The organism is Rhodococcus sp. 2H158 (assembly GCF_053764755.1).
This window is the reverse complement of record NZ_JBSNCE010000017.1, coordinates 56,267-113,750: the sequence shown is the minus strand read 5'-3', so window position 1 is coordinate 113,750 and position 57,484 is coordinate 56,267. Positions and strand designations below refer to the sequence as shown.

Sequence of the window (57,484 nt, the reverse complement as noted above, 5' to 3'; positions counted from 1 at the left end):
CCGACGGCAGCGCCCCGACCATGACGATCTCGTCGGTGAGGCCGAGCAGCGCGGACACCACGCACGCCCCGACCACGGCAACCAGGACACCCGGGATGCGCGCCCGCAGGAGGCGGAACGCCACGATGACCGCCAGGGACGCCACACCGACGGTCGCCGCGACGAGATCGACGTCGCCGGCGGCCACCGCCCGGACGATCGCGGCGGTGTCCTGGAGCAGGCCCGGCTCGTCGATCGAGAAGCCGAGCAGTTTCGGGAGCTGACCGACCACGACGACCAGCGCGATGCCGTTGAGATAGCCGAGCCTGATGGGCTTGGACAGCAGTTCGGTGACGAAGCCGAGGCGCAGGAAGCCGGCGACGACGAGGATCACGCCCACGAGCAGGGCCAGGACCCCCGCGAGCGCGAGCGCCTCCTGCGGGTCACCGGTCGCGACGAGCGGGAGCACCGCCGCGGCGATGAGCGGGGCGAGGGACGAATCAGGCCCGAGCACAAGCACTTTCGACGGCCCCACCAGCGCGTACACCAGCAGCGGGACGATCGTGGCGTACAGGCCGGCGTAGGCGGGCAACCCGGCGGCCGTCGCGTAGCCCATGCCCGCGGGGATGAGCAGCGCGGTGAGTGCCAGGCCGGCGGTGATGTCGGGGCGCAGCCACTCCCGGCGGTAGGTGCGGGCCGTGACGACCCCCGGCAGCTTTCCCAGACCCCAGGACATCAGCGCATTATCCACCCTGGAACGCCGACGGCCCGGCACCACAGCGGTGCCGGGCCGTCGAAGCGGCGGGATCCGATCAGGCGGTCTCGGTGATCGGGCGGTCCACCCAGCTCATCAGGTCGCGCAGCTGCTTGCCGACGACCTCGATGCCGTGCTCGGCGTTCTTCTTGCGCAGCGACTCGAGCTCCTTGTTGCCGCCCTCGACGTTGGCGACGAGACGCTTGACGAAGGTGCCGTCCTGGATGTCCTTCAGGATCTCCTTCATGCGCTCCTTCGTGCCGGCGTCGATGACGCGCGGCCCGGAGAGGTAGCCACCGAACTCGGCGGTGTCGGACACCGAGTAGTTCATGCGGGCGATGCCGCCCTCGTACATGAGGTCGACGATGAGCTTGAGCTCGTGCAGCACCTCGAAGTACGCCATCTCCGGGGCGTAGCCGGCCTCGACCATCACGTCGAAACCGGTCTTGACCAGTTCCTCGGTGCCACCGCAGAGGACGGCCTGCTCACCGAACAGGTCGGTCTCGGTCTCTTCCTTGAAGGTGGTCTTGATGACGCCGGCCCGGGTGCCGCCGATGCCCTTGGCGTAGGACAGCGCCAGCGCCTGGCCCTCCCCCTTGGGATCCTGGTGGACGGCGATGAGGGCGGGGACGCCCTTGCCGTCGACGAACTGACGGCGCACGAGATGGCCGGGGCCCTTCGGGGCGACCATCGCGACGGTGACGAACTCCGGCGCCTCGATGAGACCGAAGTGGATGTTCAGGCCGTGGCCGAAGAACAGCGCGTCGCCGTCCTTCAGGTTCGGCGCGATGTCCTCCTTGAAGATCGACGCCTGCGCGGTGTCGGGCGCCAGCAGCATGATGACGTCCGCCCACTCGGAGACCTCGGCCGGGGTGCCGACCGCCAGGCCCGCCTCCTCCGCCTTGGCCCGCGACTTCGAGCCCTCCTTCAGACCGATGCGCACCTCGACACCGGAGTCGCGCAGGCTCAGCGAGTGCGCGTGCCCCTGGCTGCCGTAGCCGATCACCGCGACCTTGCGGCCCTGGATGATCGACAGATCGGCGTCGTCGTCGTAGAACATCTCGACTGCCACAGTTGTTACCTCTCTCAGCAAATAAGGGTGTGTTCAGGCTAACGGGTGGCCGTGATCGACTTCGGACCGCGTCCGACCGCGACGACCCCGGACTGCACGATCTCGCGGATGCCGTAGGGCTCGAGCATCCGCAGCAGGGCGTCGAGCTTGGACCGGGTACCGGTGGCCTCGATCGTGAGCGACTCGGGCGAGACGTCGATCACCTTGGCGCGGAACAGATTCACCGTCTCGATGACCTGCGTCCGCACGCTCGCGTCCGCCCGCACCTTGATCAGCAGCAGCTCGCGGGCGACCGAGGCCTCCTCTTCCTGCTCGACGATCTTGATGACGTTGACGAGCTTGTTGAGCTGCTTGGTCACCTGCTCGAGCGGGAACTCGTCGACGGTGACGACGATCGTCATCCGGGAGATCTCGGGGATCTCGGTGCCGCCCACCGCGAGGGATTCGATGTTGAAGCCGCGGCGGGAGAACAGGCTCGCCACGCGGGCCAGCACGCCCGGCTTGTCCTCGACGAGAACGCTGAGGGTGTGACTGGTGCTCACTGACGATCCTCTCCTGCTGCTGCGGCGCCGCGCTGGTCCGGGTGCTTCTCGTGCTCGAGTGCCTCGTGGATGACGGCCGGCTCGGCGGCCGCCTCGTCCTCGTCGAACAGCGGGCGGATGCCCCGCGCCGCCATGATTTCGTCGTTGCCGGTGCCCGCGGCGACCATCGGCCACACCTGGGCGTCCTTGCCGACGATGAAGTCGATGACCACCGGACGGTCGTTGATCGACTGCGCCTGGCGGATCGCGTCCTCGACCTCCTCCTCGCGCTCGACGCGGATGCCGACGCAGCCGAGAGCCTCGGCCAGCTTGACGAAGTCGGGGATGCGCAGGGTGTGGGTGGCCAGGTCCGTGTTCGAGTACCGCTCCTCGTAGAACAGCGTCTGCCACTGCCGCACCATGCCGAGGTTGCCGTTGTTGATGAGCGCGACCTTGATCGGCACACCCTCCACCGCGCAGGTCGCCAGTTCCTGGTTGGTCATCTGGAAGCAGCCGTCGCCGTCGATGGCCCACACCTCGGCGTCGGGCACGCCCATCTTGGCGCCCATGGCCGCCGGAACGGCGTAGCCCATGGTGCCCAGGCCGCCGGAGTTGAGCCAGGTGCGTGGCTTCTCGTAGTCGATGAACTGCGCGGCCCACATCTGGTGCTGGCCGACGCCGGCGCAGTAGATCGCGTCCGGTCCGGCGAGCTTGCCGACCTTCTGGATCACGAACTCCGGCGAGAGCATGCCGTCGGCGGGCCGGTCGTAGCTGAGCGGGTAGGTGCGGCGGATCCCGTCGAGGTACTCCCACCACTGGGCGTACTCGAGCGTGGTGCCCGTGGCGAGATCCGCACGGATCGCCTCGATCAGCTCGACGATCACCTCCTTGCAGTCACCCACGATCGGCACATCGGCGTGCCGGTTCTTGCCGATCTCGGCCGGGTCGATGTCCGCGTGGATGACCTTCGCGCCGGGCGCGAACGAGTCGAGCTGACCGGTGACGCGGTCGTCGAACCGCGCGCCGAGCGTGATCAGCAGATCGGACTTCTGCAGGGCGGCGACCGCCGCGACGGTGCCGTGCATGCCGGGCATGCCGCAGTTGAGCCGGTGGGTGTCGGGGAACGCACCGCGCGCCATGAGCGTCGTGACGACCGGGATGCCGGTGAGCTCGGCCAGCTCGAGCAGCTCCGGAGAGGCCTCGGCCTTGATGACACCGCCGCCGATGTACAGCACGGGCGACTTCGCCTCGGCGATCAGGCGGGCGGCCTCACGGACCTGCTTGCCGTGCGGCTTGGTGACGGGACGGTAGCCGGGCAGGTGCATCTCCGGCGGCCAGCTGAAGGTGGTCTGGGCCTGCAGGATGTCCTTCGGGATGTCCACGAGCACCGCGCCGGGACGGCCGGACGCGGCCAGGTAGAACGCCTCGGCGAGGACGCGGGGGATCTCGGCACCGTCGGTCACGAGGAAGTTGTGCTTGGTGATCGGCATGGTGATGCCCGAGATGTCCGCCTCCTGGAAGGCGTCGGTGCCGATCAGACCGCGGCCGACCTGGCCCGTGATCGCCACGACGGGGACGGAGTCCATCTGCGCGTCGGCGAGCGGGGTCACGAGGTTGGTGGCGCCGGGACCGGAGGTGGCCATGCACACGCCGACCTTGCCGGAGGCCTGGGCGTATCCGGTCGCGGCGTGGCCGGCGCCCTGCTCGTGGCGGACCAGCACGTGCCGGACCTTCTGCGAGTCGAACAGCGGGTCGTAGACGGGGAGGATCGCACCGCCCGGAATGCCGAATACCGTGTCGACTTCGAGCTCCTCGAGGGCCCGGACCACCGACTGTGCGCCGGTGACCCGCTCGGGGGCGACCTGACGACGGTTACCGGACTGGGTGGCCGCGGCCGCGGGCGACGGGGCTGCGGCCCCGGGCTTGCGCGGCGAAGGTTGAGGCCTTGCGGTTGGTGCGCTCACTGCGATTCCTCTGGTTCTGGCTCCGGGCAACAAAAAACCCCCGTCAGCAGCATCTGCTGTACGAGGGTGGCGCGTCGTGGGCGAGTTGCGAGAAGCGGCTCAGGCGACGACGCGCCGGCCGATTACGAGCAACCCATTCTGATTCACGCGCTCGACGGTAGGCGCGCGAACGTCCGACAGTCAACTTGGTTCGGTCACCTGTCCCAGAATGTGAGATGCCTCGGCTGCAATGGGAAGATGGTGAGGTGTCATCTCCACAGCAGCCCGTGCCACCACGCCCATCATCCCATACGCCCGAACAGCAGCCGCAGGTCATCCAGATTTCCCGGCTCGCGCTGCTCGCGTGTGGGTTCGTGCTGCTCGGAGTGGCCTCCCCGGCCCTGGCCTGGCCCGCCGCGTTCGGCTGGATGGTGGTGATTCCGTTCCTGGTCGGCGCGTGGGTGCTGCGGGTGCGCACCGTCGTCGGGCCCGAGGGCATCACCGCCCGGTCCGCGTTCTCGACCCGGACCCTCGCCTGGGACGAACTCGACGGCCTGCGATTCCCCAAGCGGGGCTGGGCGCGCGCCCGCCGCACCGACGGCACCGAGGTACCCCTGCCGGTCGTCACGTTCGGCCGTCTCCCCCAGCTCGCCGCCGGCAGCGGCGGTCGCATCACCGACCCGTATGCGGCCGCGCGCGACGCGGAGGCACGGGAGCAGGCCGCGGACACCGAGCCGGACGCGGACGTCGAGTCGAAATAGCACACGAGTAAATTCGAAGCCGCCCAGGCCCGCTCCTGCCCCGCCCGGCGGAGCCCGGTCCCCGGCGTCGCCGCGCCCGCGCAGCACCCAGCGCAGCACATAGCCCCGAAGCAGCCCTAGCCCCCGAGGAACCCGATGCCCCCGTTGAGGTCACGCACCACCACCGCCGGACGCAACGCCGCCGGGGCCCGCGCCCTGTGGCGCGCCACCGGCATGACCGACTCCGACTTCGGCAAGCCGATCGTCGCGATCGCGAACTCCTACACGCAGTTCGTGCCCGGCCACGTCCACCTCAAGGACGTCGGCGAGATCGTCGCCGAGGCGGTGCGGGCCGCCGGCGGTGTGCCGCGCGAGTTCCACACCATCGCCGTCGACGACGGCATCGCCATGGGCCACGGCGGCATGCTGTACTCGCTGCCCAGCCGCGAGATCATCGCCGACTCGGTGGAGTACATGGTCAATGCGCACACCGCCGACGCGCTGGTGTGCATCTCCAACTGCGACAAGATCACCCCCGGCATGCTCAATGCCGCGATGCGCCTGAACATCCCGACGGTGTTCGTCTCGGGCGGCCCGATGGAGGCCGGCAAGGCGGTGGTCGTCGGCGGTGTCGCGCAGGCCCCCACCGACCTGATCACCGCGATCTCGGCGTCGGCCAACGACGCCGTCAGCGACGACGGCCTCGACGAGGTCGAGCGCAGCGCCTGCCCCACGTGCGGGTCGTGCTCGGGCATGTTCACCGCGAACTCCATGAACTGCCTGACCGAGGCGCTCGGACTGGCACTGCCCGGCAACGGGTCGACGCTGGCCACCCACGCGGCACGCCGGGCGCTGTTCGAGCGAGCCGGCACCACGGTCGTCGAGGCGGCGCTGCGCTGGTACCGGGACGAGGACTCGTCGGTTCTGCCGCGCAACATCGCCTCCCCCGCCGCGTTCCGCAACGCCATGGCGCTCGACGTCGCGATGGGCGGCTCGACCAACACCGTGCTGCACACGCTCGCCGCGGCGCAGGAGGGCGAGGTCGACTTCGACCTCGGCACGATCGACGCCATCAGCCGCAAGGTGCCGTGCCTGGCGAAGGTCTCCCCCAACTCGGACTACCACATGGAAGACGTCCACCGGGCCGGTGGCATCCCCGCGATCCTCGGCGAGCTGCGCCGCGCCGGGCTGCTCGAGACGGACGTGACCACGGTCCACACGACGAGCTTCGACGAGTGGCTCGATACGTGGGACGTGCGCTCCGGCAAGGCCTCCGACGAGGCGATCGAGCTGTTCCACGCGGCCCCCGGCGGCGTCCGCACCACCGAGCCGTTCTCCACCGGCAACCGCTGGTCGTCGCTGGACACGGACGCCGCAGCCGGCTGCATCCGGGACGTCGAGCACGCCTACACCGTCGAGGGCGGACTGGTCGTCCTGCGCGGCAACCTCGCCCCGGACGGCGCGATCCTCAAGACCGCCGGCATCGACGAGGACCTGTTCACCTTCGAGGGCCCGGCGCTGGTCGTCGAGTCGCAGGAGGAGGCCGTGTCGGTGATCCTCGGCAAGAAGGTGCAGCCCGGGGACGTCGTCGTGGTCCGTTACGAGGGACCGTCGGGCGGGCCGGGCATGCAGGAGATGTTGCATCCCACCGCGTTCCTGAAGGGCGCGGGACTGGGCAAGCAGTGCGCCCTGATCACCGACGGCCGGTTCTCCGGCGGCACCTCGGGACTGTCGATCGGCCACATCTCGCCCGAGGCGGCGTCCGGCGGCGTCATCGGTCTGCTCGAGAACGGCGACCGGATCCGCATCGACGTCCCCTCGCGCACCCTCGAGGTCCTCGTCGACGACGCCGTCCTCGCCGAGCGGCGCGCCAAGATGGAGGCTTCGGAGCGCCCGTGGCTGCCGGTCGACCGGCAGCGCACGGTCACCACCGCCCTGCGCGCCTACGCCGCGTTGGCCACCTCGGCCGACAAGGGTGCAGTCCGCCGGGTGCCGTAGGCACCGGTGCGTCCTTTGGGCTGTTCCTGCCGCCCGAAGGACGCACCGCCCGCGTCAGCGGCCGAATATCCAGAGGCAGACCCCACCCGCGACGCCGAGCAGCAGCGCGACGAACGAGCCGGCGAACGGCCGGGTCGCCCAGCCGCGGGTGCCGTCGACCGCGACCCGACCGGGACCGGTCAGCACGATCACCGCGGCGGCGGCCGCGAGCAGGGTCTCGTACTCGACCCCGTCCGGCGCGAAGTACTGCAGTCCCGGCTCGGCGGACTGCCGGAACAACCACGCGTTGATCATGATCGCCAGCACGGCGGCGGCGGCGAGCGGGGTGAGCAGCCCGAGGATCAGCAGCGCTCCGGCCGCCACCTCCCCCACCGCACCGAGCACCGCGAGCAGGGCCGGGCGCTGGTAGCCCGCGTCGGCGAGCATCGCCTCGAACCCGTCCATGCCGGGGCCGCCCCACAACCCTGTCAGCTTCTGCACCCCGTGCACCACCATCGTGCCGCCGACGACGAGCCGCAGCACGAGCAACCCCAGGTCCAGTGTGCCGCGGCGCGCCTTCGCCGGCCCGGCCGCGGCACCGGCCTCCGCGCCGATCGGCGCCGCGACGGCGCCCGCGGGCTCGTACCGGTGCATCTGCTCGGTGGGGGCGACGTCGGAGTCTGCGTACCCGTACTGCGCGGGGCCGCGCCGCTCGAAGGCGGAGTTGTCGAGATCGAGGTCGTCATCGGACTCGAGCATCGACGAGCGGGGGCGCTGCAGCTCCAGGGTGGGATTGTCGTAGGGACTCGACACCGGCTCCGCGGCATCCTGCGGCGTCGGCTCCGGGACGTGGTCTTTCGCCTTGTCGGTCACCGAACCAGGGTAGGTCGCCCGGGTGGGCCGACCCGGGAACCGAGTCGGGGCGCGCCGCCCCGGTAACGTCATGGTCATGACGAGGCGCGCGAGAGTCGGTGGGTCGCGACGGATGCGAGCGACGGTCGCGTCGATCGTGGGTCTGCTCGCCCTCACCACCTCGTGTGCCCGGTTCGACGACGCGACCACCACGCCGTTCACGCCGGAGCCGAGCTTCGACGCGGGCGCCGAACTCGAACCGCTCGAGCCCCCGACGACGACCACGACGCCGGGCGCACCGCCGACACCGCCGGGCCCGTGTCAGGACCCGGACCCCGCGGTGGTCGCCACGTGCCTCGACACCACGGGAGGGCTGGTCACCATGCCGGACGGCGGCTCCGCTCTCGTCGCGGAGCGGCGCACGGGCCGGATCCTGCGGGTGGCACCGCGCACGGAACCGGTGGAAGTGGCCACCGTGCCGGTCGACGGTTCCGGCGACGGCGGGCTGCTCGATCTCGCGCTGTCGCCGACCTTCGACGAGGATCGGCTGCTCTACGCCTACATCACCACCCCGACCGACAACCGCGTCGTGCGGCTCGCCGCGGGCGACGTCCCGAAGCCCGTGTTCACCGGCATCCCGCGGGGAGCGAGCGGGAACGCGGGCGCGCTCGAGTTCACCTCACCCACCGACCTGGTGGTGCTCACCGGCGACGCCGGGAATCCGGCCGGGGCCGCCGATCCGGCGTCGCTCGCCGGGAAGTTGCTGCGGATGCCCCTGCCGGCGCCGGGCGCGGCCGCGGCGCCGTCGGTCGTGCTCTCGGGGATCGGAACGGCCGGCGACGTGTGCCGGGATCCCGCCGGGAACCTGTGGGTCACCGACCGCACCGCGCTCGAGGACCGGCTGCAGCGTGTCGGTGTGGACGGCGCGGTGGGCGCGTCCCCCGCCTGGACGTGGCCCGAGCGTCCGGGCGTGGCCGGATGCGCGGCCGGTGCGGACGCGGTCGCGGTGTCGCTGACGGACGGCAAGGCGGTTGCGGTGGTCGCCATCGATCCGGGAACAGGGGCGGTGACGGCGGCGCCCGTGCCGGCGGTGCAGGACCGCTACGGCCGTCTCGGCGGCGCGTCGGCGGGCGGCGACGGGCAGCTGTGGGTGTCCACCGTCAACAAGGCCGGCGGCGAACCGGGCCCGAACGACGATCGGGTCGTGCTGATCCAGTTCCCCGCCGGCGGGGGCGGCTTCGACTAGCCGGAACCGTTCGGCTCGGGGTCCTTCACGACAGCGTGAAGGGCGGCTCGGCCGCGTCGGTGAACGCGCCGCTCACGTTGCCCAGCAGGCCCGGTTTCGCGAGGTCGAGCTTGCGGCAGGTCGAGAAGTCCATGTCGGCCGACCGGGTCCACACGATGTTCGGGCTGAACGACGATTCGAACATGTACAGCCCCTCGGTCAGGTCCGTCAGGGTGCGCCAGATCGTCATCGAGATGTTCGGCCGTTGCGGATCGGGTTCGCCGAACGGCTGCGCGACATTGCGCATGACGCTGAGCAGCGCCGCATACGCACGAGCCGGCGTCTCCACGGCGGGCAGCCGGTCGAGATAGTAGCTTGCCCGGACGAAGCGGTCGGACGCCTCCGTGGTGCCGGGCAGCGGCTCGGATCCCCCGAAACCGGTGAAGCTCTTCCGGAGCTCGATCTGCTCGTCGTACGGCGGTGAGTTCGTCATGACGGTGTTCGCGCGGCCGTGGTGTACCCGCAGCGTTCCACCGATGTGCTCGAGGATCAGGGAGTCACCGCTCGCGTCCTCGAGGGCCAGATGCACGGTCGCGGGACGCTGGGAGCGCGGCTCGATCAACGGTCGGACCTGGAAGGGCCGGTCGGCCATCAGGGCGAGGCACTCGTCGACGGTGCCGCACAGGTCCAGGAAGATCTGCGGCCACAGGGACACCGCGAGCGCGGGCAGTTCCGGGTCCCGTTCCCCGAAGTCCGCCTCCGCGAGCCACAGCACGTGGGCGGCCAGGCCGCGCTCGTTGATCCCGTCGCTCGTGGCGTTGTCCCAGACGGCGGCCACGAGACTGCCGTACCGGGCCGTCCAGGTCATCGGGTCGGGATCCCGGTCGTGCCCGATCCTGTCGACCCCGCGCGGAAGTGACCACAGGTTCGTGTCCATCTCCTCGCGCCAGTCCATGTTCCGGCCGACGAGAACGCCGTGCCCGCTTCCGGTCCACATTGCCCGAGTGCACATTGATCCTCCACGATGTCCGACGAGAAATCCGGCCGCCCGTGCGCCGTGAGCGTCGACCCGCTCCCCACGACGACAGTGACAATACGGACGTTTCGGTCGAATCTCAGCATTTTCGCGGCGGATCCACCCGCACCCGCACCCGCGAGGGTCCGGATTACCCGAATTCCGCTGTGTTGCAATTGCTTCCGGAACACTCCCCCGTTCGAGCCGGGACGGTGCAACAATGTCGCCGATCGGTCCGAAGCAGTGGCACGCCCGAGGGAGGGGCCCGCATGACCACACGCCTGAATCCGTACATCAGCTTTCGCGACAATGCCCGCCAGGCCATGGAGTTCTACCGATCCGTGTTCGGCGGCGAATTGACCGTGAGCACGTTCGCGGAGATGCACGCGAGCGACGACCCGTCCGAGCAGGACAAGATCATGCATTCGATGCTGGCGAGCCCGAACGGTCTCGTCCTGATGGCGGCGGACACCCCCAACCAGATGAGCCACAACCCGGGGGACAACATCTCGATCTCGCTCAGCGGCGACGACGAGGCCGAGCTGCGTGGCTACTGGGACAAGCTGAGCGACGGCGGAACCATCGCCATGCCGCTCGAGCGAGCACCGTGGGGCGACCAGTTCGGCATGTGCACCGACAAGTTCGGCATCCAGTGGATGGTGAACATCGCCGGCGATTCGCAGTAGTCACACGGGCGGCCTGCCATCCCGGCAGGCCGCCCCCCGTGGAAGAACCTCTCGTGGAGGAACTCAGCTGCAGGCGGCGAGCACGAGCTCCTTGACCAGGGCCGGGTCGGCCTGGCCGCGGGTGGCCTTCATCACGTCGCCGACGATCTTGCCGGCCGCCTGGACCTTGCCGCTGCGGATCTTGTCGGCGATGTCGGGGTTGGCGGCCAGCGCCTTCTCCACCTCCGACTTGATGAGCGAATCGTCGCGCACGACCACGAGTTCGGGGTGCGCAGCGAGGATCTGCTTCGGGTCGCCCTCACCGGCGAGGACGTAGTCGACGACCTTGCGGGCGAGCTTGTTGGTGAGCGTGCCGTCGGCGACGAGGGCGATCACCTGCGCGACCTGCTCCGGGGTGATCGGCAGCTCGACGAGCTCGACGCCGCGGGTGTTGGCCTGCTGGGCCAGGTAGGCGACCCACCAGGACCGGGACTCGGAGGCGGGGGCGCCGGCCTCGGTGGTGGCGATGATCAGATCCAGGGCGCCGGCGTTGACGAGGTCGCGCATCTCCTCGTCGGAGATGCCCCACTCGGCCTGGATCCGGGCGCGCCGCAGCCACGGCAGCTCGGGCAGGGTGGCGCGCAGGTCCTCGATCCACTCCGCGCTCGGGGCGATCGGTTCGAGGTCCGGTTCCGGGAAGTAGCGGTAGTCCTCCGCGGTCTCCTTGCGCCGGCCCGGCGAGGTGGTGCCGTCGGCCTCCTGGAAGTGCCGGGTCTCCTGGATCACCGTGCCGCCCGCGGTCAGGACCGCGGCCTGGCGGCGCATCTCGTACCGCACGGCGACCTCGACCGACTTGAGCGAGTTGACGTTCTTCGTCTCGGTACGGGTGCCGAACTCCGCCGCTCCGATCGGGTTGAGGGAGAGGTTGGCGTCGCAGCGCATCGAGCCCTGGTCCATGCGCACGTCGGACACGTCGAGGGCCTTCAGCAGGTCCCGCAGCGCGGTGACGTAGGCGCGGGCGACCTCGGGGGCGCGCTCGCCGGCACCGACGATCGGCTTGGTGACGATCTCGATGAGCGGCACCCCGGCGCGGTTGTAGTCGAGCAGCGAGTGGCTCGCCCCGTGGATGCGGCCCGTGGCGCCACCGACGTGCAGCGACTTGCCGGTGTCCTCCTCCATGTGCGCGCGCTCGATCTCCACGCGCCACGTGGTGCCGTCGTCGAGGACCACCTCCAGGTAGCCGTCGGTGGCGATCGGCTCGTCGTACTGCGAGATCTGGTAGTTCTTCGGCTGGTCCGGGTAGAAGTAGTTCTTCCGCGCGAACCGGCCCCACGGCGTGATCGAGCAGTTCAGCGCCAGGCCGATGCGGATCGCCGACTCCACCGCCGCCTGGTTGACGACGGGCAGCGAGCCGGGCAGGCCGAGGCACACCGGGCACACCTGCGTGTTGGGTTCGGCCCCGAACGTGGTCGGGCACGGGCAGAACATCTTGGTGGCGGTGTGCAGCTCGACGTGCACCTCCATGCCCATCACGGGCTCGAACTTCGCGAGCACCTCGTCGTAGGCGAGCAGATCATCGGACATGGCGGCAGTCATGCGCTCGATTTTAGACGGTGCCGCCATGCGGCGAACCGGCCCTCACGCGCGGCGTGACCTCACCCGAAGATGATCCGCATCTCCTCGTAGCGGTCCTTCGGCACCCGCTTGTGGTTGGCGAGCGCCTCGTCGAAACCGACCCGGGCGATGTCGGTTCCGTGCAGCGCCACCATGTGCCCCCACTCCTCGTCGGCGACGAGATCGGTGACCGCCATGCCCAGGCGGGTGGCGAGCACCCGGTCGAAGGCCGTGGGCACGCCGCCGCGCTGGATGTAGCCCAGGATCGTGGCGCGGGTCTGGATGCCGGTGCGCTCCTCGATCATCGGGGCGAGGACGTCGGCGATGCCGCCGAGCCGCGGCCGGTCGAACTCGTCGCGCCCCTTGTCGGAGTACGCCTCGGTCATCTCCGGCAGGGTGAATCCCTCCGCGACCACCACCATGGGGGCCCGGCCGCGGTCGCGGACGCTGGTGACCCATTCGCAGATCTGCTCGATGCTCTCGGGCTGTTCGGGGATGAGGATGGCGTGGGCACCCCCGGCGGTGCCGGAGTGCAGCGCGATCCATCCCGCCTCCCGGCCCATCACCTCGAGGACCATGCAGCGCTTGTGCGAGTTGCCGGTGGTGCGCAGCCGGTCGATCGCCTCGGTCGCGATCTCGACGGCGGTGTCGAAGCCGAAGGTGTAGTCCGTCTGGCCGAGGTCGTTGTCGATGGTCTTCGGCACCCCGACGATCCGGATGCCCTCCTCGAACAGCCGCTTGGACGCGGCGGCCGTGCCCTCGCCGCCGATGGCGATCACGGCGTCGACGCCCATGCGCTCGAGCGTGCGGGCGATGTTCTCCGCGCCGCCGTTCGGTCCCTGATAGGGGCCGAACCGGCTGGTGCCGAGAATGGTGCCGCCCTGATGCGACAATCCCCGGACCTTGCTGCGATCCAAGGGGATTGCGTCACCTTCCACCAAACCACGCCAGCCGTCGAGGAATCCGACGAACTCCTGGCCGTAGACGGTCCTGCCCTTGAGGACCGCTCCGCGGATCACCGCGTTCAGGCCGGGGCAGTCCCCGCCGCTGGTGAGAATGCCGATGCGCGTCATCCGTACCTCCGTGCCGGTCGTGCAGGTTGTCGGTGGCTCTCCCGGCAATACTGCCCCGGCGCGGCGCCCGCGGCATCCCGATCACGGGCGCCGCTCACCCCGGCACGACCAGTCCGGACTCGTACGCCAGTACCACCGCCTGCGCCCGGTCCCGCAGGTTCAGCTTCCCGAGCACCTTCCCCACGTGTGTCTTGACCGTCTGCTCCGCGACGAACAGGTGAGCGGCGATCTCCTGGTTCGACAGCCCGCGGGCGATCAGCTCGAGCACCTCGCGTTCGCGCGGGGTGAGCACGTCGAGCGCCCGATCGCGGCCGCGGCGCGGCGACCGCCGGCGGGTGACGTCCGCGATGAGGCGGCGCGTGACGGTCGGCGCGAGCAGCGCCTGGCCGTCGGCGACGACGCGGACCGCCCGGATCAGTTCGTCGGCGGGCGCGTCCTTGAGCAGGAACCCGCTGGCGCCCAGGCCCAGTGCCTCGTAGACGTAGTCGTCGATGTCGAAGGTGGTGAGCATCAGCACACGTGTCGGCGGATCGGTGCGCCCGGCGAGGATGTGCCGGGCCGCGTCGAGTCCGTTCATCTCGGGCATCCGCACGTCCATCAGGACCACGTCGGGTCGCAGGCGGGCCGCCTCCGCGACGGCCCGCCGGCCGTCCGGGGCGTCGCCGACCACGCTGATGTCGGGTTGGGCGGCGAGGAGGGCGCCGAAGCCCTGCCGCACCATGGCCTGGTCGTCGGCGATCAACACGGTGATGGGGGTCGCGGCTGCGCTCGGGTCCGTCACGGCCTCAGCCTAGGCCGCCGGGACGCGCGGCAGCTGCGCTCGCACCTCGAATCCACCGCCCGGGACGGGGTGGGCCACGAGCTGCCCTCCGACCGACAGCGCCCGGTCGACCATGCCGCGGATGCCGTTCCCGCCGCCGCGGTCCCCCGGTCCGGGCTCCGCGCGCCCGGGGCCGTTGCGCACGGTCACGCTCACCTCGTCCGGTCCGTACGCCACGCCGACCTGGACCGGTGCCCCGGAGGCGTGCCGGGCGGCGTTGGCGAGCGACTCCTGCAGGATGCGGTACACCGTGAGCGCGGTGGCGTCGGAGACACCCGCCGGGTCACCGTCCACCGCGGTGGACAGGACCATCCCGGCGCGCCGCGCCCCCTCGAACAGGTCGCCGAGCCGGTCGAGGCCGGGCTGGGGAGCCTGCGCCCGTTCGTCGCCGGCGCCGCTGCCGTCGGCGAGGTTGTCGCTCCGGAGCACGCCGAGCATGCCGCGCACCTCGTTGAGCGCCTCGCGCGCGGTCGCCCCGATGGATTCGAACTCCGCGCGCACCGGTTCGGGGACCTCGGGCAGGCGGTACGGGGCGCTCTGCGCCTGCACCACGACGAGGGACATGTGGTGCGCGACGATGTCGTGCAGGTCGCGGGCGATGCGGGCCTTCTCCTCGAGGATCGCGCGGCGGGCCCGCTCGAGTTCGCTGACCTCCTCCTGCCGGGCCAGCTGACGCCGGGAGAGCACGAGCCACCGCACGAGCAGACCGAACACCGCCATCGCGGTCAGGCCGAGCGCCCAGCCCCAGCCGTTCTGCCCCGGCACGTGGGTGAAGAACAGCACCACGGTGGCAGCCCACACGAGCCCGGCGACCTGCAGGGACGCGCGCATGCTCACCGCGACGAGCAGCGCGCACAGCACGAGGATGTGCACCACCTGCCAGGGATAGTCGTAGCCGGGGACGAGGTCGAAGGCGCGCGGGATCGCCAGCGCGGCCCCGGCCGAGACCGCCCACCCGAGGGCGGGATCGGTCCGGATCGCCACGAACGGCCCGGCCGCGAGCGCCGCGACGACGGGCATCAGCGGTGCGGGCACCTCGTGGGTGAGGTGCAACGTGGGCCACGCGACCGCGTACAGGATCAGCGTCGCCGCCACGATCGCGATCGTCCACCAGCGGCCTCGGCCGCGTTCTCTCGTCCAGCGCACGGCACCACGGTAGGCACGGGACGCCCGCACTGTCGTCATACCAGGGGGTGAGATCCGCCTGGCTCCGTGGGGGCAGACGGCCGCGGCCGGACCGCTCCGTCGCGGGATCCGCGGCGGTCCCCGTCGTTCCTAACGTCCGTGCCATGCGCAGACGAGCGACGACAGCGATGGTGGGTACGGCCGCGGCGCTGTGCCTGGGAACCGTTTGGGCGCAGGCGGGTCCGGAGGGGCAGCCGAGGCCGCACGGGGGCCCCACGGCGGCGACGGTGGCGGCGCTGTCCGACGGCGACACCGCGGCGGCGCTCGAGGCCTTCCCGACCGGCTTCGAGCCGGCGATGCACTACCGTCCGGTCACCGAGGACGGGATCCTGGTGGATCCCCTCGGGGGCTGCTCCTCCCCCGTTCCCCTGCCGGAGTTCTTCGAAACACCTTGCCGTGAACACGATCTCGGCTACGACCTGCTGCGATACGCCCGGTCGTCGGGACACGAACCGGGTCCGCAGGCGCGGCGCGGCCTGGACGCCCGGCTGAGCCAGCACCTGCACGAGGCGTGCCGCACGGCGGCTCCCGGCGACGGCTGGTGCGTCCTCACCGCGGATGTGGCGTCGATTGCCGTGCGGTTCAATTCGTGGCGGCAACGCGACGCGGCACCGGTTCCCGAGTCACCGCTGCCGTACGCGGCCGCGGTGTGGACGCTGGCCGCGGCGGCGCGGTGGGCGGTGCGATGAGTGCGCCCGCGGCGTCCGTGGCCGCGGACGCGGGGGTCGATTCGCTCGCGCGGCGCTGCCCGCGGGTGGCGACGACCGTGGCGGTGACGATCGCGGTGTGGGTCTCGCTCGCGCCGTCGCTGCTGCCCCGTGCGGCCCTGGCGCAGGCTGCTGCCTCCGGATGCGCCGCCGCGGCCGCGGCGGTGGCCGCCGGGGTGCGCCGCCGGCGGCACGGGGGATCCGCGCGGCCCGGGGCCGCGCGGCCGGTGGCGCTGGTCGTCGCGGCGGTCGCGCTCGGGTGGGCGGTGCTCGCCGCGGCGCAGTGGCAGGACGCGTTGCGGGCGTCGATGGGGCGACCACCCACCGGTCCGACGCACTGGATCGTTGTATGTACCTGTGCCCCATTGATATTCGCTGCATTACGGGTAATCGGCCGGGTTCCGGGGGCGTGGCACCGGCGGGCCGGCACCCGCGCGGTCGCGGCCACGGCCGTCACGGTCGCCGTGGGCATCGGCGTCGCGGTTGCGCCCGTGGGGGTCGGGCAGGCAGACCCGGTCGCGACGCCCGTCGCCGCCGCGGTGGCCGGCGGTCCGTCGTCCCTGGTGTCCTGGGCGTCCCTGGGCGACGAGGGCCGCCGTTTCGTGAGCCTCGACGCGCATCCCGGCGCGATCCGCACGTACGTGGGGCTCGGATCCGCTCCGGACGCCCGGTCGCGCGCCGCGCTGGCCGTGCGTGAACTCGACCGCGCCGGCGGGTTCGCCCGCGCCCACGTCGTGGTGGCGGTGCCCACCGGCTCGGGCTGGATCGACCCCGGCGCGGTGCGGGGGTTCGACACGGTGTTCGGCGGCGACGTCGCGCTCGTGGCGCAGCAGTACTCGGCCGCGCCGAGCTGGGTGACGTTCCTGTTCGACCGGAACGCGGCCGCGGCGTCGGCCCGCGCCCTCCTGACGGCCGTGCGCGCCCACATCGACACCCTGGACCCGGTCCGGCGCCCGCAGCTGCACGTGTACGGGCAGAGCCTCGGGTCGATCGGGGGCAGCGCCGCACTCGCCGATCACGCATCGGCCGCGGCGGGACCCTGCGCGGCGATCTGGGCCGGTCCACCGGCGGGCGCGGTGCGCACGGCCGGGGCGATCGTCACCGCGAACACGTCGGATCCGGTGGTGTGGTGGCAGCCGTCGCTGCTGTGGTCCCCGCCCGACCTGTCCCGCGCGCGACGCGACGCGCCCGTGCCGCGGTGGCTGCCGGTGGTCAGTTTCGTGCAGGCGACGCTGGACCTGCCGGTGGCGCTGGACGCGGCCCCCGGTCACGGGCACCGCTACGGCCCGGACCAGGCCCGGTGCGACCGCCCCTGACCGGGACGGCGCACCGGGCCTCGGCCGGACTCAGGCGACGATCGGGCCGCGTGCGGCCTCGAACGCGGCGCCGACGCGGTAGAGCCGCTCGTCGGCGAGCGCCGGGGCCATGATCTGCAGGCCGACGGGCAGCCCGTCGTCGGCGGACAGCCCGGACGGCACGGACATCGCGCAGTGCCCGGCGAGGTTGGTCGGCAGCGTGCACAGGTCCGACAGGTACATCGCCAGCGGATCGTCGACCTTCTCGCCGATCTTCCACGGGGTGAACGGGCTGGTCGGCGAGACGAGGACGTCGACCTGCTCGTACGCCTTCTCGAAGTCCCGCGCGATGAGGGTGCGGACCTTGAGCGCCTGCCCGTAGTAGGCCTCGTAGTAGCCGGAGGACAGCGCGTAGGTGCCGATCATGATGCGGCGCTTGACCTCCTTCCCGAACCCGGCGGCCCGGGTGGCGGCCATGACCTGCTCGGCGCTCATCGTGCCGTCGTCGACGCGCAGGCCGTAGCGCATGGCGTCGAAGCGGGCGAGGTTGGACGAGACCTCGGACGGCAGGATCAGGTAGTACGAGGCGAGCGCGTACTCGAAGTGCGGGCAGGAGACCTCGACGACCTCGGCGCCGAGCTCGGTGAGCGTGGCCACGGCCGCGTCGAAGGACGCCAGCACGCCCGGCTGGTAGCTGTCCGAGTGCAACTCCTTGACGACGCCGACGCGCAGGCCCTTCAGGTCGCCCTGCGCGCCCTCACGGGCCGCCCGGACGACCGGCCGGACGGGCGCGTCCACCGACGTGGAGTCGCGCGGGTCGTGGCCGGCGATCACCTCGTGCAGCAGCGCCGTGTCGAGCACGGTGCGGCCGCACGGGCCGCCCTGGTCGAGCGACGACGCGCACGCGACGAGGCCGAACCGGGAGACCGTGCCGTAGGTGGGCTTGGTGCCGACCGTGGCGGTGACGGCGGCGGGCTGGCGGATCGAGCCGCCGGTATCGGTGCCGATGGCCAGGGGCGCCTGGTAGGACGCCAGCGCGGCCGCGGAACCACCGCCGGAACCGCCGGGGATCCGGGTGGTGTCCCACGGGTTGCGGGTGGGACCGAAGGCGGAGTTCTCGGTGGACGATCCCATCGCGAACTCGTCCATGTTGGTCTTGCCCAGGATGGGGATGCCGGCCCGCCGCAGCTTCGTCGTCAGGGTCGCGTCGTACGGCGACATCCAGCCCTCGAGGATCTTCGAGGCGCACGTGGTGGGCATGTCGGTCGTGGTGAACACGTCCTTGAGGGCGATCGGCACGCCCGCGAGCGGCGATGCCGGGCTCTCGCCCGCGGCGACCGCGCGGTCGACCTCCGCGGCGGCGGCCAGCGCCTGCTCCCCCGCGACGTGCAGGAAGGCGTGGTAGTCGCCGTCGACCTCGGCGATGCGGTCGAGGTGAGCCTGGGTGACCTCGACCGACGAGACGTCGCCGGAGTGGATGCGGTCGGCGAGGTCGGCCGCGCCCAGCCGGGTCAGGTCGGTGCTCATTCGCCCTCCCCCAGGATCTGCGGGACGGAGAAGCGGCCGTCCTCGACGAGCGGCGCGGCGGCGAGCGCCTGCTCCGGCGTCAGGCCCGGACGCACCTCGTCGGGGCGGGTCACGTTGGTCACCGCGTTCGGGTTGGCCATCGGCGCCACATCGTCCGCAGCCACCTCCGACACGGCCTTGACGTGGCTGAGGATCGTATCCAGCTGGCCGGCGAACTCGTCGAGTTCGGCGTCGGTCAGCGCGAGCCGGGACAACCGGGCGAGGTGCGCGACCTCGTCACGGGAGATGGCAGGCACCTTCGGTGACCCCTTTCCGATGAAGAAACGAACGTCCCGTCCAGGGTAGTGCGTGCCGACCGGGACGGTTTCGCCGGTTCCCCGGACCCGCGCCGGCCGCCCGTCGTGTTGCAGTTCGGAGAAACACCTGTGTCGTTCGTGTGACAACGCCCGCGTGACCGGCGGTTTCCTGTCTCGTCTCGGCGCAGCACCGCCGGACCGGCATCCGGCGGTGCTGCGGGGGTGAAAAGATGGTGTCCGTCGCCGGCCGAGCGCCTCGGCCGTGACTTCGGAATCGGGGAAAGGACGCACGTGTCGTACCTGTTACGCGTCCAGCTTCCCGACCGTCCGGGCAGCCTCGGTTCACTCGCCGTCGCGCTCGGTTCGGTCGGTGCGGACATCCTCTCGCTGGACGTCGTCGAACGCGGCGCCGGCTTCGCGATCGACGATCTCGTCGTCGACGTCGACGCCGGGTCGCTGCCGGACACGCTCATCACGGCCGCCGAACGCCTCGAGGGCGTGACGGTGGACTCGATCCGTCCCTACGCGGGAATCCTCGACACCCACCGCGAACTCGAGCTGATCGATCAGGTCGCCGCCGCGCGCCACGATCGGCTGCAGGTGCTCGTCGACGGCGCGCCCCGGGTGCTGCGCGTCGGCTGGGCGACCGTCGTCGACACCGGCCCGTACGGGGTGTACCGGGTGGTCGGCAGTTCCGGCGCCCCCGAGACCCGGCCGGCGGAGGTGCCGTGGATGCCGCTCGAGAAGCCGGTGCTGCTCGACCACGAGGGCGAGTGGGTGCCCGACCTGTGGCGAGCGATGAACACGACCCTGGCGGCGGCGCCCCTGGGGACCCAGGGCCGGGTGCTGATGCTCGGCCGGCCCGGCGGCCCGGAGTTCCGCCCGTCCGAGGTGGCCCGGCTCGGCTACCTGGCCGGCATCATCGGAACCGTCCTCGGCTGAGCGGAACGGCTCAGACCAGCTCCCGGACCAGGGTGCTCAGCTCGACGCCGGGCACCGGCGTCCAGTCCCGCTCGGCGACGGGGACGAATCCGTTGCGGTCGTAGATGCGGCGCGCGTCGACCATGTCCGGCTGCGTGGAGAGCACCACGGCGCGATCGCCGCGATCGTAGGCGGTGTCGAGGACGTGCCGCACCAGCGCCGACCCGACACCCCGGCCCCGCGCCGACGGCGCGACGGCCAGCATCCGGAACTCGAGCTCGCCCTTCTCGGCGATGTTGGCGAAGCGCGACGCCGGCTCCGCCAGCGTCACGGACCCGACGATCTCGCCGTCGGCGAGCGCGACCACCACCTCGGCGTGCTTATCGCGGGTGGCGGTGTCGCGCAGACGCTCGGCGTACGGGTCGTCGGGCTCGACGAATCCGCCGCCGACGTACACGTCGACGGTGAGGGCGCCGACGGCGTCGTACTCGTCCGGGCTCACGTGTCTGATCTCGATCACTGGAGGACTATTGCAGTGCCCGCCCCTTCCACCCAAACGGTTTCCGGGCGATCTCCGTCACACCGGCTCCGGCCGCCGGTCAGCTCTCGAGCTCTCCGAACTCCTCCTCGATCGCGTCCTGGCCACCCGAGACACCGTCCGGACCGAGTTCGAGCAGCCGGCGGAACCCGTCCTCGTCGAGGACGGGGACGCCCAGCTCGGCCGCCTTGTCGGCCTTCGTTCCCGGGGCATCGCCGACGACGACGAACGCGGTCTTCTTCGACACCGACCCGGCCGCCTTGCCGCCGCGGAGCAGGATCGCCTCCTTGGCCTGATCCCGCGAGAAGCCCTCGAGCGATCCGGTGACGACGATCGACAGGCCCTCGAGGGTCCGTTCGATGGATTCGTCGCGCTCGTCGAGCATGCGCACCCCCGCCGCGCGCCACTTCTCGACGATCGCGACGTGCCAGTCGACGGCGAACCATTCACCCAGGGCCGCAGCGATGGTCGGTCCCACCCCCTCGACGGCGGCGAGCTCGTCCACGGACGCCTCGCGGATCCGGTCGAGGCTGCCGAATTCGGTGGCCAGCGCCCGCGCGGCGGTCGGGCCGACGTGCCGGATCGATAGTGCCACCAGCACCCGCCACAGCGGCTTGTCCTTGGCTGCTTGAAGATTCGCGAGCAGGCGCTTGCCGTTGGCGGACAGCGCCCCCGCCTTGGTGCGGAAGAGCGACGTCCGCAGCAGGTCGTCCGCGGTCAGGTCGAACAGGTCACCCTCGTCGGCGATCGCCCCGGCCTCGAGCAGCGCGGTGGCCGCCTCGTAGCCGAGCGCCTCGATGTCGAACGCGCCGCGGCCCGCGACGTGGAAGACCCGCTCGCGCAACTGCGCGGGGCAGTGCCGCTGGTTGGGGCAGCGCAGGTCCACGTCACCCTCCTTGGCGGGGGCGAGCGGTGTCCCGCACTCGGGGCATTCGGTGGGCATGACGAACTCGCGTTCGGTGCCGTCGCGCAGGTCCACCACCGGGCCGAGCACCTCGGGGATGACGTCACCGGCCTTGCGCAGCACCACGGTGTCGCCGATGAGCACGCCCTTGCGTGCCACCTCCGCCGCGTTGTGCAGGGTGGCGAGGGAGACCGTCGACCCGGCGACCGTGACCGGTTCCATGTAGGCGAACGGGGTGACCCGGCCCGTGCGGCCGACGCTGACGCGGATGTCGAGCAACGTGGTGGTCACCTCCTCCGGCGGGTACTTGTAGGCGATCGCCCACCGGGGTGCGCGCGAGGTGGTGCCGAGCCGGCGCTGCAGGGACACCTCGTCGACCTTGACGACGAGCCCGTCGATCTCGTGTTCGACGTCGTGGCGGTGCTCGCCCCAGTACCGCATCCGGGCGACGACCTCCTCGACGCCGACGACGCGGGCGGTGTGCCCGGAGACCGGCAGCCCCCAGGCGGCGAGGGCGGCGTAGGACTGCGACAGCGACACCGGCTCGAATCCCTCGGCGCGGCCGAGCCCGTGGCAGATCATCCCGAGGCGGCGCCGCGCGGTCACCGCGGGGTTCTTCTGCCGCAGCGATCCGGCCGCCGTGTTGCGCGGATTGGCGAACGGGGCCTTGCCCTCGGCGACGAGGGCGGCGTTGAGCGCGTGGAAATCCTCGAGCCGGAAGTACACCTCGCCCCGCACCTCGAGAACCCGGGGGACGGGGAATTCTTCGGTGGCGATGAGCCTTTCGGGGATGTCGTCGATCGTGAGAGCGTTGAGCGTGACCTCCTCCCCGGTGCGGCCGTCGCCGCGGGTGGCGGCACGGCGCAAGCGGCCGTCCTCGTACACCAGACTCAGCGCGACGCCGTCGATCTTCACCTCGCACAGGTAGTGCAGGTCCGGACCCGTCTCGGCCTCGACGCGGGAAACCCAGGCGCGCAGTTCGTCCTCGGTGAAGACGTTGTCGAGGCTGAGCATCCGCTCGAGGTGGTCGACGGCGGTGAAGTCGGTGGCGAAGCCCCCACCGACGAGCTGCGTCGGGGAGTCCGGGACGCGCAGGTCCGGGTAGTCGTCCTCGAGCTGCTTCAGCGCGCCGAGCAACTGGTCGAAGGCGCCGTCGGAGATGGTCGGCGCGTCGCGCACGTAGTAGCGGAACTGGTGCTCGCGCACCTCCTCCGCGAGCTGCTGCCAGCGCTCGCGCACGTCGGGCGGAGCTTGGGTGGGCGCGTCCGTCGATTCACTCACGCCGGAAAGACTAGTCGAGCGATACGACGTTCCCGGCCGCTCCGGAGCCGAGCGATTCCGGGTCGTCCGCGAACGCGGCGGCGACGTCGCGGGCGAGGCGCAGCGCCCGGCGCGCCCACGTGGGATCGGCGCCGGCCAGGCCGCAGCGCGGGGTGACCCCCACCGAGCGCAGCGTGGCGCGGGCGAAGCCGAGCCGGTCGATCAGCGTGAGCGCGGGGGCCGCGACGTCACGCCAGGTGGGGACGGCCGTGTCGGGTGCGGTGGACGGCACCAGCCCGAGCAGGAGGGTCGTTCCGGCGTCGATCAGCTCACCGATACCGTCGAGGTCGGCGGCGGTGAGCTGCGCGACGTCGAGGGCGACGGCGTCGACGCCGCTGCGGCGCAGCAACCCGGTGGGCACATCGGCGGCGCAGCAGTGCACCGCGACGGGCCGGCCGATCGCCGCGATCGCGGCCTCGAGCAGGTGCTGCGCCTCCGGCTCGGGAAGCGCCGGCACCGACTCGAGCTTCGTGCGTCCGGTCAGGGCCCCGGCGAGGACGGCGGGCAGCGCGGGCTCGTCGAGCTGGACTACCACGTCGGCGCCGAGGCGGCGAGTCAGTTCCGCGGCGTGCCGCGCCAGGCCCTCGCCGAGGGACTCGGCGACGTCGCGCACGGCGCCGCGATCGGTGAGCACCCGCCGGCCCCCGGCCAGCTCGGCGTGCGCGGCGAGGGTGAACGGGCCGGCGGACTGCACCTTCAGGAATCGACCGGGACCGAGACCCGCTGTCTCCCATGCCTCTTCGAGCGCATCGAGATCTCGGCGCAGCAGATCCCCGGCGCGGGCGGCGACCGCGCCGCGGCGACCGCCGAGCCGGTACCCGGTGGTGGACGTGTCGAGGTGCAGGTCGACCAGCAACGCGCCGGTGCGGCCGATGAGATCGGCCCCGAGCCCGCGGGCCGGCAGCTCGACCAGGTGCGGCAACGCCTCGAGCTCGCCGAGCACGGTCGCGGCCGATTCCCGGGCGTCGGTGCCGGGCCACGATCCGATGCCGGTTGCGACGCCGGACCAGGGGTTCGGGGTGTTCGCGGTCACCGGGACGTGGCCGCCGTGCCGGTACCGACGATGGTGCCGCTGCCGAGGACGACGTCGCCGCCCGCGTCCGGCCGGTACAGCACCACGGCCTGTCCGGTGGCGACGCCGGTGAGCGGTTCGCGCAGGGTCACCTCGAGACCGGTGCCGGCGGGCTCGGCGACGGCCGCCGCGACACCGCCGTGCGCGCGGACCTGCACGACGCATTCGACCGGTCCGGTCGGCGCGGCCCCGCTCGTCCACACCGCGCGCTCGGCACTGATCGCCCACACCTTCAGGTCTTCCGCGGTGCCCACCTTCACCGTGCCGGTGTCCGGCTCGATCGCGGTGACGTAGCGGGGGCGGCCGTCCGGGCCGGGACCGGCGATGCCCAGGCCCTTGCGCTGGCCGACCGTGAAGCCGTGCACCCCTTCGTGTTCGGCGAGCACGGCGCCGGACCGGGCGTCGACGACCCGGCCGGGACGCACCCCGATGCGGGCACCGAGGAACGCGCGGGTGTCACCGGAGGGGATGAAGCAGATGTCGTGACTGTCGGGCTTGTCCGCTACCGCGAGACCCCGCTCGGCCGCTTCGGCGCGGATCCGCTCCTTCGGGGTGTCCCCGACCGGGAACATCGCACGCGCGAGCTGGTCGGCCGTCAGCACACCGAGTACGTACGACTGGTCCTTGCCGGCGTCGACCGCGCGACGCAGGACACCGTCGTCGAGCCGGGCGTAGTGGCCGGTGGCGACCGCGTCGAAGCCGAGGGCGACGGCCCGGTCGGCGAGGGCCGCGAACTTGATCTTCTCGTTGCAGCGCAGGCACGGATTGGGGGTGTGGCCGGCGGCATAGGACTCGACGAAGTCGTCGATGACGTCTTCCTTGAACCGGTCGGCGAAATCCCAGACGTAGAACGGGATTCCGAGCACGTCGGCGGCGCGGCGCGCATCCCCGGCGTCCTCCTTGGAGCAGCAGCCCCGCGACCCGGTCCGCAGCGTGCCCGGCGCCGTGGACAGCGCCAGGTGCACGCCGACCACGTCGTGGCCGGCGTCGACCGCGCGGGCCGCGGCCACCGCCGAGTCCACGCCACCGCTCATTGCCGCGAGCACCCTCATCGACGTCACCTCTCTCGACTACCGGCGCCGGCCAGTCCGGCGGCCCGCGCCCGTCCCACCACCTGCGGCAGCGCCGCCACGACGGCCTCCACGTCGGCGCGAGTCGACGTGTGGCCCAACGAGAATCGCAACGACCCGCGGGCCGTGCGGGGGTCCGCACCCATTGCGACGAGCACATGGCTCGGCCGCGCCACCCCGGCGGTGCAGGCCGAACCGGTCGAGCACTCGATCCCGGCCGCGTCCAGCAGCATGAGCAGCGAATCGCCCTCGCAGCCGGGGAAGGTGAAGTGTGCGTTGCCGGGCAGGCGGTCCGCGCCGCGCGGGCCGTTGAGGACCGCGTCCGGGATCACGGCGGTCACACCGGCGATCAGTTCGTCGCGCAGCGTCGTGAGCGCGACGGTGCGTTCGCCGAGTTCGGCCGTCGCCTCGCGCAGCGCCGCGGCCATGCCGGCGATCCCGGCGGTGTCGTGGGTTCCCGACCGTACGTCGCGCTCGTGTCCGCCGCCGTGGGTGAGGGGCACGCACGGCACCTGCCGGCCCAGCAGCAGGGCACCGACGCCCTGGGGACCGCCGAACTTGTGCGCGGCGATCGTCATGGCGGCCAGCCCGCTCGCGGCGAAGTCCACGGGCAGATGACCGACCGCCTGCACGGCGTCGCTGTGCACGGGCACCCCGTACTCGGCGGCGACCGCGGTGAGCTCGGCGACGGGCATCACGGTGCCCACCTCGTTGTTGGCCCACATCACCGACACCAGGGCCGTCTCGTCGGCGTGCTCGGCGAGGGCCACCCGCAGCGCATCCGGCTCGACCCGTCCGTCGGCGTCGACGGCCAGCCAGGTCACCTCGGCGCCCTCGTGCGCGACGAGCCACTCGACGGCATCGAGCACGGCGTGGTGCTCGACGGCGCTCGCGATCACCCGGCGACGGCGCGGATCGGCGTCGCGGCGCGCCCAGTAGATGCCCTTGACCGCGAGGTTGTCGCCCTCGGTGCCGCCCGAGGTGAAGACGACCTCGGAGGGACGCGCGCCGAGGTCCGCGGCGATGGACTCCCGGGCCTCCTCGATGCGGCGCCGCGCCGCGCGGCCCGACCCGTGGAGGGACGACGCGTTGCCGACCGTCGCGAAGACCTCCGTCATCGCCGACACGGCCGCGGGCAGCATCGGGGTGGTCGCGGCGTGATCGAGGTAGACGGTCTTCGAGGTGCCGGAGGCTCCGGCGGGGTTCGAGGTCATGACCGAACCAGGATAGCGGGTCGGGGCTCGCGCCCGTCGCGCTCACCGTCCGGCCCGGAGCTCCTCGCGACCACGGGTGTCGTGGGCGGCGGCGGCCCGGCCGAGCCTGGCGAACTCGGCGCCGTCGTCGTGCCGGCGGCGCGCGGACCGTTCACACCGCGCGGCGAGGTCGCGGCGATCGGAGCCGGGCCGCTCGAGCGGAGCGAGCACCACCTCCGCCACCACGCCCCGGTGCCGCAGGAGCCGTCGCAGCGACGCTCCCATCGTCTCGTCGCCGACGAACGCCGGGCCGGTGGCGATCGTCCCGGCGGCGTCGGCGTACCGGAGCCCGACCGGCTGCACCGGGCGCTGCGCGTCGATCGCGGCCTGGAACAGTGCCGGACGGAACCCGCCGTATGCCCTGCCGCACCACGTCGTGCCCTCCGGGAACGCCGCGATCCGCTCCCCCGCCAGGAGGCGGTCGCGGATCCGCGACACCACGACGGGCAGGTCGCGCAGACGCTCGCGCTCGATGGGGATGACCCGCATGCGGCGGGCCAGCGCGCCGAGCAGCCCCCACTCGAGCAGGTCGCTGCGCGCGACGAACCCTGCCGGGGCAACCGCGGTGAGCACGAGCACGTCGGTCCAGGACACGTGCGGGGCGACGACGAGCACGCCCCCGCATCCCCCGTTGCCCCGGCCGTCGCGGTCCCGCAGGTCGGTCACCGTCAGCCGCAGCCCGGCACAGCGCAGCAGCACGCGGGCGAACGCACGCTGGGCGGCGAGGCGCCCCGGGCGGGGCAGGAGCCGGCCGGCCGTCAGCAACGGGGCGGTCGCCAGCACCGCCACCACGAGCACCCAGCGGGCCGCCGCCGTGACGAAACTCACTCGCCCCGGATCGGCCGGAAGGCAGCCGGTGCCGCAGGGACTGGCCGGCATCCAGGCGTGGGCGCGGGTGTTCACGCCCGCGCTCCTGCGGCCGCCTCGGCGCTCTCGGCGGCGGTCCGCAGCCGCTCGAGGTAGCGCGCGTTGGCTCCGGCGAGGCTCTGCAGCGCGACGAAGTCGGCCACCCCGAAGTCGGGGTCGTGGGCGGGCTCGCCGCAGATGCGAGCACCGAGCCGCAGATACCCGCGCAGCAGCGGCGGCAGCACCGGCCGCGTGGGTGACGGGATGTCGTCGAGGGGGCGGCCGTCGACGACGACCGGGGTCCGGGGAAGCACCCGCCGGGCCGGCTCGACGGAGTGCCGGGCCAGCAGCACGTCGCGCACGCCCCGGACGTTGGCGCCGGGCACGTCGGACGGGTGGGTGCGCATCGGCACCGACACGCAACCCATGACCCAGTTGTGCCCGGTGAGTTGCAGGTAGTGCAGGATCCCGGCCCACATCAGCGACAGGACCGAGCCGGAGCGGTGGGCGGGGTCGACGCAGGCGCGGCCCATCTCCACCGCCCGCAGACCGTCGGGATCGAGGGCGGTGAGATCGAATTCGGTGGCGGTGTAGTAGCCCCCGGCGGCGCGTGCGGCACCCGGCGGCAGCATCCGGTAGCAGCCCACCACCGCGCCGGTGTGGTTCTCGCGCACCAACAGGTGGTCGCAGTACTCGTCGAAGCGGTCGGCGTCGATGCCCGCGGGCATGCCTGCCGGGAGGTGGAATCCGGGTTCGGCGGCGAAGACGCGGTAACGCAGCCGCTGCGCGGCCTCACGATGTTCGCGGTCGGCGGACACGAGCAGGGAGTACCGCGGCCCCGACAGCACCGCCTCCGACAGTCCCGGGTTCCGGGCCGGCACCAGCAAAGTGGTCATGGCGCAATGTGTATCGAGCCGGTACGTCGCGGCAGGGGCGGCACGGTGTCGCCTCCGTGCACGTCCGGTGAACATGCCCGGGTACGCGTGCGGCCCCGCACCCTGGACGGGTGCGGGGCCGTGGCGGGACCTCGGGGATCAGCCCTTGTGCTTCTTGATCTCCTCGGTCAGCTGCGGAGCGACGTTGAACAGGTCGCCCACGACGCCGTAGTCCGCGATCTCGAAGATCGGGGCCTCTTCGTCCTTGTTGACCGCGACGATCGTCTTCGACGTCTGCATGCCGGCCCGGTGCTGGATGGCGCCGGAGATGCCCAGCGCCACGTACAGCTGCGGCGAGACGGTCTTGCCGGTCTGACCGACCTGGAACTGGCCCGGGTAGTAGCCGGAGTCGACGGCGGCGCGGGAGGCACCGACGGCGGCACCGAGCGAGTCGGCGAGGTCCTCGACGACGCTGAACTTGTCGGCGCTGCCGACGCCGCGGCCACCGGAGACGACGATCGACGCCTCGGTCAGCTCGGGACGGTCGCCGCCCACGATCGGGTTGCGCGCGGTGATCTTGACCGCGTTCTCCTCCTGCGCCGGAACCTCGACGTCCACGCGCTCGGCGGCGCCGGCCTGCGGCTGCGCCTCGACGGCACCCGGACGCACGGAGACGACCGGCACCTCGCCGTTGGCCTTGGCGTCGACGGTGTACGCGCCACCGAAGATCGAGTGCACGGCCGAGCCGTCGGACTTGACGTCGATGACGTCGCAGAGCAGGCCGGAGCCGATACGCGCGGCGAGGCGGCCCGACACCTCCTTGCCCTCGACGCTGGCCGCGGTGATCACCGCGGCGGGGCTGGCGGACTCCACGAGCGAGGCCAGCACGTCGACCTTCGGGGTCACCAGGTAGCCCTCGATGTCGTCGGACTCGGCGGCGTAGACCTTGGCGGCGCCGGCGGCGGCGAGCGCGTCCTGCAGCTTGTCGGCGGTGCCGGCCGGACCGGTCACGACCGCGGCGGGCTCACCCAGCGCACGGGCGGCGGTGATCAGCTCGGTGCTGACCTTCTTCAGCGCGCCCTCGGCGTGCTCGACGAGCACGAGTACTTCTGCCATTGCTCTTTCTCTCCCTTGGTATGTCTGCTGTGTCGCGTGGGCGCGATCAGATGATCTTCTGGCCGACGAGGTACGCGGCGATCTTGCTGCCGCCGTCGCCCTCGTCCGCGACGCGCTCACCAGCGGTACGCGGGGGCTTCGGGCTGACACCGGTGACGGTGCTGCCGGCGTTGGCCACGCCGAAGATCTCGGGGTCGAGCCCGATGTCGGCGAGAGTGAGGGCCTGAACTTCCTTCTTCTTGGCGGCCATGATGCCCTTGAAGGACGGGAAGCGGGGCTCGTTGATCTTCTCGGTGACCGAGACGATGGCCGGCAGCGTGGCCTCGAGGGTGAAGACACCCTCGTCGGTCTCGCGCTCGCCGCTGACCTTGCCGTCGGCGACGTTGAGCTTGCGCATGTGGGTCAGCTGCGGCAGGCCGAGGTACTCGGCGATGATCGCCGGCACGGCGCCCATCCGGCCGTCGGTGGCCTCGTTGCCGGCGATGACCAGGTCGACGCCCTCGATCTGGCCGAGAGCCGCCGCGAGCGCGTACGCGGTCTGGATCGCGTCGGAGCCGTGGATGGCCGGGTCGTTGACGTGGATGGCCTTGTCGGCACCCATGGACAGCGCCTTGCGGATCGCGTCGGTGGCGCGGTCCGGACCGGCGGTGAGCACGGTGACCTCCCCGCCGTCGCGCTCCTTGATGAGCAGGGCTTCCTCGACGGCGCGCTCGTTGATCTCGTCGAGCACCGCGTCGGCGGCCTCGCGATCGAGCGTGAAGTCGCCGTCGCTGAGCTTGCGCTCGGACCACGTGTCGGGGACCTGCTTGATCAAAACGACGATGTTCGTCATGGGTCTACGTCGACCTCCTGTGTATGACTGCCTGGGATCGGCGAGGCGCAACGCCTTGACCGAGCTCTCGTGCTTCGCACGGGGGTGTGCGATAGATTACCTCACGCTAAGTTACTCGCTGGTAACTTGGTTGGGAACCTCGTTCACCATAACCACACGAAGGGAGCCGCACGGCTGTGATCTGGACCACCGATGACGAGGTCGACAAAGGTGGGGCTAATGTCTGGGCGGTGAGCGAAACCCCCGTCCCCGCCGGCGACGCCCCTCAACTGCCACTCACCGGCGAGCGCACCGTTCCCGGTATCGCGGAGGAGAACTACTGGTTCCGCCGCCACGAGGTGGTCTACCGCGACCTGCTGCCCCGGTGCGCCGGCCGCACCGTGCTCGAGGCGGGCGCCGGCGAGGGCTACGGCGCCGACATGATCGCGGGCGTCGCCACCGCCGTCGTCGGCCTCGACTACGACGAGAGCGCCGTCGCGCACGTGCGCGCCCGCTACCCGCGCGTGGACATGCGGCACGCCAACCTCGCTGATCTGCCCCTCGCCGACGCCTCCGTGGACGTGGTCGTCAACTTCCAGGTCATCGAGCACCTGTGGGACCAGTCCGGGTTCCTGCGCGAATGCCACCGTGTGCTCCGGGACGGCGGCGAACTGCTGATCAGCACCCCCAACCGCATCACGTTCTCCCCCGGCCGCGACGCCCCGCTCAATCCGTTCCACACCCGCGAGCTGAACGCCGCCGAGCTCACCGAACTGCTCGAGGGCGCCGGCTTCCGCGTCGCCCTGACGACCGGGGTGCACCACGGCCCCGCCCTGCGCGACCTCGATGCCAAGCACGGCGGCTCCTTCATCGACGCCCAGATCGAGCGCGCTCTCGCCGGCGAGCCCTGGCCCGCCGGCCTGACCGCAGACGTCGCGGCCGTGACCGTCGACGACTTCCTCCTCGCGCCCGAGAACATCGACGCCAGTCTCGATCTCGTCGCGATCGCGGTGAAGGATCCGGCGCGGTGACCACTCCCGCCACCCGGCGGGAACCGGGACTGTTCGCGCTCGTGCTGCACTCGCACCTGCCGTGGCTCGCCCACCACGGTCGCTGGCCGGTCGGCGAGGAATGGCTCTACCAGTCCTGGGCCGCGACGTATCTCCCGGTGACCGACGTCCTGCGCCGGCTTGCCGCCGAGGGCCGCACGCGGCTGGTCACCCTGGGCGTGACGCCCGTGCTGGCCGCTCAGCTCGACGACCCCCACTGCCTGACCGGGATACACCACTGGCTCGGCAACTGGCAGCTGCGCGCCCACGAGGCCGCAGGCATGCGGGAGCCGGCCTACCGTGCGCTCGGAGCCCGCGAGCACCGGCAGGCCGCCGCAGCCCTCGAACAGTTCGAAACCCGTTGGCGCCACGGCGGATCCCCCGTCTTCCGCGAACTCGTCGACGCCGAGGCGGTCGAACTGCTGGGCGGGCCGCTGGCCCACCCCTTCCAGCCTCTGCTCGATCCCCGCCTGCGGGCGTTCTCGCTCGCCGAGGGCCTGGCCGACGCGCACGCCCGCTGGGCGCACACACCGCGGGGCATCTGGGCGCCCGAGTGCGCGTTCACCCCCGGCATGGAGGCCGGATACGCCACCGCCGGCGTCGGGCACTTCATGGTGGACGGTCCCGCCCTGCGCGGCGACACCTCGCTCGGCCGGACCGTGTGGGACTCCGACGTCGTCGCCTTCGGCCGGGACCTGCAGGTGTCCTACCGGGTCTGGTCGCCGAAGTCCGGCTACCCGGGCCACCCCGCCTACCGGGACTTCCACACCTACTGCCACGACACCGGGCTCAAGCCCGCCCGCGTGACCGGCCGCACCGTCGCCCCACAGGACAAGGCGCCCTACGACCCCGATCTGGCGTCCGCGGCCGTCGACCGCCACGTGGCCGACTTCGTCGACACGATCCGCGGCCGACTGCGCCGCGAGTCCGACCGCATCGGGCGCGACGCCCTGGTGGTCGCCGCCTTCGACACCGAGCTGTTCGGTCACTGGTGGCACGAGGGCCCGCTGTTCCTCGAACGGCTGCTCCGGGCGCTGCCGGAGGCGGGCATCGAGGTGGGCACTCTCGCCGACGCACGCGACCGCGGGTACGTGGGAGCACCCGTCGAACTGCACGACACCTCGTGGGGGTCCGGGAAGGACTGGCGGGTGTGGGCCGGCGAGCAGGTACGCGACCTCGTACAGCTCAACGAGGAGGTCGTGCGCACCACGCTCGACACCCTCGACAAGGCCCGCGGCGCCGCCGGGGCCGGGCGCCCCGCGCTGCGCAACCGGGTGCACGACCAGATGCTGCGCGAGGCGCTGCTGACGGTGTCGAGCGACTGGGCGTTCATGGTCAGCAAGGACACCGCGGCCGGCTACGCGCGGGACCGGGCCCACAAGCACGCCCACGCGTTGCGCGAGATCGCCGCGGCGGTCGCCGCAGGCCGCGACGAGACGGCGGCGGGCCTGGCCGCCGGCTGGAACCGAGCCGACAGTCTGTTCCCCGGGCTCGATGCCCGCCGCCTGCCCGACCGGATGGGAGCCCCCTCGTGAAGGTGCTGATCGTCTCCTGGGAGTACCCGCCCGTCGTCGTCGGCGGCCTCGGCCGGCACGTGCACCACCTCGCCACCGAGCTCGCCGCCGCCGGCCACGAGGTGGTCGTGCTCTCCCGGCGGCCGACCGGCACGGACGCCACCACCCACCCCACGATCAGCCACATCGCCGAGGGCGTGCTCGTGGTGGCCGTCGCCGAGGACCCGCCGCACTTCGACTTCGGCGAGGACATGCTCGCCTGGACGCTCGCGATGGGTCATGCCATGGTGCGGGCGGGGCTGAGCCTGACCAAGGGCGGCATCGGCGACGGCTGGTACCCGGACGTGGTGCACGCGCACGACTGGCTCGTCGCACACCCCGCCGTCGCGCTCGCCGAGTTCTTCGACGTACCGCTCGTGTCCACCCTGCACGCAAGCGAGGCCGGCCGGCACAGCGGCTGGCTGTCGGGCCGCGTGAACCGGCAGGTGCACTCGGTGGAGTGGTGGCTCGCCAACGAATCCGATCGGCTCATCACGTGTTCGGCATCGATGAACGAGGAGGTCGCCGCGCTCTACGGGCCGGACCTGCCGCCGGCGACGGTGATCCGCAACGGAATCGACGTCACCGCGTGGTCCTTCCGGGAGCGGGCGCCGCGTTCCGGGCCGCCGCAGCTGCTGTTCGTCGGCCGGCTCGAGTACGAGAAGGGCGTGCAGGACGCGATCGCCGCCCTGCCCCGGATCCGGCGCACGCACCCCGGTACCACCCTCGTCGTCGCCGGGGAGGGCACCCAGTTCGACTGGCTGCGCGAGCAGGCGCGCGTGCACCGCGTCGCGCGGTCGGTGACGTTCGTCGGCAACCTCGACCGCATCGAGCTGCTGGGCTGGCTGCACCGCGCCGATGCGATCGTCCTGCCGAGCCGCTACGAACCGTTCGGGATCATCGCACTCGAGGCCGCGGCCACCGGGACGCCCCTCGTCGCGTCGACGGCCGGCGGCCTCGGTGAGGCCGTCGTCGACGGCTCGACCGGACTCTCGTTCGCACCCGGCGACGTCGCCGGGCTGGCGTCGGCGGTCCGGCGGACCCTCGACGACCCCGCGGCCGCCCAGCGACGGGCGCGGGCGGCGCGCGAGCGGCTCACGGAGGACTTCGACTGGCGGCTGGTGGCCACCGAGACCGCGCAGGTGTACTCGGAGGCGAAACGTCGCGTGCGCCATCCGCTTCCGCGGCCGACGATTCCCCAGCGGCCATTGCCCGACCGGTGACCGGCGTTGCCGGCCCGGGTCACCGGGACGGCAGCAGCGGAGGCTCGCGGTGTGCCCAGGGCCGGGCCCGCTCGAGCTGTGCCGCGAGCGACAGCAGCAGTCCCTCCGAGCCCAGCGGCCCGAGAAACTGCACGCCCAACGGCAATCCCGCCGCGGTCCAGTGCAGTGGCACCGAGATCGCCGGGCGCCCGGTGATGTTCGCGAGCTGGGTGTACGGCGTCCGGGCGAGGTTCTCGTCGACGATGCGGTCCATCAGCCCCGCCCACCGCGCCGCGCGGCCCAGCCGCGCCGTCACGATCAGGCGCGCGGCCCCCTGGAGCGCGGGCGGCGTGGCCAGTTCCCCCACGCGCGCCGGCGGATACGCCAGGGTCGGCGTGAGCAGCACGTCGTACCGCTCGTGGAACACGCCGAGCTGCTGCGTATACCCGTTCCACCGGCGCAGCGAGGCGAGATAGTCCGAGGGCCGCACGGAGTCGCCGAGCGCGGCGAGGAACCGCGTGTCGGGCTCGAACGCGTCGGGGGCGCACCCGGTGCGCTGGCGCGCCTGCCGGACATCGGCGGCGAGCCAGGCGAACCACATCGTCAGCCAGTCGGTGGACAGCCGCCGCTCGTCGATCCCCGTCGCCGCGGGTTCGACCGCGTGGCCCAGCTCGGCGAGCAGCGCCGCGGCGTCCTCGACGGCCGTGACGGCCTCCGGGTCGACGCCGGTGCCGATCGGGGAGTCCGTCGCGAACCCGATGCGCAGCGTCCGCGGTGGGGTACTCGCCGCGGACGCATACGACTCCTGCGGTGCCGCCGTGAGATAGGGCCCGTTCGGGTCCGGACCGGCCAGCACGTCGAGCATGGCTGCCGCGTCGCGCACCGTGCGCGTGACGACCCCGTTGCTGACCGCCCCGTGCCGGTCCTCGTCCACCTCGGGACCGCTCGGCACCAGGCCCCGGCCCGGTTTGAGGCCGACCAGCCCGCAGCAGGCGGCCGGAATGCGGATCGAGCCGCCGCCGTCGTTCGCGCCGGCCGCCGGGACCACGCCGGCGGCGACCGCCGCCGCGGATCCGCCGGAGGACCCGCCCGGCGTGTGCGCGGGATTCCACGGATTGCGGGTGGGACCGTTCGCCACCGGCTCGGTCACCCCCTTGACCCCGAACTCCGGAGTGTTCGTCTTGCCGAAGAGGACGAGGCCCGCGTCCAGCCAGCGATCGACGACCACCGCATTGCGCGCGGCGGGCAGCTCCGCCAGGGACCTGCTCCCGCTCCCGGTCGGAACCCCCGCGACGTCCTGGAGAAGATCCTTGACCAGGAACGGCACACCCGCGAACGGACCCTCGAGGCGTTCCCCGGCCCGGCTGCGCGCCTGCTCGTCGAGCCGGCGTACGACGGCGTTCAGTGTGGGCTCCACCGCCTCGAGCCGGGCGAGGGCCGCGTCGAGCAGTTCGCGCGGCGTGACCTCGCGGCGGGTGACGAGTTCGGCGAGCCCCACGGCGTCGTAGCGGCGGTAGTCGGCGTAGTCCATCGCAGGCGCCCGGATCAGGAACCGGGTTCCGCCGCCGGTTCGCGGCCTGCCTTCTTGCGCGCGATGTCCTCGAGCGCGGCGACGTACGCGGCCCGGTCGGCGGCACCGGACTCCCAGTCCGTGCGGCGGTTCCTGACCACCTTGGCCGGCGATCCGACCGCGATGCTGTAGTCCGGGATGTCGCCCTTGACCACCGCGTGCGCGCCGAGGACGCAGCCGCGGCCGGTGCGGGTGCCGCGCAGCACCGTGACCTTCGTCGCGATCCAGGTGTCGGGTCCGATCCGCACGGGGCTCTTGACGATCCCCTGATCCTTGATCGGGTACGTGATGTCCTCGGTGCGGTGGTCGAAGTCGCAGATGTAGCACCAGTCGGCGACGAGCGTGGAGGCGCCGATCTCGATGTCGAGGTAGGTGTTGACGACGTTGTCCTTGCCGAAGACCACCTTGTCGCCGATGCGCAGCGACCCCTCGTGACAGCGGATGGCGTTGCCGTCGCCGATGTGCACCCACCGGCCGATCTCGAGCCGGGACAGCTCGGGGACGGAATGGATCTCGACGTTCTTGCCGAGGAACACCATGCCGCGCAGGATCACGTGCGGGTTGGCGAGCTTGAACTTGGCGAGCCGGTAGTACCGGACCAGGTACCACGGCGTGTACGCCTTGTGCGCCAGCACCCATCGCAGCGAATCGACGGTCAGGAATCGGGCCTGATCGGGGTCCCGCCGACGAGAACCCCGCCACCTCGTGCGCAACGGTGCGCCCCACATGCTCGTCATGGTTGCCAGCGTACGGTCCGCCTCGCGCATCGAGTGCGCCACCCGGCCCGATAGTGTGGCCCATCGGGTCATTCGAGCCATGGCGAGGAGATGAGTGATGCGGGCTGCCCTGCGGACGGTGATGCTGACGGCCTCGGCGGCACTGGTGTTGACCGGATGCGGCAGCGACGGCGGCCCGGTCGACGTCTTCGCCGCCGGGGCGTGGCCGGGTCGGTACGCCGACGCCCGCAACAGCAACACCGCGACCGCCGACGGGCTGCGCGACCTCGCGCCCGCCTGGTCACGTCCGGTCGGCGGCGCCGTCACCGCGCCCGCGAGCGTCGCGGCGAACGGGCAGATCTTCGTCACCGCCGCGACCACCGCCGGCTGCAACCTCGTCTCGTTCCAGATCGACACCGGCCGCAAGCGCTGGTGCACCCGCCTCGCGCCGGGTGTCACCGGGGTGACTCCCACCGCCGACGGCGTGGCCAACATCTACGTCGGCGAGGAGGGGGCGATGGTGTCGTTCAACGAGCACGGCCAGCGGCGCTGGCGGATCCCGGTGAGCGGGACGCCGGGCACCGCGCAGTTCACCGGTGACGGAAACCTCGTGTTCGTCACGCATTTCGGTCAGGTCAACGTGCTCGACCCGCAGACCGGCAGGCACGCCGCCCCGATCTTCGACCTCGTGCCCACCCCCGGGGTGGCGGACGGGACGAACGTGCCGCGGTTGCCCAACGACCACGGTCTGGCCGCATGTTTCGGCGGATCGGAGGACTGCCCGGTGGCCACCACCCCGGCGGTCGATCTCGGGACCGGCCGGATTCTGGTGACGCTGTGGCGGCCGGGCGCCGATCGCGCCGCCGTCGTGTCGATGCGCTACACCGGCGGCGACGATGCGCGGGTGGTCGAGGAGTGGTCGCAGACGGAGCTTCCGGGCGGCGCGACGACCAGTCCCGTGCTGTCCGCGGACGGCGCCACGGTGTACGTGCACGACGGCGAGGGAGCCCTGTGGGCCCTCGACGCCGGGACCGGGACGCCGCGGTGGAGCCACGACCTCGGGTACACGGCCTCCACCGGACCGGCGGTGTCCGCCGACGGACTGCTGATCCTCGCGCCGGGGGGCCGGACCGGCGACCTGGCGGCGCTGCGCGACACCGGTGAGGCGGCCGAACTCGTGTGGCGCCGCGGCGACGTGCGCCAGCTGGGGGTACCGGCGCTGACCGCCGACGGCATCGGATACACGGTGGCCCGAGCCGACGACGGGTTGGCGGCGCTGGTGTTCGACGCCGCCAGCGGGGAGACGCTCGACGAGGAGACCCTGCCCGGCGCGGCCGGATTCTCGGTCGGCACCGCGGTCGGGCCGGTCGGCGAGTTCGTCACGGCGACGCTGCCGGGCGACGTGTACGTGCTCCGCTGACCTTTCGCCGCGGACGGCGATCGCTCAGCCGGCGATCTGGATGAGATTGCCGCAGGTGTCGTCGAAGACGGCGGTGGTGATGCCGCCCATCTCGAGGGGCTCCTGGGTGAATCGCACCCCGAGGCTGCGCAGCCGCTCGTACTCGGCGTGCACGTCGTCGACCGCGAACGAGGTGAACGGGATGCCGTCGGCGACGAGGGCCTCCTTGAACGGCCGGACGGCGGGATGGCCGTCGGGCTCGAGGACCAGTTCCGGTCCGTCCGGCTGCTGCGGCGAGACGACGGTGAGCCACCGCGCCTCGCCCAGGGGGACCTCGGTCTTCTTCACGAAACCCAGGACGTCGGTGTAGAAGGCGAGCGCCTTGTCCTGGTCGTCGACCAACACGCTGGTGAGAGTGACCTTCACTGCGACTCCTTTCGGTGCGCGACCGTCCATCGGTCGGCGAGGCCCTGCAGTGGTGCAACGTCCACGTGGTGGAACTTCGATCGCCCCTCGCGGCGGGTCCGGACCAGCCCGGCCTCCTCGAGGATCGCCAGGTGCTGCGAGATCGCCTGCCGGGACGAGCCCAAGCCGTGCCGCGAGATCAGTCGTGTGCACAGCTCGAACAGCGTCTGGCCGTCCCGGTCGACGAGCTCGTCGAGGATGGCCCGCCGGGTCGGATCCGCCAGCGCTTTGAAGACGTCGACCACACCGTCGAGAATACGCAAGTATTTGCTTGCATATCAAGACCCGCGCCGGAACGACCCACCCGGCCGGGGCACGGCTCAGCGACTGGGTTCGCAGACGAACGCCGTCGGGGTGCGGCCGATCCGCGTCAGCACGACGCTCAGCGACCGCGATCCGCGCAGCTTCAGCCGCGGCCGGAGCACCGCAGGATCGACGTCGACCCCCCGCACGAGAATCTCCGCCACCCCACAGTCCATCGACGAGAGCGCTTGCCGCAGCGCCTTTTCCGTGTACTTCAGTCGATCGAGGACGCGGAATCCCCGCACCCCCGCGGGGAGGGTGTCGCCGGTGAGATACGCGATCCGCGGATCGAGCTGCCACAGGCCGTGGGCGGCCGCGTAGTGCCGCACCAGCCCCGCACGCACGACCGCCCCGTCGGGATCGACGATCCACTCCCCCGGTTCCCGCTCGGGGATCTCGTCCGGCTGCGCGTCGGTGATCTCGAATACGGCGCCGTCCGAACGCAACACACTCGCCCGTCGCCGCACGCCCGGCGTGGCCAGACCCGGGGAGTACAGGCATGCCTCGCGGACACCGCCGTCGAGCGAGACCACCTCGACCTCCCCCGCCCAGTTCAGCGCATCGAAATCCAGTCCGGGGGCACACTTGACGGCCAGGTCGCGTCCGGCGTAAGCGTCGAGCAGGTCGGGCAGCGGCGGCATCAGGGCCGCCGGGTCGTGCGTGCGCCGGCCCTCGGAACGGCGGGCCGGATCGGCGATCACGGTGGTACCGCGGGTGATCGGGCGCAGCGCATCGGCGCGGGCCAGCGCCGCCGCGGGCACGTTGTGGGCGGACATCGCGAGGCGAACCGGGTCGAGATCGCTGCCGACCACCGCCTCCGCGACCCCCACCAGGGCCGCCAGCTCGGCACCGATCGAGCACGTCACGTCGTGGACGCACCGTCCGGCGAGCCGGCGGGCCCGGTGCGCGGCGACGGGCGCCGGCGTCGCCTGCTGCAGCGCGTCATCGGTGAACAGCCAGCCGCCGCCGGCGGGCAGCTTCGCGACCGCCCTGCGGCGCAACAGCACCGTCTCGGTCAGCGGCGCGGCCCGGCCGGCGAAACGCGTACGCGCCCAGCCGATGTCGGCTAGGCGCGTCCGCGTGGACAGCTCCCGGGCGGCCACCTCCGCGAGATCGACCGTGCCCTGCACCGAACGCAGGTACGCGACGTCGGCGAGGGTGAACTCGTAGCCCACACTACTTGCCGGGCTTCACGCCGGTGATCATGACGTTGTAGAAGAAGCTGCGCGGGACCACGTGCCTGAGGACCTTCTCGTCCACCCAGCTGAGCGTGCGCCACCCGCCGAACGCGAAGCGCGCCCAGCCCCAGCCCAGCTTCTCCGCGGGCACCGCGGCCTCGAACGTGCGGACCGGCCAGCCCAGCAGCGCGGCCGCGAACTCCTCGCTGCTCGCCTTCACCTCCACCGCGCCGGCCGAAGCCGCCGTCCGCTCCAGGTCCGACGGGTCGAAGGTGTGCAGGTCGACGACCGCCTCGAGCGCCGCGGCACGGGAGGACTCGTCGAGTTCGGCCTGCGGCCGCCGCCAGTCCCGCAGGAACGGCAGCTTCGTGACGTTGGTGGTGGCCTCCCACGTGAGGCGGCCGAGCCAGCGCGCGTAGAAGTTCCCGACCGTGCTGGGCTCGCCGGCGAAGACGAACCGGCCGCCCGGCCTCAGCACGCGCAGCACCTCCCGCAGCGACTGCTCGACGTCGGGGATGTGGTGCAGCACCGCGTGACCGACGACGAGGTCGAAGGTGTCGTCGTCGTACGGGATCGTCTCGGCGTCGGCCACCCGGCCGTCCACGTCGAGGCCGAGGTGCTCGGCGTTGCGCAGCGCCACCTTGACCATCCCGGGCGACAGGTCGGTGACCGAGCCGGTCCTCGCCACTCCGGCCTGCATGAGATTCAGCAGGAAGAAGCCGGTGCCGCAACCGAGTTCGAGGGCCCGCTCGTACGGCAGGGGCTGGTCACCGGCGGCGGCGTCGAAACGACCCTTCGCGTAGTCGATGCAGCGCTCGTCGTAGGAGATCGACCACTTCTCGTCGTAGGTCTCGGCCTCCCAGTCGTGGTAGAGCACCTGCGCGAGCTTGGTGTCCTGAAGGGCGGCCGCCACCTCCTCGGCAGTGGCGTGCGGGTTCGGCGCGGGGTCGACCCCGTCGGTCCTGCTTGCAGTCATGAAGGGCATCCTACCCATCGGTAAGGAATGAACAAGTTCCAGTTCCGGGGTGCCTACTCCCCGACGAACTCGGCCTTACCCGGGCCGTTGGCGACGAAGGACTCCATGCCGATCGCGCGGTCCTTCGTCGCGAACAGGCCGGCGAAGACGTGCTGCTCGATCTTCAGCCCTGTGTCCAGGTCGGTGTCGAGGCCCTGGTCGATCGCGGCTTTGGCCGCCGCCAGTGCGCGGGTGGCGCCCCGGCTGAACTGCGACGCCCACGCACGCGCCGCGTTGTACACCTCGTCCGGGGCGACGACCTCGTCGACCAGCCCCATCTGCAGGGCCTCGGCCGCACCGACGAAGCGGCCGGTGAACACCAGATCCTTCGCCTTCGACGGGCCGACGAGGCGGGCGAGGCGCTGGGTTCCGCCGCCGCCCGGGATGATGCCGAGCAGGATCTCCGGCACACCGACCTTCGCGTTGTCACCGGCGATCCGCCGGTCCGCACCCAGTGCGAGTTCCAGACCGCCTCCCAGCGCGTAGCCGGTGATCGCGGCCACCGTCGGCTTCGGGATCTCCGCCACCGACCCCAGCGCCGACTGCAGGTCCGCGATGATCTCGCTCATCTGCACGTAGCTCAGCTCGGCCATCTCCTTGATGTCCGCGCCGGCCGCGAACACCTTCTCACCGCCGTAGACGATCACCGCCTTGACGTCGGAGTTCACGGTCGCCTCGCGCGCAGCGGCCCGGATCTCCTCCTGCACCTGCCGGTTGAGTGCGTTCATCGGCGGCCGGTCGAGCCGGATGGTGCCGATACCGTCGGAGACCTCGAGTGTCACGAATTCAGCCATGAGGCACAGGCTAGTTGGCGCCCCGGGCGGCCCACGGATGCGGCCCCGCCTCGTAGTAGCCGTCCTGCTCGGGGAACTCCACCCGGAGCTGTCCCTCCCAGGTGATCCGGGTCGGCAGGATCGGCGTGATCTGCGGCTCCGCAGCGAGGATCTCCGCGACCGAGCCGAACCGTGACAGTGCCGTCAACTGGCTCCAGGTCGGGGGCAGCAGCACACTGCCGCCCTCCTGCCAGTGCGCGATCGCCTCCTCCGGAGTCTGCCACCGCACCTCGTCGGCCTCGCTCGTCTCGCCGTCGGCGATCTGTCCCTCGGGGGCCGCCGCGACGAAGAACCTCGTGTCGTAGCGACGACCCTCGCCGACCGGCGTGATCCAGTTCGACCACGGCCGCAACAGGTCCGCACGCAGCACCAGCCCCTCACGTTCGAGGAACTCGCCGAAGGTGAGCTCCCGAGCCTCGAGCTGCCTGCGGGCCTCCCCGAACGGCGTCGTGTCCGCCACCACGGTGTCCGGTGTCGCACCGGCGAGCAGCACCCCGCACTCCTCGAACGTCTCGCGCACGGCCGCGAGGACGAGCGCCTGCGCGAGAGTCTCGGAGGTGCCGAACCGCTCCGACCACCACGGCACGGGCGGTCCCGCCCACGCCACCGACGCAGCGCTGTCCGACGGGTCGACGCCACCTCCGGGAAACACCGTCATGCCGCCGGCGAACGCCATGCCGCGCACGCGCTGCAGCAGGAACACCTCGACGCCACGGTCGCCGTCCCGGACGAGGATCACCGTCGAGGCATCCTTGAGCGGCATCGCCGCTGCACCCGCGGATTCTCCCGAACGTTCGATAGCCATACTCCCAAGTTACGGCATGACGTGACGCACCACTCACCTACCCGGCCGCGGCTCCGCTCCGCTACGCGCGGCGGTGAACTCGGCCGCGGCTCCGCTCCGCTACGCGCGGCGGTGAACTCGGCCGCGGCTCCGCTCCGCTACGCGCGGCGGTGCCTCCCGGGCTGGTACCTGCGGCGCGCGAAGAACCGGCCGTCCACCTTGTCGAGAGTGATCGCCTGGCTGAACGCCTCGCTGAGGTTCTCACCCGTGATCACGTCGTCGAGCAGACCCTGCGCCACCACCTGCCCCTCCTTGAGCAGCATCGCGTGGGTGAAGCCGGGCGGGATCTCCTCCACGTGATGGGTGATCAGCACGATCGCCGGAGCGTCCGGGTCGGCCGCCAGCACGCCGAGCCGCGCCACGAGCTCCTCACGACCACCGAGGTCCAGGCCGGCGGCGGGCTCGTCGAGCAGCAGCAGCTCCGGATCCGTCATCAGCGCCCGGGCGATGAGCACGCGCTTGCGCTCACCCTCGGAAAGCGTGCCGTAGGTGCGGTCGGCGAGATGCTCGGCGCCGAGGCTTTCGAGCATCTCCACGGCGCGTGCGCTGTCCACGTCGTCGTACCGCTCGCGCCAGCGCCCCAGCACGCCGTACCCCGCCGAGATCACCAGGTCCACGACTTTCTCGTCGCCCGGCACGCGGTTCGCCAGCGCCGACGACGACATCCCGATCCGGGGCCGCAGCTCGGACAGGTCGGTCTTCCCGAACGTCTCCGCCAGCACGTGCGCCGTCCCCGATGTGGGGAATGTCTCCGCCGCGGCCACCCGCAGCAGCGACGTCTTGCCCGCGCCGTTCGGACCGAGGATCACCCAACGTTCGTCGAGTTCCACCTTCCAGGACACGGGACCGACGAGGACGTTGCCGCCCCGCCGCACGAGCACGTCGTCGAATTCGATGAGCAGATCGGGATCAGGTTTTGCCACGCCGACCATCTTTGCGTACGCGCACGACCGGTTCACGGCAGGATCGCTTCCGTGTCGTACCCCTCGCCTCCACCGCACCCCTCCCCCGCACCCGGCGAGCCGCCGGTGGGGCCTGCCGTCGCCCGGTCCGACGCCGGTCCCTTCCCGCTGGGCGCCTTCCCCGGCGACGACGGGACGCGGTTCGCCGTGCACGCGCCCCACGGCAGCCGTGTTCAGCTCTGCCTGATCGACGACGCCGGCCGCGAGGAACGCATCGACCTGCCGGACAAGACGTACGGCGTCTGGCACGGGGCGGTGCCGGGGGTCCGCCCGGGCCAGCGCTACGGCTACCGCGTGCACGGCGCGTGGCAGCCCCGGACCGGGCTACGTGCCAATCCGCACAAGCTGCTGCTCGACCCGTGGGGCCGGCAGCTGACGGGTGACATCGGCGACAGGGCCCGCTTGCTCGGCTACGAGCACAACCCGTTCGGCGATGCGTCGACCGTGGACTCCCTCGGCCACACACCGCTGTCGGTGGTGGCCGACAACCCCGGTCGGGCCCGGCACAACCGCCCCGGCACGCCGTGGGAGCAGACGGTGATCTACGAACTGCACGTCGGCTCCTACACCGCCCGCCATCCCGCCGTCCCCGAGCAGTGGCGCGGCACCTATCTGGGCCTGACGGCGCCGGCCGTGCTCGAACACCTCGTCGGCCTGGGTGTCACCGCCGTCGAACTGCTGCCCGTGCACGCCTTCCTTACCGAACCACCCGTACGGGATCGCGGCATGCGCAACCACTGGGGATACTCCACCGCGTCGTACTTCGCGCCCCATCCGGGCTACGCGGCCACCCCCGGCAACGAGATCGCGGAGTTCCGGACGATGGTCGACACGCTCCACGAGGCGGGCCTCGAGGTGATCCTCGACGTGGTCTACAACCACACCTGCGAATGGTCGGTGGACGGCCCGCACGTGTCCTGGCGCGGTCTCGACGCGCCCGGCTACTACCTCCTCGACGCCACCGGCCACGACATCGACCTGACAGGCTGCGGCAACACCGTCGACGGCAGTTCCCCGGTGGCGGTGCGGATGATCTGCGACAGCCTGCGGTACTGGGCGACGGAGATGGGCGTGGACGGCTTCCGGTTCGACCTGGCCAGCGCGCTCGCCCGCCCGCGAGGCGGCGACTTCGACCCCCGGGCGGCGGTGTTCACCGCGATCACCACGGACCCCGTCCTGACCCGGCTCAAGCTGATCGCCGAGCCCTGGGATGCGACCCTGCCCGGCTACCAGCTCGGCAACATCGGTCCCCAGTGGTCGGAGTGGAACGATCGTTACCGCGACTCGGTGCGGCGCTTCTGGGCGCGCGGTGCGGGAATCCGGGAGGTCGCCTCCCGGCTCGCGGGCTCGGAGGATCTCTACGGCCGGCACACCCACCGGCCGTGGATGTCGATCAACTTCGTCACCGCGCACGACGGCTTCACGATGGCCGACCTTGTCAGCTACCGGCGCAAGCACAACGAGGCCAACGGCGAACAGGGCCGTGACGGTAGCGACAACAACGAATCCGTCGACCACGGCGTCGAAGGGCCCACGGACGATCCGCGGATCGTGGCCGCCCGGGCCCGGCACGTGCGTGCGCTCCTCGCCACCCTGCTGCTGTCGACCGGCACCCCGATGCTGCTCGCCGGCGACGAGTTCGGGCACTCCCAGGGCGGCAACAACAATGCCTATTGCGTGCCCGCCGACGTCCCGGTCCGCGACGCCTGGCCACTCGACTGGGAGCACGCGGACCAGGAACTCGTCGAGTTCGTGCGGCAGACGTTGCGTCTGCGCAAAGTGGTGCCGGTGCTGCGTCAGGGCCGCTTCTTCGACGGCAGGGCCCGCCAGGTCGGCTACCCCGACCTGGTGTGGTTCGGCGCGGACGGAAGGGAACTGCAGGAGGCGGACTGGCTCGACGAGAACCGGCGGACGCTGCAGGCGTGGGTGGACGGCTCGCAACTGGGCACGGTCACCCGCGCGGGCGTTCCGCTGAGGGACAGCAGCGGCCTGCTCGTGCTGCACGCCGGCGGCCCCACCACCCTGACCCTCGGCCGGGCCGAGTGGTACCACGGTGCGATGGTGTGCGCCTTCGACTCGAGCTCCGTCGACGGGGAACCCGCGGATCTCACGCCGCTGCCCGCCGGCTCGACCTTCCCGCTGACCGGGCCGACGCTGCTGGTGTTCCGGATCGCGACGTGATCAGCCGGGGACGGCGACGACCGTCACCGACCCCGGCGCCACCTCGGTGAATCCCGCGTCCCGCACCGCCACGGCGGTGCCGGCGTCGACTCGCTCCGTCAGGTGCCGCCACCGGACGGGGTCGGCGTCGCGCACGGCACACACGAACCCGGAGTCGGCCCATGCGCCGGCGCGCTCGACGTCCAGGGCTCCGGCCAACAGCATCGCGGCGTGGCCGACCTGTGCCGCGGCCTTCCCGACGGTCATGCCGAGCGCGGCGTCGATCCACAGCACCGGAACTCCGGCGGGCGGATCGTCCGGGGTGTCGTGGGGCAGATCGGTGCCGCCGATCTGCAGCCGTGAGATGCGCGGATCGAGAGCGCCGACGGGCCCCGGGACCAGTGCCCGGGCGTGTGCCCCTCGGTGTTCGACGGTGATTCCGTCGACCTCCTGCGCGGCGCGCCACTGGGCGCCGCGGGCGCGGCGGCTGACCTTGCGGATGCGCGCGTCGGTCCACGCGAGGTAGGGCTCGTGCCACGGGCCGGGTTCGCCGGCCGGCCCGGTCCCGACACGCGGGTCCAGGCACAGCGCGATCGTCGCCATCGCAGCGGCCTCGAGCAGCGCGCTACGGGAGGGCGGATCCTGCTTGGGGATGTGCAGCACGATCGGCATCGCGAGTACCGCCCCCGGGTCCTCCGGGTCCGGTCGATGCCCGTAGCCGCGGGCGAGGACACCGTGGCGAGCCACGAAATCCGCACCGTGGCGAGCCACGAAATCCGCACCGTGGCGAGCCACGACATCGGGACCGAGCGGTGCCGTGGCCTCAGGCACCGGTGTCGAGGGGCACGCGGCGCAAGGTGCCGTCGACCCGGTCGGCGGCCTCCACCTCGTCGCGGGTGACGCCGAGGACGAACAGCACCGCGTCCAGGTACGGGTGGGACAGCGCGGTGTCCGCGACCTCGCGCAGCGCCGGCTTGGCGTTGAAGGCGATACCGAGCCCTGCCGCGCCGAGCATGTCGATGTCGTTGGCGCCGTCGCCGACCGCGACGGTCTGCTCGATCGGCACGCCGGCCTCGGCGGCGAACTCCCGCAGGGCACGGGCCTTGGCGGCGCGGTCCACCACCTCGCCGACGACGCGGCCGGTGAGCTTGCCGTCGACGATCTCGAGCGTGTTGGCCCGGACGAAGTCCAGTTCGAGTTCGTGGGCGAGGCCGTCGATGACCTGCCGGAAGCCACCGGAGACGACGCCGCATCGGAAGCCGAGTCGGCGCAGCGTGCGGATGGTGGTCCGGGCGCCGGGGGTGAGCTCGAGGTTCTCGGCGACCTCGTCGATCACCGATGCGGGCAACCCGGCGAGGGTCGCCACCCGCTGGTTCAGCGATTCGGTGAAGTCGATCTCCCCGCGCATCGCGGCCTCGGTGACGGCGCGGACCTTGTCCTCCACGCCGGCGTGCGCGGCGAGCATCTCGATGACCTCGCCCTGGACGAGGGTGGAGTCGACGTCGAACACGATCAGCCGCTTCGAGCGGCGGGCGAGACCGGCGCGCTCGACGGCGATGTCGACGTTGAGGCCCGCGGCGACCTCGGCGAGCCCGGCGCGCAACCGGACGTCGGCCTCGGCGCCGGGGTCGGCCGCGGTCACCATGAGTTCGAGACCTGTCACCGGATAGTCGGCGATGCCCCGGATCGAGTCGATGTTGGCGCCCTGCCGCGCGAGCTCACGACCCACCGAGCGCAACGCCCGGGCGCTGACGGGACTGCCGAGGACCACGACGGCGTGGGTGGACACGGTCGAGCCGATACCCGGCTCGACACCGGTCTGCACCTGGGCGTGCATGCCGATGGTGGCCATGGCGGCCTCGATCTCGTCCTGCAGGGCATCGGGATCGGCGGGGCAGGAGACCAGCACGCCGAGGGTGAGCCGGCCACGGATCACGACCTGCTCGACGTCGAGCAGATCGACCTCGTGCCGGGTGAGCGCCGCGAAGAGCACAGAGGTCACGCCGGGATGGTCCGGCCCCGTCACAGTCACCAGCATCGCGGTGTCAGACGCCACCTACGTCTCCGATCCTTCGTCCGTCGCGGCACATGCTCACTCATTGTGCCAGGTGAACGGGGTGCCGAACGAGCAGGGGTCCACCCCGGAAGAATGCGCGAGGCCCCGCCCGTCGGGACGGGCGGGGCCTCGGGAAGCGTCGATCCGGTGTGCGGATCAGCGGTCGGCGGGGGTCCTCTCGGCACCCTCGCTCAGCGCCACATGGTTGTGCTTGTTGCTGCCCGGACCGACGTGCGCCTCGGCACGGATGCGGTCCACCATGTGCGGGTAGTGCAGCTCGAACGCCGGGCGCTCGGAGCGGATGCGCGGCAGCTCGTAGAAGTTGTGCCGCGGCGGCGGGCAGCTCGTCGCCCACTCGAGGGAGTTGCCGTAACCCCACGGGTCGTCGACGGTCACGACCTGCCCGTACCGGTAGCTCTTGAACACGTTCCACAGGAACGGCAGGGTCGAGGCGCCGAGCACGAAGGCACCGACGGTCGAGATGATGTTCAGGGTGGTGAACCCGTCCGACGGCAGGTAGTCGGCGTAGCGGCGCGGCATGCCCTCGTTGCCCAGCCAGTGCTGCACCAGGAACGTGGTGTGGAAGCCGAGGAAGGTCAGCCAGAAGTGCCACTTGGCGAGGCGCTCGTCGAGCATGCGCCCGGTCATCTTCGGGAACCAGAAGTAGATGCCCGCGTAGGTGGCGAACACGATGGTGCCGAAGAGCACGTAGTGGAAGTGCGCGATGACGAAGTAGGAGTCCGTCACGTGGAAGTCCAGCGGCGGGCTGGCGAGGATGACGCCGGACAGGCCGCCGAACAGGAAGGTGACGATGAAGCCGACCGAGAACAGCATCGGCGACTCGAACGTCAGGTGGCCCTTCCACATGGTGCCGATCCAGTTGAAGAACTTCACACCGGTGGGCACCGCGATCAGGAAGGTCATGAACGAGAAGTACGGCAGCAGCACGGCGCCGGTGGCGTACATGTGGTGCGCCCACACCGCGATCGAGAGCGCCGCGATGGCCAGGGTCGCGTAGACCAGGCCGGTGTAGCCGAAGATCGGCTTGCGCGAGAACACCGGGAAGATCTCCGAGACGATGCCGAAGAACGGCAACGCGATGATGTACACCTCGGGGTGGCCGAAGAACCAGAACAGGTGCTGCCACAGCATGACTCCGCCGTTGGCGGGGTCGAAGATGTGCCCGCCCAGGTGGCGGTCGACGAAGAGGCCGAAGAACGCGGCGGTCAGCAGCGGGAACGCCAGGAGGATGAGCACGCTGGTGATGAGGATGTTCCAGGTGAAGATGGGCATCCGGAACATGGTCATGCCGGGGGCGCGCAGGCACACGACGGTGGTGATGAAGTTGACCGCACCGAGGATGGTGCCCAGACCCATCACGCCGAGGCCGAGGACCCAGAAGTCACCGCCGACGCCGGGCGAGTGCAGCTCACTGGTGAGCGGGCTGTAGGCAGTCCAGCCGAAGTCGGCCGCACCACCGGGGGTGATGAAGCCGGCGGTCACGATCGTCGCGCCGAACAGGTACAGCCAGTAGCTGAACGAGTTCAGACGCGGGAACGCGACGTCGGGGGCGCCGATCTGCAGCGGCAGGATGTAGTTCGCGAAGGCGAACACGACCGGGGTCGCGTACATCAGCAGCATGATCGTGCCGTGCATGGTGAACAGCTGGTTGTACTGCTCGTTCGACAGGAACTGCAGACCCGGGACCGCGAGTTCGGTGCGGATGAGCAGAGCCATCACGCCACCGATGAGGAAGAACGCGAACGAGGTGACCATGTACATGATCCCGAGCATCTTGGGATCCGTGGTCGTGATCATCTTGTAGAAGAACGAGCCCTTGGGTCCCTGCCGCGGCGGGTACGGCCTCGCTGCAGCTATCTCCGGGACTGGCTGGGGCGCTACGGCAGTCACTAATCCTCCTGATTGCGCGCTCGACTCGCAGTGCGAGGCGAACGTTCTCTGGCTTGCGCTGATCGAATCGTAGACGGTGCGACCACCGCACGCTCACCGGGTCCTACTCAGTGTCGTACTCGGCGGTCGAGCATACCGGCGGGGGTCTGTGACCCACGCAACCCGGGGCCGTGGCACACCTCACCGAACACACGGTTTCGCCCGCCTACTAAGGTAAGCATTTCCTAACTGATTTCGATCCCGAGAGACGAGGTTCACCGTGTATCCCCTCCCCCTGCGCCGTGGCATCGCCGCCCTGGCGACGACCCTGACCGCGGCCGTGCTGCTCGCGGGCTGTTCCTCCGGCGAGACGGCCGAGCAGACCCCCGCCACCGCGGGCTTCCCACGCACCGTCGAGCACTTCCGCGGAACGACCACCCTCGAGTCCCAGCCGCTGCGGGTCGTCGCGCTCGACACCAGCTACGCGGACGCGACCCTGCTGCTCGAGTCCGACCTCGTCGGGTACGTCGACTACCGCACCGAGGGACTACCCGACTACCTCGGTGACAGCCGCCGGCAGTTCGCCGCCGACGCCACCTCGGTCGGCTCCGTCTCCGACGCGAGCCTGGAGAAGATCGCCGCGCTGCACCCCGACCTGATCCTGTCCGCCGACGTGCGCGACGGCGAGAACTACGGCAAGCTCTCCGCCATCGCGCCCACGGTCTTCTCCCAGAGCACCGGACCGACGTGGAAGGACAACATCCGCCTCGCCGCGCGGGCCCTCGGCAAGGAGGACCTCGCCGAACAGAAGATCGCCGACTACGAGGCCCGGGCGAAGGCCATCGGCGACGAGATCAACGCCACAGCCGGCAACCCCACCGTCTCGGTGGTCCGCTTCGCCGGCGAGCCCACCGCCCGCCTCTACCGCACCACGTCGTTCAGCGGCATCGTCCTCGAGGACGCCGGACTGGCCCGGCCCGCGAGCCAGGGACCCGACCCGGCCGATCCGAGCAGCATCATGAACGCGATCAGCCCCGAACTCATCGGCGAGGCGGACGCGAATGTGATCTTCGTCAGCATGTACCGCGACGGGGAGGGCAAGTCCGAGGCGGCGGCGCAGCCGTTCCTGTCCAACCCGCTGTGGCAGAACCTGCGCGGCCGGAAGGTGGACGTGGACGACAGCCTGTGGATGACGCCGGTGTCCATCCAGGGCGCGCACGAGATCCTCGACGACCTCGCCGAGGCGTTCGGGGTCGATCCGCACACCAGTTAACCTGGACCGTCCCCTAGACAGGAGTGGTCGTATGCCCGCAGCGTCCCGGTCTCGCGCCGTCACGTGCACCGTCGCCCTCGCCGCCGTCGCGGCACTCGGGTTGGCGGGATGCGCGGAGGCGACCGACGATCCGGCGAGCAGCATCGTGCGCACCACCACCCGCATCGCCGGGGCCGCCGTCGTCGGGATCGAACGCGACACGACGACCGCGTGCGCGCTGCCCAGTCCCCTGGACCCGGGGCAGCCCGGCGGCGGCACCCGGTCGGTGATCCACACCGGCGGCGTCTCCGAGGTGCCCGCCGACCCGCAGCGGATCGTCGTGCTCGACGCCGCCGCGATGGACGCGGTGTGCGCACTGGGCCTGTGGGAGCGGGTGGTCGGCACGACCACCGACGTCGCCCGGGCCGAGTACCTGGGCACGGGGATCGCGACGCTGCCGTCGGTGGGCACCACGTCGGCGCCCGACGTGGCGCTCATCGACGGCGTGGAGCCGGACCTCATCCTCGGCTCGTCCGCCGACCCGGAACTCTACCGCCGGCTCGGCACCGTCGCGCCGACGGTGCTCGTCGGCTCCGACCCGGTGTTCTGGCGGCAGCAGTTCCTCCGCGCCGGCGAAACACTCGGACGCTCGCAAGCGGCCGGCCGCGTGCTCGACGACTACCGCGCCACCGCGACGGACGTCGGCAAGGCGGTGACCGCGTCGCAGACGCAGGCGTCGATCGTGCGGTTCACCGGCGACGGCGCCGTCGTCGAGGGCACCGCCTCGTTCGCCGGACAAGTCCTCGCCGACACCGGCGCCGCGCGCCCGCCCGCACAGCGGTTCGGTGTGCAGGACGGGCGCGCGGACGCCCCGCTCGACGAGGCCGACCCGGCCGCCGCGGAGGGCGACCTGATCTACGTCCGCTTCGCCGGCGAGGACGGCGTCGCGCATGGCAGCGAGGTGATGGACTCCGAGGCGTGGCTCGAGCTCGGGGCGGTCACCGACAGCCGGCTGTTCGCGGTGGACGACCTGGTGTGGTCCACGCCCGGCCCGGTGGCCGCGAAGGCCGTCCTGACCGATGTGCGCAACACCCTCAACGGCTATTCCAACTGAGTCGACCTCGTCGAAAGGCGCCCGGGGACATGCCTATTCCGGAGTTCGTCGCGCAACTGCGCGCACAGGTCGGAGCCGCGCCGCTGTGGCTGCCCGGCGTCAGCGCCGTCGTCGTCGACCCCGACGGACGGGTGCTGCTGACCCGTCGGGCGGACAACGGCCTGTGGGCCGTGGTCTCGGGCATCCTCGAACCCGGCGAGGAACCCGCCGTCGCGGCCGTGCGCGAGGTGCGGGAGGAGACCGGTGTCGACGCCGAGATCGCCCGGCTCACGAGCGTGGACGTGACCGCTCCGATCACCTATCCCAACGGGGACGTCGCGCGATACCTGGACGTGTGCTTCCTGATGCACCCGACGGGTGGCGCGGCCCACGTCGCCGACGACGAGAACCTCGAGGTGGCCTGGTTCGTGCCGGATTCGTTGCCGCAGAACATGACCGCCACGTCGGTGCTGCGCCTGGAGAAGGCGCTGCGGGACGTGCCGGAGGCGTGGTTCCGCCGCCCCTGATGGTGTGCCTGACGGCCGAATGTCACACGTGCTCGATCAGGACGAACGCGTGTGACATTCGGCCACAACAGGTGGACCGTGTGGTCAGAAGTCCCAGTCGTCGTCCTCGGTGACGACGGCCTTGCCGATCACGTACGAGCTGCCCGAGCCGGAGAAGAAGTCGTGGTTCTCGTCGGCATTCGGGGACAGCGCGGACAGGATCGCCGGGTTCACGTCGGTCTCGTCCTTGGGGAACAACGCCTCGTAGCCGAGGTTCATCAGGGCCTTGTTGGCGTTGTACCGCAGGAACTTCTTGACGTCCTCGGTGAGCCCGGCCTCGTCGTAGAGGTCCGCAGTGTACTGGGTCTCGTTGTCGTACAGCTCGAACAGCAGATCGAAGACCCAGTCCTTGAGCTCGTCGCGCTCGGCCTGGGTGACCTGCTCGAGGCCGCGCTGATACTTGTAGCCGATGTAGTAGCCGTGCACGGCCTCGTCGCGGATGATCAGCCGGATCATGTCCGCGGTGTTGGTCAGCTTCGCCCGCGACGACCAGTACATCGGCAGGTAGAAGCCCGAGTAGAACAGGAACGACTCGAGCAGCGTCGAGGCAGCCTTACGCTTGAGCGGACTGTCGCCCTGGTAGTAGTCGAGGACGATCTGCGCCTTGCGCTGCAGGTTGTCGTTCTCCTCCGACCAGCGGAACGCGTCGTCGATCTGGCGGGTGGAGCACAGCGTCGAGAAGATGCTCGAGTACGACTTGGCGTGCACCGACTCCATGAACGCAATGTTGGTGAGCACCGCCTCCTCGTGCGGAGTCACCGCGTCCGGGATCAGCGACACCGCGCCGACGGTGCCCTGGATCGTGTCGAGCAGGGTCAGACCGGTGAACACGCGCATGGTCAGTTCCTGCTCGTACTCGGTGAGCGTGCCCCACGACGGGATGTCGTTGGACACCGGGACTTTCTCCGGCAACCAGAAGTTGCCGGTGAGGCGGTCCCACACCTCCGAGTCCTTCTCGTCCGGAACGCGGTTCCAGTTGATCGCCGAGACGCGGTCGATCAGTTTGACGTGGGCGCCGTCGGCCGGCGAATGCGCGCGGGGTGCGGAGGTCATCTGTCTTTCCCTACCTGAGTTTCGATGTGTACCGGCAAGATTCGTCACAGCATGCAGGAGACGCAGCCCTCGACCTCGGTGCCCTCGAGCGCCATCTGCCGCAGCCGGATGTAGTACAGCGTCTTGATCCCCTTGCGCCAGGCGTAGATCTGCGCCTTGTTCACGTCGCGGGTGGTGACGGTGTCCTTGAAGAACAACGTCAGCGACAGGCCCTGGTCTACGTGCTGGGTGGCCGCCGCGTACGTGTCGATGATCTTCTCGTACCCGATCTCGTACGCGTCCTGGAAGTACTCCAGATTGTCGTTGGTCAGGTAGGGAGCGGGGTAGTAGACGCGGCCGATCTTGCCCTCCTTGCGGATCTCGATCTTCGACGCCACCGGGTGGATGGAACTGGTGGAGTTGTTGATGTACGAGATCGACCCGGTCGGCGGCACGGCCTGCAGGTTCTGGTTGTAGATGCCGTGCTCCTGGACGGACGCCTTCAGCGCGCGCCAGTCGTCCTGCGTGGGAATCGCCACGCCGGCGTCGGCGAAGAGCTGCCGCACGCGGGCGGTGGCCGGCTCCCACACCTGGTCGGTGTACTTGTCGAAGAACTCGCCCGAGGCGTACTTCGACTCGGGGAAGCCCTTGAAGTACGTGCCCCGCTCGATGGCGAGCCGGTTCGACGCGCGCAGCGCGTGGAACAGCACGGTGTAGAAGTAGATGTTCGTGAAGTCGACGCCCTCTTCGGAGCCGTAGAAGATGCGCTCACGGGCGAGGTAGCCGTGCAGGTTCATCTGCCCGAGGCCGATCGCGTGGGAGTCGTTGTTGCCCTGCTCGATCGACGGCACCGAGTAGATGTGGGTCTGGTCCGACACGGCGGTCAGCGCCCGGATCGCCACCTCGATGGTGTGTGCGAAGTCCGGCGAGTCCATCGCCTTGGCGATGTTCAGCGAGCCGAGATTGCACGAGATGTCCTTACCCACATGGCTGTAGGACAGGTCCTCGTTGAACGTCGACGGCGTGGAGACCTGCAGGATCTCCGAGCACAGGTTCGAGTGGGTGATCTTGCCCTGAATGGGATTGGCCCGGTTGACGGTGTCCTCGAACATGATGTACGGGTAGCCGGACTCGAACTGCAGTTCCGCAACCGTCTGGAAGAACTCGCGCGCCTTGATCTTCGACTTGCGGATGCGCTTGTCGTCGACCATCTCGTGGTACTTCTCGGTGACGTCGATGTCGGCGAACGGCACACCGTAGATGCGCTCCACGTCGTACGGCGAGAACAGGTACATGTCCTCGTTGCGCTTCGCCAGCTCGAACGTGATGTCGGGGATGACGATGCCCAGCGAGAGGGTCTTGATGCGGATCTTCTCGTCCGCGTTCTCGCGCTTGGTGTCGAGGAACCGGTAGATGTCGGGGTGGTGGGCGTGCAGATACACCGCGCCGGCGCCTTGGCGGGCCCCGAGCTGGTTGGCGTAGGAGAAGGAGTCCTCGAGCAGCTTCATGATCGGGATGACGCCGGAGGACTGGTTCTCGATCTGCTTGATCGGCGCGCCGTGCTCTCGGATGTTGCTCAGCAGCAACGCAACCCCGCCTCCGCGCTTGGACAGCTGCAGTGCCGAGTTGATCGAGCGGCCGATGGACTCCATGTTGTCCTCGATGCGCAGCAGGAAGCAGGAGACGGGCTCGCCGCGCTGCTTCTTGCCGGAGTTGAGGAACGTCGGGGTCGCGGGCTGGAACCGGCCGGAGATGATCTCGTCGACGAGGTGGGTCGCGAGCTGCTCGTCGCCGGCGGCCAGGGTCAGCGCGACCATGCAGACGCGGTCCTCGAACCGCTCCAGGTAGCGCTTGCCGTCGAACGTCTTGAGCGTGTAAGAGGTGTAGTACTTGAACGCGCCCAGGAACGTCGGGAAGCGGAACTTCTTCGAGTAGGCGTGCTCGAAGAGCTGCTTGACGAACGGGCGGGAGTACTGCTCGAGCACCTCGGGCTCGTAGTAGTTCTCCTCCACGAGGTAATCGAGCTTCTCCTCGAGGTTGTGGAAGAACACCGTGTTCTGGTTGACGTGCTGCAGGAAGTACTGGCGCGCGGCTGCGACGTCCTTGTCGAACTGGATCTCGCCGTTGGGCCCGTAGAGGTTCAACATCGCGTTGAGCGCGTGGTAGTCGAGTCCCTTGAGGGATTCGTCGATCTTGGCGCTCGCTGCCGGCGCGGCATCGGTGACGGTCACGGTGCTTGCTCCCACTGTGAGTAGACGGGTTCGCCGCGCACCCGTATCCCCGACGGTGACGCAGCGTTGATGGATTGGACGAGTGTGGGTGGGTCGCGGTTACGCCGACTGCAACGACTGCGCCCAGAACTGTGCCAGGCCCTCGCGGACGCGCTCGACGTCCTCGGCGGTACCCATCAGTTCGAACCGGTAGAGGTACGGGACCTTGCACTTCTGGGAGACCACATCCCCGGCGTAACAATAGGATTCGCCGAAGTTGGTGTTGCCCGCGGCGATGACCCCGCGAATCAGCGCACGGTTGCGCGGATTGTTGAGGAACCGGATGACCTGCTTGGGCACGAAGTTCGTGTCCCGGCCGGTCGCGGTGGTGCCGCCGCCGTAGGTCGGCAGGATCAGCACGTACGGCTCGTGCACCTCGAAGGTGCCGTCACGGTCGTGCAGCGGAATCCGGGTGGCCGGCAACCCCAGTCGCCGGACGAATCGGTGCGTGTTCTCCGATGTGCTCGAGAAATACACCAACGAGGTCATCGATGTCTCACATCACTTCGCTCGGGTCCGGCGACCGGCCGCAGGGGCGGTGGGTCGGCGCGCGACGGGTCAGGCGGCGACGGCGAGGGCCTTGATCCGGTCCGGGCGGAAGCCCGACCAGTGCTCGTCACCGGCGACCACCACGGGGGCCTGCAGGTAACCGAGGGCCATCACGAAGTCCCGCGCTTCCGGGTTCTCCGAGATGTCGACGACGGCGTACTCGATACCGGCCTTGTCGAGGGCACGGTAGGTGGCATTGCACTGAACGCAGGCAGGCTTGGTGTAGACGGTGATGTTCATGGTTTCCCCTTTTCGACAACCTGACGACTGACTGCACAGCAGCGCCTCGAGGCCCGTCGTACCAGCACGATCCCGCTTCCCCGAGGGACCGGAAACGATCAAGCCTTCCAGCGCTCTAGACACTACACCTAGTGGCCGACAGATTCATAGAACGCGAGATGTTGTGAGTTACAGCCGTGATATTCCCAGGTCGTTACTCACCGCGCAGGGCTGTCGGGCAGGTACGGGAGCACGTCCTCGAGGTGCACCGGAAGCCGGCGCACCCGCGTCCCGGTGGCGTGCCAGAGGGCGTTGACGACCGCTGCGGCGCTGCCGACGATGCCGATCTCCCCGACCCCGCGCGACCCCATGGGTGTGGCGTGCAGGTCGTCCTCGTCGAGCCAGGTCGCGTCCACGTCGCCGATGTCGGCATTGGTGGGGATGTGGTACTCCGCGAGGTCGTGGTTGACCACGTGGCCGGTGCGGGGATCGCGGATGCTCTCCTCGTGCAGGGCCATGGAGATGCCGAAGCACATCCCGCCGATCAGCTGCGAACGGGCGGTCCGGGGGTTGACCACCCGGCCCACGGAGAACACGCCGAGCATCCTCGGTACCCGGATCTCGCCCGTGTCGACATCCACCCGCACCTCGGCGAAATGCGCGCCGAACGACTGGATGCGGTAGTGCTCGAGCGCGGGATTCGCCTCGGCGGTCGCCGATGCCTCGGCACCCGGCTCCGGTCGATCCCCGTGCCGCTTGCGGAACGCGTGGGCCGCGGCGACGATCGCCGTGCCCCACGACGAGGTACCGGAGGATCCGCCGGCGACGGTGGCGTTCGGCAGGGCCGAGTCACCGATCTCGAGATGGATGTCCTCGGGCCGGCAGCCGAGCGCGTCGGCCGCGACGAGGGTGAGCGTGGTCCATGCTCCGGTCCCGATGTCCGCGGCGCCGGTGCGGACGGTGAAGCGCCCGTCGCCGTCGTGCCGGACCGCGACCTCGGTGCCGGGGTTGACCAGGTGCGGGTAGCTCGCCGCGGCCACTCCGGTCCCCACGAGCCACCGGCCGTCGCGGCGGGTGCCGGGCGTGCGGTCGGCGGCGTCCCAGCCGAAACTGCGACTCCCCTCCCGCAGGCACTCCACCAGCCGGCGCGAGGACCAGGGCCGGCCGGACTCGGGGTCGGTGGGCGGGTCGTTGCGGACCCGCAGTTCGATCGGGTCCATGCCGCACGCCACCGCCAGTTCGTCCATCGCGACCTCGCCGGCGAACATCCCGGGGGCCTCCCCCGGCGCACGCATCCAGTAGGGCGCGGGCACGTCGAGCGC

General features: G+C 71.1%; 53 protein-coding genes (2 of these 53 cut by a window edge). 15 read left to right on the top strand and 38 right to left on the bottom strand.

Annotated elements, in window-relative coordinates:
• The 4 genes from ACWPOB_RS18100 to ACWPOB_RS18085 all read right to left on the bottom strand — a co-directional run.
• Positions 1-715, bottom strand: the 5' portion of a protein-coding gene (locus ACWPOB_RS18100; protein WP_100056875.1) for a SulP family inorganic anion transporter. It extends 992 nt beyond the left edge of the window; 715 of the gene's 1,707 nt are visible here — the first part of the coding sequence; it begins with the start codon at positions 713-715; its stop codon lies off the left edge, out of view.
• A 76-nt stretch (positions 716-791) separates the two neighbouring features.
• Entirely contained in the window at positions 792-1,793 is a 1,002-nt protein-coding gene (ilvC, locus tag ACWPOB_RS18095) for a ketol-acid reductoisomerase (RefSeq protein WP_029544417.1), read from the bottom strand.
• Positions 1,794-1,843: 50 nt separating this feature from the next.
• The gene (gene ilvN / locus ACWPOB_RS18090; RefSeq protein WP_006934252.1) at positions 1,844-2,347 is read right to left on the bottom strand and encodes an acetolactate synthase small subunit; all 504 of its coding nucleotides are present in this window, start codon (positions 2,345-2,347) and stop codon (positions 1,844-1,846) included.
• Positions 2,344-4,290 carry an acetolactate synthase large subunit gene (locus ACWPOB_RS18085; protein ID WP_006934250.1) on the bottom strand — a complete coding sequence of 649 codons (1,947 nt, stop codon included), beginning with the start codon at positions 4,288-4,290 and terminating at the stop codon, positions 2,344-2,346. Before ACWPOB_RS18085 ends, ilvN begins: the two co-directional genes overlap by 4 nt.
• A 266-nt stretch (positions 4,291-4,556) precedes the next feature.
• On the opposite strand from ACWPOB_RS18085, the gene ACWPOB_RS18080 reads away from it, so the two are divergent.
• Together ACWPOB_RS18080 and ilvD are read left to right on the top strand one after the other, a co-directional pair.
• Positions 4,557-5,030, top strand: a complete 474-nt coding sequence (locus ACWPOB_RS18080) for a PH domain-containing protein (protein WP_455401684.1) — start codon at positions 4,557-4,559, stop codon at positions 5,028-5,030.
• Positions 5,031-5,165: 135 nt separating this feature from the next.
• Positions 5,166-7,007 (top strand): dihydroxy-acid dehydratase, encoded by a 1,842-nt coding sequence (gene ilvD / locus ACWPOB_RS18075; protein WP_455401670.1) that lies wholly within the window; start codon positions 5,166-5,168, stop codon positions 7,005-7,007.
• 54 nt (positions 7,008-7,061) lie between these two features.
• Here ilvD and ACWPOB_RS18070 read toward each other — a convergent pair whose 3' ends face one another.
• Positions 7,062-7,859: a DoxX family protein gene (locus ACWPOB_RS18070; protein WP_455401669.1), complete on the bottom strand. Its 798-nt coding sequence runs from the start codon at positions 7,857-7,859 to the stop codon at positions 7,062-7,064.
• A 112-nt stretch (positions 7,860-7,971) separates the two neighbouring features.
• Here ACWPOB_RS18070 and ACWPOB_RS18065 point away from each other — a divergent pair, with 112 nt between their 5' ends.
• On the top strand, positions 7,972-9,084 hold the full coding sequence (locus tag ACWPOB_RS18065; protein WP_455401683.1) for a PQQ-dependent sugar dehydrogenase: 1,113 nt from the start codon (positions 7,972-7,974) through the stop codon (positions 9,082-9,084).
• Positions 9,085-9,109: 25 nt separating this feature from the next.
• Here ACWPOB_RS18065 and ACWPOB_RS18060 read toward each other — a convergent pair whose 3' ends face one another.
• Complete coding sequence (locus ACWPOB_RS18060) at positions 9,110-10,060, bottom strand: linear amide C-N hydrolase (protein WP_100058078.1); 951 nt, start codon at positions 10,058-10,060, stop codon at positions 9,110-9,112.
• Between the two features lie 287 nt (positions 10,061-10,347).
• Between ACWPOB_RS18060 and ACWPOB_RS18055 the strand changes: the two genes are divergently transcribed.
• Positions 10,348-10,764 carry a VOC family protein gene (locus ACWPOB_RS18055; protein WP_455401668.1) on the top strand — a complete coding sequence of 139 codons (417 nt, stop codon included), beginning with the start codon at positions 10,348-10,350 and terminating at the stop codon, positions 10,762-10,764.
• A gap of 63 nt (positions 10,765-10,827) precedes the next feature.
• Here ACWPOB_RS18055 and gatB read toward each other — a convergent pair whose 3' ends face one another.
• The 4 genes from gatB to ACWPOB_RS18035 all read right to left on the bottom strand — a co-directional run bounded on the left by gatB (position 10,828) and on the right by ACWPOB_RS18035 (position 15,435).
• Entirely contained in the window at positions 10,828-12,339 is a 1,512-nt protein-coding gene (gatB, locus tag ACWPOB_RS18050; RefSeq protein ID WP_455401667.1) for an Asp-tRNA(Asn)/Glu-tRNA(Gln) amidotransferase subunit GatB, read from the bottom strand.
• 59 nt (positions 12,340-12,398) lie between these two features.
• Positions 12,399-13,430: a 6-phosphofructokinase gene (locus tag ACWPOB_RS18045; protein WP_006942344.1), complete on the bottom strand. Its 1,032-nt coding sequence runs from the start codon at positions 13,428-13,430 to the stop codon at positions 12,399-12,401.
• A gap of 94 nt (positions 13,431-13,524) precedes the next feature.
• Positions 13,525-14,211, bottom strand: coding sequence for a response regulator (locus ACWPOB_RS18040; RefSeq protein WP_065922437.1), 687 nt, complete (start codon positions 14,209-14,211; stop codon positions 13,525-13,527).
• Positions 14,212-14,220: 9 nt separating this feature from the next.
• Positions 14,221-15,435, bottom strand: coding sequence for a sensor histidine kinase (locus ACWPOB_RS18035; RefSeq protein WP_455401666.1), 1,215 nt, complete (start codon positions 15,433-15,435; stop codon positions 14,221-14,223).
• 104 nt (positions 15,436-15,539) lie between these two features.
• Here ACWPOB_RS18035 and ACWPOB_RS18030 point away from each other — a divergent pair, with 104 nt between their 5' ends.
• Positions 15,540-16,124: a hypothetical protein gene (locus tag ACWPOB_RS18030; RefSeq protein ID WP_455401665.1), complete on the top strand. Its 585-nt coding sequence runs from the start codon at positions 15,540-15,542 to the stop codon at positions 16,122-16,124.
• Positions 16,121-17,458: an alpha/beta-hydrolase family protein gene (locus ACWPOB_RS18025; protein WP_455401664.1), complete on the top strand. Its 1,338-nt coding sequence runs from the start codon at positions 16,121-16,123 to the stop codon at positions 17,456-17,458. Before ACWPOB_RS18030 ends, ACWPOB_RS18025 begins: the two co-directional genes overlap by 4 nt.
• Positions 17,459-17,488: 30 nt before the next feature.
• Here the strand turns inward: ACWPOB_RS18025 and gatA are convergent, their stop codons facing one another.
• Positions 17,489-18,964, bottom strand: coding sequence for an Asp-tRNA(Asn)/Glu-tRNA(Gln) amidotransferase subunit GatA (gene gatA / locus ACWPOB_RS18020; RefSeq protein ID WP_100058103.1), 1,476 nt, complete (start codon positions 18,962-18,964; stop codon positions 17,489-17,491).
• The gene (gene gatC, locus ACWPOB_RS18015; protein ID WP_029544440.1) at positions 18,961-19,260 is read right to left on the bottom strand and encodes an Asp-tRNA(Asn)/Glu-tRNA(Gln) amidotransferase subunit GatC; all 300 of its coding nucleotides are present in this window, start codon (positions 19,258-19,260) and stop codon (positions 18,961-18,963) included. Before gatC ends, gatA begins: the two co-directional genes overlap by 4 nt.
• A gap of 291 nt (positions 19,261-19,551) precedes the next feature.
• Between gatC and ACWPOB_RS18010 the strand changes: the two genes are divergently transcribed.
• Positions 19,552-20,202, top strand: coding sequence for an amino acid-binding protein (locus ACWPOB_RS18010; RefSeq protein WP_455401663.1), 651 nt, complete (start codon positions 19,552-19,554; stop codon positions 20,200-20,202).
• Between the two features lie 10 nt (positions 20,203-20,212).
• On the opposite strand, the gene ACWPOB_RS18005 is transcribed toward ACWPOB_RS18010, so the two are convergent.
• The 9 genes from ACWPOB_RS18005 to ACWPOB_RS17965 form a co-directional block, all read right to left on the bottom strand.
• Complete coding sequence (locus ACWPOB_RS18005; RefSeq protein WP_455401662.1) at positions 20,213-20,701, bottom strand: GNAT family N-acetyltransferase; 489 nt, start codon at positions 20,699-20,701, stop codon at positions 20,213-20,215.
• A gap of 79 nt (positions 20,702-20,780) precedes the next feature.
• Positions 20,781-22,904 carry an NAD-dependent DNA ligase LigA gene (gene ligA / locus ACWPOB_RS18000; protein WP_455401661.1) on the bottom strand — a complete coding sequence of 708 codons (2,124 nt, stop codon included), beginning with the start codon at positions 22,902-22,904 and terminating at the stop codon, positions 20,781-20,783.
• Positions 22,905-22,914: 10 nt separating this feature from the next.
• Complete coding sequence (locus ACWPOB_RS17995) at positions 22,915-23,976, bottom strand: methionine synthase (RefSeq protein WP_455401660.1); 1,062 nt, start codon at positions 23,974-23,976, stop codon at positions 22,915-22,917.
• Entirely contained in the window at positions 23,973-25,067 is a 1,095-nt protein-coding gene (mnmA, locus tag ACWPOB_RS17990; protein ID WP_455401659.1) for a tRNA 2-thiouridine(34) synthase MnmA, read from the bottom strand. Before mnmA ends, ACWPOB_RS17995 begins: the two co-directional genes overlap by 4 nt.
• A gap of 5 nt (positions 25,068-25,072) precedes the next feature.
• The gene (locus ACWPOB_RS17985) at positions 25,073-26,299 is read right to left on the bottom strand and encodes a cysteine desulfurase family protein (protein ID WP_455401658.1); all 1,227 of its coding nucleotides are present in this window, start codon (positions 26,297-26,299) and stop codon (positions 25,073-25,075) included.
• Positions 26,300-26,341: 42 nt separating this feature from the next.
• Entirely contained in the window at positions 26,342-27,241 is a 900-nt protein-coding gene (locus ACWPOB_RS17980; RefSeq protein WP_455401657.1) for a lysophospholipid acyltransferase family protein, read from the bottom strand.
• Complete coding sequence (locus ACWPOB_RS17975) at positions 27,238-28,080, bottom strand: GNAT family N-acetyltransferase (protein WP_455401656.1); 843 nt, start codon at positions 28,078-28,080, stop codon at positions 27,238-27,240. Before ACWPOB_RS17975 ends, ACWPOB_RS17980 begins: the two co-directional genes overlap by 4 nt.
• Positions 28,081-28,218: 138 nt before the next feature.
• Complete coding sequence (locus ACWPOB_RS17970; RefSeq protein WP_006933196.1) at positions 28,219-29,175, bottom strand: electron transfer flavoprotein subunit alpha/FixB family protein; 957 nt, start codon at positions 29,173-29,175, stop codon at positions 28,219-28,221.
• 46 nt (positions 29,176-29,221) lie between these two features.
• Entirely contained in the window at positions 29,222-30,007 is a 786-nt protein-coding gene (locus ACWPOB_RS17965; RefSeq protein ID WP_100057899.1) for an electron transfer flavoprotein subunit beta/FixA family protein, read from the bottom strand.
• 230 nt (positions 30,008-30,237) lie between these two features.
• Between ACWPOB_RS17965 and ACWPOB_RS17960 the strand changes: the two genes are divergently transcribed.
• Genes ACWPOB_RS17960 through ACWPOB_RS17950 form a run of 3 tightly spaced genes read left to right on the top strand, consistent with a single transcriptional unit; the run spans position 30,238 to position 33,811 of the window.
• Complete coding sequence (locus ACWPOB_RS17960; protein WP_455401655.1) at positions 30,238-31,017, top strand: class I SAM-dependent methyltransferase; 780 nt, start codon at positions 30,238-30,240, stop codon at positions 31,015-31,017.
• Complete coding sequence (locus ACWPOB_RS17955; protein ID WP_455401654.1) at positions 31,014-32,570, top strand: 1,4-alpha-glucan branching protein domain-containing protein; 1,557 nt, start codon at positions 31,014-31,016, stop codon at positions 32,568-32,570. Before ACWPOB_RS17960 ends, ACWPOB_RS17955 begins: the two co-directional genes overlap by 4 nt.
• A complete protein-coding gene (locus tag ACWPOB_RS17950) occupies positions 32,567-33,811 on the top strand; it encodes a glycosyltransferase family 4 protein (RefSeq protein WP_455401653.1) in 1,245 nt (414 codons plus the stop codon). The genes ACWPOB_RS17955 and ACWPOB_RS17950 overlap by 4 nt, the downstream gene beginning before the upstream one ends.
• Positions 33,812-33,830: 19 nt before the next feature.
• On the opposite strand, the gene ACWPOB_RS17945 is transcribed toward ACWPOB_RS17950, so the two are convergent.
• Together ACWPOB_RS17945 and ACWPOB_RS17940 are read right to left on the bottom strand one after the other, a co-directional pair.
• The gene (locus ACWPOB_RS17945; protein WP_455401652.1) at positions 33,831-35,321 is read right to left on the bottom strand and encodes an amidase; all 1,491 of its coding nucleotides are present in this window, start codon (positions 35,319-35,321) and stop codon (positions 33,831-33,833) included.
• Positions 35,322-35,335: 14 nt separating this feature from the next.
• Complete coding sequence (locus ACWPOB_RS17940) at positions 35,336-36,097, bottom strand: acyltransferase (protein ID WP_029544462.1); 762 nt, start codon at positions 36,095-36,097, stop codon at positions 35,336-35,338.
• Between the two features lie 97 nt (positions 36,098-36,194).
• Between ACWPOB_RS17940 and ACWPOB_RS17935 the strand changes: the two genes are divergently transcribed.
• Complete coding sequence (locus ACWPOB_RS17935) at positions 36,195-37,496, top strand: outer membrane protein assembly factor BamB family protein (RefSeq protein WP_100058482.1); 1,302 nt, start codon at positions 36,195-36,197, stop codon at positions 37,494-37,496.
• A gap of 24 nt (positions 37,497-37,520) precedes the next feature.
• On the opposite strand, the gene ACWPOB_RS17930 is transcribed toward ACWPOB_RS17935, so the two are convergent.
• From ACWPOB_RS17930 to ACWPOB_RS17900, 7 genes are all read right to left on the bottom strand, one after another.
• On the bottom strand, positions 37,521-37,901 hold the full coding sequence (locus tag ACWPOB_RS17930; protein WP_100058483.1) for a VOC family protein: 381 nt from the start codon (positions 37,899-37,901) through the stop codon (positions 37,521-37,523).
• Positions 37,898-38,185, bottom strand: coding sequence for an ArsR/SmtB family transcription factor (locus tag ACWPOB_RS17925; RefSeq protein WP_006933181.1), 288 nt, complete (start codon positions 38,183-38,185; stop codon positions 37,898-37,900). Before ACWPOB_RS17925 ends, ACWPOB_RS17930 begins: the two co-directional genes overlap by 4 nt.
• A 75-nt stretch (positions 38,186-38,260) precedes the next feature.
• Positions 38,261-39,418 (bottom strand): THUMP-like domain-containing protein, encoded by a 1,158-nt coding sequence (locus ACWPOB_RS17920; protein WP_455401651.1) that lies wholly within the window; start codon positions 39,416-39,418, stop codon positions 38,261-38,263.
• 1 nt (position 39,419) lies between these two features.
• Positions 39,420-40,397: a class I SAM-dependent methyltransferase gene (locus ACWPOB_RS17915; RefSeq protein ID WP_100058719.1), complete on the bottom strand. Its 978-nt coding sequence runs from the start codon at positions 40,395-40,397 to the stop codon at positions 39,420-39,422.
• 53 nt (positions 40,398-40,450) lie between these two features.
• A complete protein-coding gene (locus tag ACWPOB_RS17910; protein ID WP_455401650.1) occupies positions 40,451-41,230 on the bottom strand; it encodes an enoyl-CoA hydratase/isomerase family protein in 780 nt (259 codons plus the stop codon).
• 10 nt (positions 41,231-41,240) lie between these two features.
• On the bottom strand, positions 41,241-42,074 hold the full coding sequence (locus tag ACWPOB_RS17905) for an NUDIX hydrolase (protein ID WP_455401649.1): 834 nt from the start codon (positions 42,072-42,074) through the stop codon (positions 41,241-41,243).
• A 137-nt stretch (positions 42,075-42,211) separates the two neighbouring features.
• Positions 42,212-43,045 carry an ABC transporter ATP-binding protein gene (locus ACWPOB_RS17900; protein WP_100058128.1) on the bottom strand — a complete coding sequence of 278 codons (834 nt, stop codon included), beginning with the start codon at positions 43,043-43,045 and terminating at the stop codon, positions 42,212-42,214.
• 96 nt (positions 43,046-43,141) lie between these two features.
• Between ACWPOB_RS17900 and glgX the strand changes: the two genes are divergently transcribed.
• A complete protein-coding gene (gene glgX, locus ACWPOB_RS17895; protein WP_455401682.1) occupies positions 43,142-45,256 on the top strand; it encodes a glycogen debranching protein GlgX in 2,115 nt (704 codons plus the stop codon).
• Here the strand turns inward: glgX and ACWPOB_RS17890 are convergent, their stop codons facing one another.
• The 3 genes from ACWPOB_RS17890 to ctaD form a co-directional block, all read right to left on the bottom strand.
• Positions 45,257-46,030, bottom strand: a complete 774-nt coding sequence (locus ACWPOB_RS17890) for a peptidyl-tRNA hydrolase (protein ID WP_455401681.1) — start codon at positions 46,028-46,030, stop codon at positions 45,257-45,259.
• Between the two features lie 28 nt (positions 46,031-46,058).
• Complete coding sequence (gene serB, locus ACWPOB_RS17885) at positions 46,059-47,273, bottom strand: phosphoserine phosphatase SerB (protein WP_455401680.1); 1,215 nt, start codon at positions 47,271-47,273, stop codon at positions 46,059-46,061.
• A 174-nt stretch (positions 47,274-47,447) separates the two neighbouring features.
• Positions 47,448-49,202: an aa3-type cytochrome oxidase subunit I gene (gene ctaD / locus ACWPOB_RS17880; protein WP_082120257.1), complete on the bottom strand. Its 1,755-nt coding sequence runs from the start codon at positions 49,200-49,202 to the stop codon at positions 47,448-47,450.
• A gap of 259 nt (positions 49,203-49,461) precedes the next feature.
• On the opposite strand from ctaD, the gene ACWPOB_RS17875 reads away from it, so the two are divergent.
• The 3 genes from ACWPOB_RS17875 to ACWPOB_RS17865 are packed head-to-tail and all read left to right on the top strand — an operon-like array spanning position 49,462 to position 52,053.
• The gene (locus ACWPOB_RS17875; RefSeq protein ID WP_100056713.1) at positions 49,462-50,454 is read left to right on the top strand and encodes an ABC transporter substrate-binding protein; all 993 of its coding nucleotides are present in this window, start codon (positions 49,462-49,464) and stop codon (positions 50,452-50,454) included.
• A 31-nt stretch (positions 50,455-50,485) separates the two neighbouring features.
• Positions 50,486-51,547, top strand: coding sequence for an ABC transporter substrate-binding protein (locus ACWPOB_RS17870; protein ID WP_455401648.1), 1,062 nt, complete (start codon positions 50,486-50,488; stop codon positions 51,545-51,547).
• Positions 51,548-51,576: 29 nt separating this feature from the next.
• Complete coding sequence (locus ACWPOB_RS17865) at positions 51,577-52,053, top strand: NUDIX hydrolase (RefSeq protein WP_455401647.1); 477 nt, start codon at positions 51,577-51,579, stop codon at positions 52,051-52,053.
• 84 nt (positions 52,054-52,137) lie between these two features.
• On the opposite strand, the gene nrdF is transcribed toward ACWPOB_RS17865, so the two are convergent.
• From nrdF to ACWPOB_RS17840, 5 genes are all read right to left on the bottom strand, one after another.
• On the bottom strand, positions 52,138-53,145 hold the full coding sequence (nrdF, locus tag ACWPOB_RS17860; RefSeq protein WP_100056710.1) for a class 1b ribonucleoside-diphosphate reductase subunit beta: 1,008 nt from the start codon (positions 53,143-53,145) through the stop codon (positions 52,138-52,140).
• 44 nt (positions 53,146-53,189) lie between these two features.
• Complete coding sequence (gene nrdE, locus ACWPOB_RS17855; protein WP_455401679.1) at positions 53,190-55,271, bottom strand: class 1b ribonucleoside-diphosphate reductase subunit alpha; 2,082 nt, start codon at positions 55,269-55,271, stop codon at positions 53,190-53,192.
• A 183-nt stretch (positions 55,272-55,454) separates the two neighbouring features.
• The gene (gene nrdI, locus ACWPOB_RS17850; protein WP_100056708.1) at positions 55,455-55,883 is read right to left on the bottom strand and encodes a class Ib ribonucleoside-diphosphate reductase assembly flavoprotein NrdI; all 429 of its coding nucleotides are present in this window, start codon (positions 55,881-55,883) and stop codon (positions 55,455-55,457) included.
• A gap of 69 nt (positions 55,884-55,952) precedes the next feature.
• Entirely contained in the window at positions 55,953-56,183 is a 231-nt protein-coding gene (locus ACWPOB_RS17845) for a redoxin NrdH (RefSeq protein WP_006940556.1), read from the bottom strand.
• A 197-nt stretch (positions 56,184-56,380) separates the two neighbouring features.
• Positions 56,381-57,484, bottom strand: partial view of a xanthine dehydrogenase family protein molybdopterin-binding subunit gene (locus ACWPOB_RS17840; RefSeq protein ID WP_455401646.1) — the 3' portion only. The gene runs 1,008 nt beyond the window's last position; the window shows 1,104 of its 2,112 coding nt (coding positions 1,009-2,112); the start codon falls outside the window, past its right edge; the stop codon is at positions 56,381-56,383.

Bases quoted from the DNA above. Each gene is read 5' to 3' on its own strand.
- mnmA (WP_455401659.1), bottom strand. From the start codon at position 25,067: ATGAGGGTGCTCGCGGCAATGAGCGGTGGCGTGGACTCGGCGGTGGCC.
- ACWPOB_RS17965 (WP_100057899.1), bottom strand. From the start codon at position 30,007: ATGACGAACATCGTCGTTTTGATCAAGCAGGTCCCCGACACGTGGTCC.
- ACWPOB_RS17945 (WP_455401652.1), bottom strand. From the start codon at position 35,321: ATGGACTACGCCGACTACCGCCGCTACGACGCCGTGGGGCTCGCCGAA.
- ACWPOB_RS17870 (WP_455401648.1), top strand. From the start codon at position 50,486: ATGCCCGCAGCGTCCCGGTCTCGCGCCGTCACGTGCACCGTCGCCCTC.
- ilvC (WP_029544417.1), bottom strand. From the start codon at position 1,793: ATGTTCTACGACGACGACGCCGATCTGTCGATCATCCAGGGCCGCAAG.
- ACWPOB_RS18060 (WP_100058078.1), bottom strand. From the start codon at position 10,060: ATGTGGACCGGAAGCGGGCACGGCGTTCTCGTCGGCCGGAACATGGAC.
- serB (WP_455401680.1), bottom strand. From the start codon at position 47,273: ATGCTGGTGACTGTGACGGGGCCGGACCATCCCGGCGTGACCTCTGTG.
- nrdI (WP_100056708.1), bottom strand. From the start codon at position 55,883: ATGACCTCGTTGGTGTATTTCTCGAGCACATCGGAGAACACGCACCGA.
- ACWPOB_RS17900 (WP_100058128.1), bottom strand. From the start codon at position 43,045: ATGGTCGGCGTGGCAAAACCTGATCCCGATCTGCTCATCGAATTCGAC.
- ACWPOB_RS17910 (WP_455401650.1), bottom strand. From the start codon at position 41,230: ATGGCTGAATTCGTGACACTCGAGGTCTCCGACGGTATCGGCACCATC.
- ACWPOB_RS18035 (WP_455401666.1), bottom strand. From the start codon at position 15,435: ATGACGACAGTGCGGGCGTCCCGTGCCTACCGTGGTGCCGTGCGCTGG.
- ACWPOB_RS17935 (WP_100058482.1), top strand. From the start codon at position 36,195: ATGCGGGCTGCCCTGCGGACGGTGATGCTGACGGCCTCGGCGGCACTG.
- ACWPOB_RS18065 (WP_455401683.1), top strand. From the start codon at position 7,972: ATGCGAGCGACGGTCGCGTCGATCGTGGGTCTGCTCGCCCTCACCACC.
- ACWPOB_RS18030 (WP_455401665.1), top strand. From the start codon at position 15,540: ATGCGCAGACGAGCGACGACAGCGATGGTGGGTACGGCCGCGGCGCTG.
- ilvD (WP_455401670.1), top strand. From the start codon at position 5,166: ATGCCCCCGTTGAGGTCACGCACCACCACCGCCGGACGCAACGCCGCC.
- ACWPOB_RS18055 (WP_455401668.1), top strand. From the start codon at position 10,348: ATGACCACACGCCTGAATCCGTACATCAGCTTTCGCGACAATGCCCGC.
- ACWPOB_RS17970 (WP_006933196.1), bottom strand. From the start codon at position 29,175: ATGGCAGAAGTACTCGTGCTCGTCGAGCACGCCGAGGGCGCGCTGAAG.
- ACWPOB_RS17940 (WP_029544462.1), bottom strand. From the start codon at position 36,097: ATGACGAGCATGTGGGGCGCACCGTTGCGCACGAGGTGGCGGGGTTCT.
- ACWPOB_RS17905 (WP_455401649.1), bottom strand. From the start codon at position 42,074: ATGGCTATCGAACGTTCGGGAGAATCCGCGGGTGCAGCGGCGATGCCG.
- gatB (WP_455401667.1), bottom strand. From the start codon at position 12,339: ATGACTGCCGCCATGTCCGATGATCTGCTCGCCTACGACGAGGTGCTC.
- nrdF (WP_100056710.1), bottom strand. From the start codon at position 53,145: ATGACCTCCGCACCCCGCGCGCATTCGCCGGCCGACGGCGCCCACGTC.
- ACWPOB_RS17975 (WP_455401656.1), bottom strand. From the start codon at position 28,080: ATGACCACTTTGCTGGTGCCGGCCCGGAACCCGGGACTGTCGGAGGCG.
- ACWPOB_RS17865 (WP_455401647.1), top strand. From the start codon at position 51,577: ATGCCTATTCCGGAGTTCGTCGCGCAACTGCGCGCACAGGTCGGAGCC.
- ACWPOB_RS18045 (WP_006942344.1), bottom strand. From the start codon at position 13,430: ATGACGCGCATCGGCATTCTCACCAGCGGCGGGGACTGCCCCGGCCTG.
- ACWPOB_RS17985 (WP_455401658.1), bottom strand. From the start codon at position 26,299: ATGACCTCGAACCCCGCCGGAGCCTCCGGCACCTCGAAGACCGTCTAC.
- ACWPOB_RS18025 (WP_455401664.1), top strand. From the start codon at position 16,121: ATGAGTGCGCCCGCGGCGTCCGTGGCCGCGGACGCGGGGGTCGATTCG.
- ACWPOB_RS17845 (WP_006940556.1), bottom strand. From the start codon at position 56,183: ATGAACATCACCGTCTACACCAAGCCTGCCTGCGTTCAGTGCAATGCC.
- nrdE (WP_455401679.1), bottom strand. From the start codon at position 55,271: ATGTTGAACCTCTACGGGCCCAACGGCGAGATCCAGTTCGACAAGGAC.
- ACWPOB_RS17915 (WP_100058719.1), bottom strand. From the start codon at position 40,397: ATGACTGCAAGCAGGACCGACGGGGTCGACCCCGCGCCGAACCCGCAC.
- gatA (WP_100058103.1), bottom strand. From the start codon at position 18,964: ATGAGCACCGACCTGACCCGGCTGGGCGCGGCCGACCTCGCCGACCGC.